At 42.6% G+C, this 57671-nt stretch carries 34 protein-coding genes and 1 pseudogene (2 of these 35 running past the window's edge); 14 read left to right on the top strand and 21 right to left on the bottom strand.

Going from position 1 to position 57671, the window contains the following annotated elements:
- From ugpB to HKX40_RS06130, 4 genes are all read left to right on the top strand, one after another.
- Window positions 1–541, top strand: partial view of a sn-glycerol-3-phosphate ABC transporter substrate-binding protein UgpB gene (gene ugpB, locus HKX40_RS06115; RefSeq protein ID WP_171588682.1) — the end only. The gene continues 767 nt to the left of window position 1, outside the view; the window shows 541 of its 1308 coding nt (coding positions 768–1308); its start codon lies beyond the left edge, outside the window; it ends in the stop codon at window positions 539–541.
- Window positions 542–614: 73 nt separating this feature from the next.
- Window positions 615–1496 (top strand): sn-glycerol-3-phosphate ABC transporter permease UgpA, encoded by an 882-nt coding sequence (gene ugpA / locus HKX40_RS06120; protein WP_171588683.1) that lies wholly within the window; start codon window positions 615–617, stop codon window positions 1494–1496.
- A gap of 14 nt (window positions 1497–1510) precedes the next feature.
- Window positions 1511–2356 (top strand): sn-glycerol-3-phosphate ABC transporter permease UgpE, encoded by an 846-nt coding sequence (gene ugpE, locus HKX40_RS06125; protein ID WP_171588684.1) that lies wholly within the window; start codon window positions 1511–1513, stop codon window positions 2354–2356.
- A gap of 9 nt (window positions 2357–2365) precedes the next feature.
- On the top strand, window positions 2366–3451 hold the full coding sequence (locus HKX40_RS06130; RefSeq protein ID WP_171588685.1) for a sn-glycerol-3-phosphate import ATP-binding protein UgpC: 1086 nt from the start codon (window positions 2366–2368) through the stop codon (window positions 3449–3451).
- Between the two features lie 169 nt (window positions 3452–3620).
- Here HKX40_RS06130 and HKX40_RS06135 read toward each other — a convergent pair whose 3' ends face one another.
- From HKX40_RS06135 to HKX40_RS06160, 6 genes are all read right to left on the bottom strand, one after another.
- Window positions 3621–6161, bottom strand: coding sequence for a PepSY domain-containing protein (locus tag HKX40_RS06135; RefSeq protein ID WP_171588686.1), 2541 nt, complete (start codon window positions 6159–6161; stop codon window positions 3621–3623).
- Between the two features lie 300 nt (window positions 6162–6461).
- Entirely contained in the window at window positions 6462–7562 is a 1101-nt protein-coding gene (locus HKX40_RS06140; RefSeq protein WP_171588687.1) for a high-affinity branched-chain amino acid ABC transporter substrate-binding protein, read from the bottom strand.
- 198 nt (window positions 7563–7760) lie between these two features.
- Window positions 7761–8867 (bottom strand): high-affinity branched-chain amino acid ABC transporter substrate-binding protein, encoded by a 1107-nt coding sequence (locus HKX40_RS06145; protein ID WP_246233604.1) that lies wholly within the window; start codon window positions 8865–8867, stop codon window positions 7761–7763.
- Window positions 8868–9338: 471 nt separating this feature from the next.
- A complete protein-coding gene (locus tag HKX40_RS06150) occupies window positions 9339–10448 on the bottom strand; it encodes a high-affinity branched-chain amino acid ABC transporter substrate-binding protein (protein ID WP_171588689.1) in 1110 nt (369 codons plus the stop codon).
- A 319-nt stretch (window positions 10449–10767) separates the two neighbouring features.
- Window positions 10768–11877, bottom strand: a complete 1110-nt coding sequence (locus HKX40_RS06155; protein WP_171588690.1) for a high-affinity branched-chain amino acid ABC transporter substrate-binding protein — start codon at window positions 11875–11877, stop codon at window positions 10768–10770.
- Between the two features lie 304 nt (window positions 11878–12181).
- Complete coding sequence (locus tag HKX40_RS06160; RefSeq protein WP_171588691.1) at window positions 12182–14254, bottom strand: PhoX family protein; 2073 nt, start codon at window positions 14252–14254, stop codon at window positions 12182–12184.
- A 370-nt stretch (window positions 14255–14624) separates the two neighbouring features.
- Between HKX40_RS06160 and HKX40_RS06165 the strand changes: the two genes are divergently transcribed.
- The gene (locus HKX40_RS06165) at window positions 14625–14753 is read left to right on the top strand and encodes an entericidin A/B family lipoprotein (RefSeq protein WP_216605184.1); all 129 of its coding nucleotides are present in this window, start codon (window positions 14625–14627) and stop codon (window positions 14751–14753) included.
- 151 nt (window positions 14754–14904) lie between these two features.
- On the opposite strand, the gene sodB is transcribed toward HKX40_RS06165, so the two are convergent.
- Together sodB and xseA are read right to left on the bottom strand one after the other, a co-directional pair.
- A complete protein-coding gene (gene sodB / locus HKX40_RS06170) occupies window positions 14905–15486 on the bottom strand; it encodes a superoxide dismutase [Fe] (protein ID WP_171588692.1) in 582 nt (193 codons plus the stop codon).
- A gap of 47 nt (window positions 15487–15533) precedes the next feature.
- The gene (gene xseA, locus HKX40_RS06175; protein WP_246233606.1) at window positions 15534–17033 is read right to left on the bottom strand and encodes an exodeoxyribonuclease VII large subunit; all 1500 of its coding nucleotides are present in this window, start codon (window positions 17031–17033) and stop codon (window positions 15534–15536) included.
- An 814-nt stretch (window positions 17034–17847) separates the two neighbouring features.
- Here xseA and lpxK point away from each other — a divergent pair.
- The 9 genes and pseudogenes from lpxK to HKX40_RS10720 form a co-directional block, all read left to right on the top strand.
- Complete coding sequence (gene lpxK / locus HKX40_RS06180) at window positions 17848–19194, top strand: tetraacyldisaccharide 4'-kinase (RefSeq protein WP_171588693.1); 1347 nt, start codon at window positions 17848–17850, stop codon at window positions 19192–19194.
- Between the two features lie 182 nt (window positions 19195–19376).
- A complete protein-coding gene (locus HKX40_RS06185) occupies window positions 19377–19547 on the top strand; it encodes a Trm112 family protein (RefSeq protein ID WP_171588724.1) in 171 nt (56 codons plus the stop codon).
- A gap of 19 nt (window positions 19548–19566) precedes the next feature.
- Window positions 19567–20337: a 3-deoxy-manno-octulosonate cytidylyltransferase gene (kdsB, locus tag HKX40_RS06190; protein WP_171588694.1), complete on the top strand. Its 771-nt coding sequence runs from the start codon at window positions 19567–19569 to the stop codon at window positions 20335–20337.
- Between the two features lie 149 nt (window positions 20338–20486).
- Window positions 20487–21140, top strand: coding sequence for an adenylate kinase (gene adk, locus HKX40_RS06195; protein WP_171588695.1), 654 nt, complete (start codon window positions 20487–20489; stop codon window positions 21138–21140).
- Between the two features lie 130 nt (window positions 21141–21270).
- On the top strand, window positions 21271–22029 hold the full coding sequence (locus HKX40_RS06200) for a 3-hydroxyacyl-CoA dehydrogenase (protein ID WP_171588696.1): 759 nt from the start codon (window positions 21271–21273) through the stop codon (window positions 22027–22029).
- 340 nt (window positions 22030–22369) lie between these two features.
- Window positions 22370–23980 carry a murein biosynthesis integral membrane protein MurJ gene (gene murJ, locus HKX40_RS06205; RefSeq protein WP_171588697.1) on the top strand — a complete coding sequence of 537 codons (1611 nt, stop codon included), beginning with the start codon at window positions 22370–22372 and terminating at the stop codon, window positions 23978–23980.
- Between the two features lie 142 nt (window positions 23981–24122).
- Complete coding sequence (locus HKX40_RS06210) at window positions 24123–24926, top strand: tetratricopeptide repeat protein (RefSeq protein WP_171588698.1); 804 nt, start codon at window positions 24123–24125, stop codon at window positions 24924–24926.
- Between the two features lie 95 nt (window positions 24927–25021).
- Window positions 25022–26470 carry an alanine/glycine:cation symporter family protein gene (locus tag HKX40_RS06215; RefSeq protein ID WP_171588699.1) on the top strand — a complete coding sequence of 483 codons (1449 nt, stop codon included), beginning with the start codon at window positions 25022–25024 and terminating at the stop codon, window positions 26468–26470.
- Window positions 26471–26490: 20 nt separating this feature from the next.
- Window positions 26491–26769, top strand: a pseudogene (locus HKX40_RS10720) (BRO-N domain-containing protein); the annotation flags it as partial.
- Window positions 26770–26880: 111 nt separating this feature from the next.
- Here HKX40_RS10720 and HKX40_RS06225 read toward each other — a convergent pair.
- The 13 genes from HKX40_RS06225 to HKX40_RS06285 all read right to left on the bottom strand — a co-directional run.
- Window positions 26881–28434 carry an ATP-binding protein gene (locus tag HKX40_RS06225; RefSeq protein WP_171588700.1) on the bottom strand — a complete coding sequence of 518 codons (1554 nt, stop codon included), beginning with the start codon at window positions 28432–28434 and terminating at the stop codon, window positions 26881–26883.
- 189 nt (window positions 28435–28623) lie between these two features.
- Window positions 28624–43728: an Ig-like domain-containing protein gene (locus tag HKX40_RS06230; RefSeq protein WP_171588701.1), complete on the bottom strand. Its 15105-nt coding sequence runs from the start codon at window positions 43726–43728 to the stop codon at window positions 28624–28626.
- 405 nt (window positions 43729–44133) lie between these two features.
- On the bottom strand, window positions 44134–45675 hold the full coding sequence (locus HKX40_RS06235; RefSeq protein WP_171588702.1) for a BamA/TamA family outer membrane protein: 1542 nt from the start codon (window positions 45673–45675) through the stop codon (window positions 44134–44136).
- A gap of 31 nt (window positions 45676–45706) precedes the next feature.
- Complete coding sequence (locus HKX40_RS06240; protein ID WP_343043014.1) at window positions 45707–47149, bottom strand: HlyD family type I secretion periplasmic adaptor subunit; 1443 nt, start codon at window positions 47147–47149, stop codon at window positions 45707–45709.
- Entirely contained in the window at window positions 47146–49266 is a 2121-nt protein-coding gene (locus tag HKX40_RS06245; RefSeq protein ID WP_171588703.1) for a type I secretion system permease/ATPase, read from the bottom strand. The genes HKX40_RS06240 and HKX40_RS06245 overlap by 4 nt, the downstream gene beginning before the upstream one ends.
- Before the next feature lie 2 nt (window positions 49267–49268).
- The gene (locus HKX40_RS06250) at window positions 49269–50534 is read right to left on the bottom strand and encodes a TolC family protein (RefSeq protein WP_171588704.1); all 1266 of its coding nucleotides are present in this window, start codon (window positions 50532–50534) and stop codon (window positions 49269–49271) included.
- A gap of 274 nt (window positions 50535–50808) precedes the next feature.
- Window positions 50809–51801 carry a mechanosensitive ion channel family protein gene (locus tag HKX40_RS06255; RefSeq protein ID WP_171588705.1) on the bottom strand — a complete coding sequence of 331 codons (993 nt, stop codon included), beginning with the start codon at window positions 51799–51801 and terminating at the stop codon, window positions 50809–50811.
- A 173-nt stretch (window positions 51802–51974) separates the two neighbouring features.
- The gene (locus HKX40_RS06260; RefSeq protein WP_171588726.1) at window positions 51975–52550 is read right to left on the bottom strand and encodes a peroxidase-related enzyme; all 576 of its coding nucleotides are present in this window, start codon (window positions 52548–52550) and stop codon (window positions 51975–51977) included.
- Between the two features lie 9 nt (window positions 52551–52559).
- The gene (locus HKX40_RS06265; protein WP_171588706.1) at window positions 52560–53057 is read right to left on the bottom strand and encodes a CMD domain-containing protein; all 498 of its coding nucleotides are present in this window, start codon (window positions 53055–53057) and stop codon (window positions 52560–52562) included.
- 17 nt (window positions 53058–53074) lie between these two features.
- Window positions 53075–54373 carry an acyl-CoA thioesterase/bile acid-CoA:amino acid N-acyltransferase family protein gene (locus HKX40_RS06270; protein ID WP_171588707.1) on the bottom strand — a complete coding sequence of 433 codons (1299 nt, stop codon included), beginning with the start codon at window positions 54371–54373 and terminating at the stop codon, window positions 53075–53077.
- 11 nt (window positions 54374–54384) lie between these two features.
- A complete protein-coding gene (locus tag HKX40_RS06275) occupies window positions 54385–55947 on the bottom strand; it encodes an ABC transporter substrate-binding protein (RefSeq protein WP_171588708.1) in 1563 nt (520 codons plus the stop codon).
- Between the two features lie 21 nt (window positions 55948–55968).
- On the bottom strand, window positions 55969–56958 hold the full coding sequence (locus HKX40_RS06280) for an ABC transporter ATP-binding protein (protein ID WP_171588709.1): 990 nt from the start codon (window positions 56956–56958) through the stop codon (window positions 55969–55971).
- A protein-coding gene (locus tag HKX40_RS06285) for an ABC transporter ATP-binding protein (RefSeq protein ID WP_171588710.1) crosses the window boundary here: on the bottom strand, window positions 56955–57671 show its 3' portion. It continues 282 nt past the right edge of the window; only the last 717 of its 999 coding nucleotides appear in the window; the start codon falls outside the window, past its right edge — the gene reads right to left on this strand; the stop codon is at window positions 56955–56957. The genes HKX40_RS06280 and HKX40_RS06285 overlap by 4 nt, the downstream gene beginning before the upstream one ends.

The following is a 57671-nucleotide window of genomic DNA, read 5'->3' on the forward strand; positions in this document are numbered from 1 at the left end:
CCAATTCTCATCTGGTAACTGCGCAATGTTCACCGGTTCCAGTGGTTCACGCGGTGGCTTTATGAAAACAGCGAAGTTTGAATTCGGTATTGGTCGCCTACCTTACAATAGCGACTTGGTAAAAGAGCCTCAAAACAGTGTGATTGGTGGTGCCTCTTTATGGGTATTTAGCAAGAAGTCTCCTGAAGTATACAAAGGTGTGACCGCTTTCTTCCACTATTTATCTAGCACAGATGTAGCTGCTAAATGGCACCAAGACACTGGTTATGTTCCAGTCGTAAAAAGTGCTTATGAGGCCACTAAAGCAGCTGGTTTCTATGACAAGAATCCAGGTACTGATATTCCTTTCCTACAACTTAATGTAGCAACCACAGATGCTTCTCGTGGTGTTCGTCTCGGCTTCTTACCACAAATCCGTGACATCCAAGAAGGCGAAATGGAAAAAATCTTCTCTCAAAAAGAATCTGTTAAAGAAGGTTTAGAAGAGATGAACAAACGTGCTAATGAATTACTAACACGTTTTGAAAACAGCAATAAATAATTTACTTTTTATTGTTTGTTATATAATACTGCGGGATTCCCTCCCGCAGTAATTATTTATGAGTATTTGATGTATGGAAAAACGTGTTGTCTTCACGCATAAGGTACTCCCGTACCTACTATTAGCCCCTCAACTCGCCATCACCTTAGTCTTTTTCTTCTGGCCTGCTGGTCAAGCGATTTGGCAGTCCTTTTTCATTGAAAGCGCTTTTGGTGGAGATGCTGAATTTGTCGGATTTGAGAACTATACTCGCTTATTTTCCGACCCTAACTACTATGACTCTTTCTGGGTAACTATTATTTTCGCTGTATTGGTGGCAGGTATTGGACTTGCCGTGGCGTTGTTACTCGCTGTCATGGCAGATCGTGTAGTGAAATTCGCTACTGCATATAAAACATTGATTATTTGGCCCTATGCCGTTGCTCCTGCTGTTGTCGGTGTGTTATGGGCATTTATGTTCTCCCCTGCTATTGGTACCGTAGCTGTGTATATTACCAAACTCGGTTTTAGCTGGAATCCACAATTAAATCCAAACAATGCCCTCTTTTTAGTTGTGATGGCAGCAATTTGGAAGCAAGTTTCTTATAACTTCTTATTCTTCCTAGCAGGTTTGCAGGCGATTCCTCGCTCTTTAATTGAAGCTGCTGCTATTGATGGAGCTTCTCCTGCTCGTCGCTTCTGGACGATTGTATTTCCATTATTATCACCCACCACTTTCTTCTTGTTGGTGATTAATATGGTTTACGCTTTCTTTGATACTTTTGCGATTATTGATATTACCACCCAAGGTGGTCCAGGCTCTGCAACCAACGTCCTTGTGTACAATGTGTACAAAACCGCCTTTAAGTCGTTTGACTATGGCTCATCAGGGGCTCAATCGGTTATTTTATTATTAATCGTTATTGCACTCACGGTTGTACAGTTCCGTTATATTGACCGTAAAGTACAGTACTAGTCAGGAGATTAACTATGGTAGAACGACGTCCTTGGCTAGATGTACTAGCCCACGCTACACTGATTATCGGTTTAATTTTAGTGGCATTTCCTCTTTATATGGCTTTTGTTGCGTCTACACAAACCGCCCAAGAAGCTGCTAATGCCCCTATGTCCCTTATCCCCGGCTCTCATATGATTGAGAACTACCACAACGCCCTCATGGGTACAGGCAGTGCCAATGCACAACCTGTTGGTCATATGCTATGGGTAAGTTTTGTGACTGCAATGATTATTTCAGTCGGTAAAATTACGATTTCCATGCTATCCGCATTTGCTATCGTATATTTCCGCTTCCCATTTCGCATGACATTCTTTTGGTTGATTTTCGTCACCCTCATGTTACCTGTGGAAGTACGGATTTCACCGACCTTTGAGGTTGTTTCAAGTCTTGGTCTAGTAAACTCTTATGCAGGATTGACCTTGCCCTTGATTGCCTCAGCAACAGCAACTTTCCTTTTCCGTCAATTTTTCCTCACCGTGCCTGATGAGCTTATTGAGGCAGCACGGATTGATGGAGCAGGACCGATGCGCTTTTTCAAAGATATTTTATTTCCGCTATCACGCACTAGTATAGCTGCCCTCTTTGTGATTCAATTCACCTATGGGTGGAACCAATACCTCTGGCCTCTAGTGATGAAAACCACCGAAGACTTTACACCTATCGTTGTGGGTATTCGCACTATGATTGGCGGAGGCGACAGCTTTACCAGTTGGAATATTGTGATGGCAACCGCTATCCTTGCCATGCTTCCACCGGGCTTGGTCGTGTTATTAATGCAAAAATGGTTTGTTAAGGGTCTCGTGGACTCAGAAAAATAGGATTTTATAATGGCAACGTTAAGTTTTAAACAAGTCAAAAAGGTCTATCCCGGCAATGTTAAAGTCATTCATGGAGTGGATTTAGATGTCAAAGATGGAGAGTTTATCGTTATCGTAGGTCCCTCTGGCTGCGGTAAGTCAACGCTAATGCGTATGGTGGCTGGTCTTGAGTCCGTCACTGAGGGGCATATTGAGATTGATGCTAAAGTAGTAAATGATTTGGAACCAGCAGATCGCGATATTGCGATGGTATTCCAGAACTATGCCCTCTACCCCCATATGTCAGTGTATGAAAACATGGCTTATGGGCTTAAAATCCGCAAGCTCAGCAAAGAAGAAATCGATAGCCGTGTACAAGCAGCAGCGAAAATCTTAGAGCTTAATCATTTGTTAGATCGTCGCCCTCGCCAATTATCTGGAGGTCAACGCCAACGTGTAGCTATGGGTCGTGCTATTGTCCGAGAACCTAAAGTGTTCTTATTTGATGAACCATTATCAAACTTGGATGCAAAACTACGCGTGCAAATGCGTCTGGAGATTCAAAAACTACATCAACGCCTAAAAACCACAAGTCTTTATGTTACCCATGACCAAGTGGAAGCTATGACACTAGCTGGTCGTATGGTAGTGATGAACAAAGGTTATGCAGAGCAAATTGGTACTCCTGTCGAGGTGTTTGAGCGTCCTGCTTCTACCTTTGTTGCTAGCTTTATTGGTTCTCCTCCAATGAACTTGATGAATGTGTCTGTCAGTGAAGATGGTCGTATTACCGCTGAAGATGGTACAATTCTTGCCATTGATAACCAAGACATTGCTCCTGCCGTAAAGGGTAAAAAAGTTATTCTAGGTATTCGCCCTGAGCATCTTAGCCTACATATTGCCCAATTCCCAGTGAAAGTGGAGATGGTTGAGATTCTTGGTTCAGAACAACTTATTCACTGCAAACTCGGCACTCAAGATTTAGTTATCCGTGCAGACTTACATGAGACAGATGATAAACCTATCAAAGCTGGTGATACCATTCAAATCGGTAGCAATCCTAAATTCTCATTGCACTGGTTTGACCCAGAGACAACTCGTCGCATTGAGGACTAACTTCATTCCAATAGTATTAAGCTAAAGGTACTGTCTTTAACCTTAATCAAGTGTCCCTAGTCTCAACAACCAAGCCCCTAATATTAGGTAAATAATTTAGGGGCTTTATTATTCAGCACTAAAACGTGTTATGCAGTAATGCCCCTACCTAAATAATTTAGGGGCTTTATTAATAAACATCGCGTTTATAACGTTGCTGTATTTTTAATTGTTCCAACTGCTGATCTCCTAGCACTTGACGCAATGCCTTATCCACTCCAGCAGCCATACCTTGCAAGCTACCACAGACATAGATAACCGCCCCTTGTTCCACCCATTGTTGTAGGCGTTGTGCTTGTTGGATTAGCAAATCTTGAACATAAACTTTCGTATGTTGGTCACGTGAAAAAGCACAATCTACATGTCTTAACATACCTTGTTGTTGCCATGCTTGGATTTGATTACTGCAAAAGAAATCATATTGTTGTTGACGTTCACCAAAGAGTAACCAGTTTTGTATTTGATGTTGCGAACAGCGCTGTTTAATTAAACTTAACACCCCAGCAAGTCCAGTGCCATTAGCAATGAAAATAGCTGGTGCTTCATTATTCAATAGATGGAACGATGGGTTGCTACGAATATGCATCAAGATGTCATTATCCTGCGGTGCATATTGTGTCATCCAACCTGAACCTAATCCTAAACCACCATCAACATGCTTTTGACGAATCAAAAGCTGCACTTCCCCTTCTTCAGGCAATGAGGCAATGGAGTATTCTCTAGTGGGCAATAAATCTAAATGCTCTGCCTTTTTATCCCAATCTATAGGGACATGGATTAAGTCACGATATATGAAATCTGCCATCACATTAGTAGGCAAACCATATTGTTGTGCAAAATGTTGTAGTCGCTCAGCACTATTCCCACAAAGCACCTCAACAATATCCCCTGCCTGCCATGAAACCGCCATCTCATCAGGGGTTGCGGATAGCTCTACCAAAGCATTGCCTGTCTGACTAACAACAGCTCCTTGAGGTTGAAGATAAAGCTGGTACACAGGCTCACCCAGACTACCTTTATTGATACATTGGCGTTTAACCATATGCCATTTAGTGAAAACCTTGGTGGGTAATGTCACCGATAAGTCCTGTCCTAGCACCTGAGCTAAAGACTGGTACCACTGCAAAATACTTTGGGAATTACCGTCACTGACTTTAATCCAATCAAATAAAGGCGTTGCATGACTGTCAATAAGCCATTGATTAAGTTTCGCCCCAAACCCACAGAAAGTATCGGCATAGTCTTGTGATCCCAAAGCCAATAATGCAAAGCGTAGATGTGATAAATCAGGATGTTGAGACAACTGATATTTCACAAACTGAGCGGCTGCATCAGGAGCATCCCCTGAACCATAGGTACTTACAATGAACAACACCTTTTCTTGCTTGATAAGCTGCTCAACCGTACAGTCACTCAAAGGAGTAACCCTACAGGAGATATTTGCTTTATTAAACTGCTGTGCTGTATCATAAGCCAATTGCTCGGCTGTACCTGTTTGTGTTGCAAAAAATATTGACCAAGCGGCATCGGTAGAGACAGTACTGCCCAAACGTGTACGTGCCTGTAAAGTAAGGCGTTTTTGTTGTCTGCGTTTAAGATAAAGCAACCATCCAGTCACAAAAAACAAAGGCATCAACAACGAGGCAAGCATAGCTAAAAAACGGAACCAACCACCAAAAAAACTACCACTATGCACAGGCAATATGCTAGAAGCAATTTTCTGATTCAATGGTTTGTCGGCATAAAGGCTAATCTTATTAAAGCTATCATTTGCCACCTGATAAGTGGCACTATTTCTAGCATGCTCATGTTGCGGAATAGCATCAAAAAAACTGATGTTAACGGTCTGAGTATCCTTAGGAGTGTTGATTGTCAAAGAGGAATAATTACTCCCTAATTGACGATGAAAACTATCCCATGCCTGTTGCATCAACTGAGTCGTATCATTTGAGGACAAAGAGGGAGTATTCACTGATGAATTGGGGGCGTTACGCTGTACATTTTCCACCCCAAGAACAGTATAAAAACCGCTACGCCACCAAGAATAAGACCATGTAAGACCAGTCACCGCAAATAACAGATAAAATACGACCATCCAAGTCCCTACTACAGCATGCAGGTTCCAAATAAAATTACGACCAGTCAGCTGAGGCTTAAGAAATAACCATTGCTTAATAGAGTGTTTACTTGGCCAGCGCAGGTAAATGCCGCTCAACACAAAGAAAATTAACATAAGCATACAGAAACCTACAACTTGCCTACCCGTCATACCTGCAATTAAGCCACGGTGAATTAGTTCTACATATTTAAAAAAAACCATGCCACGGACTGATGGCAATGTCTGTGCGGTATAAGGATTTACCATCACATTTAAGCCATGCCTAGCCCCTTCTTGGACAATATTAACTGTGGCAGCTTCGGTGGGAGATGTATTAACGGTAATGCTATTGATTATGGCATTAGGATTTTGTTGCATGAAATGTTGGTAAAGCTCAGCAGGTGTAAGTCGGGGAGAGACTTCTGCCTGAACCTTATAACTATCGCTATTTATCCAACGTAGTATTTCTTCTTCATAAGAAAGAATAGCACCTGTGATTCCTATCAATGACAAAAGTAAACCCACTGTAATACCAAAAAACCAGTGGATTTGAAATAAACATTTTTTAAACATGATGACAACCTATTTCCCCCCTTTGTTTGCGCGATATGCGTGAAACAGAAAATCTAGGAGAGACGTTATATTGTAACTCTCTCCTCAAAAAGTCATGACAAACGCAAACACAGTGCAACAACTGATACAAAAAACGGTTGTCTTATAGAACAAAAAGCCTCTACCTAATCACAGTGCAACAACTGATACAAAAAACGGTTGTCTTATAGAATAAAAAGCCTCTACCTAATGTTAGGCAAAGGCTTTTGTCTTGCCGTAAACAGCGAAGTTTCACGGCGTGCATAATAAAAACGTCAGTAATTATTTAGCAGGTGTTCTTGAACCATCTGGGTGCCAGCTCACGACATCAAAAGCAAAATGCTTGAGATCACCAGACTCTTGCCAGCTTAAATCACCAATAACCGTACTTACCGTATTAGCATGAAGCCAGTCTGCAACCTCATCAGGTTGAATACTTTTAGCTCCGCGAATACCCTCCATAATCACTTGAGCAGCAGCATAAGAAGTTAATTGATAAGTACCTGAAGGATCGCGTTTTTTTTCCTTGAACAATTCAATCACTTCCTTATTCTCTGGCTTAGTTGAGAAATCAGGGGGATAAGTAATCAAAGTTCCCTCTACAGATTGACCAGCAATCACAGAAAGCTCTGCGTTACCTGCCCCATCGGCTGCCATATATTGTGCCTTGAATCCTTGTTCACGTGATTGACGTAGCAACAAACCTAACTCAGGGTGGTATCCGCCGAAATACACAAAATCAACCCCCATAGATTTTAGCTTGGTAATCACAGAAGAATAATCAGACTCACCAGCATTAATCCCTTCAAACATTACTACCTCAATGCCTAGCTTCTTGAGGCTATCTCTTGTGGCCGCTGCAACCCCTTGCCCAAAGGATTGCTTATCATGAAGAATAGCAATTTTCTTGGGCTTATGTTTGGCTATATATTCAGCAGCTGTAGGACCTTGTTGATCATCACGACCAATGGTACGGAAAATAAAATGGTAATTCTTGCCATCAGTAACTAGTGGGGAAGTTGCACTTGGCGTCACGGCAATCACACCTTGCTCATCAAAAATAGGATCAGCCCCTAAAGAAGCACCAGAGCAAGACGGTCCTACCACAAAATGCACTTTCTGATTTACCACAGAATTGGCCACTGTGGGAGCTTGTTTAGGTTCGCAAGCATCATCAAACATCACCACTTCAAAGGTATGACCATCAATCCCCCCTTCTGCATTTATCTTTTCCACAGCAGTCAGAACACCTTCCTTTGTCATGTCACCATACTGCGTCATGGGACCAGTGAAAGGAGCCACAATACCAATTTTCACAACATCTGCGTGGGCAGTAACACTCATACTGATGGCAGCAGCCAAGATAGATAATTTATATTTCATACAGTCTCCTACAAGAAAAATTATGTTGTCATGTTTGCTCATTCTAACATGATGACTACTTTACAGTCTACGCCGTGTATTTCTAGCTGAAACGGTGAGGTTTTACCGCACAATCAGATAACCTAGACTGCCTAATCTTATTTGCACCCATCTTAGACTCGTATCGCAAGCAACAGAAAAACAGCTGACAATTTAGTCTTATTTGACCACTGTCTTAGACCCATCTTTGTGCCATTGAAATACCTCAAATGCAAAAGTCGTCAAGTCCCCAGAGGGCTGCCAACTTAAATCACCAACAACAGTATTCACATGATGACTATGTAACCATTCTGCGACTGTTGTAGGATTGGTACTCTTAGTCTCCTGCATCGCCGTCGCCAATGCTTGTAATGCGGCATAAGAGGTTAATTGGAAAGGACCTGATGGATCACGCCCTTTTTCTTTAAACGATTGAATGACTGATTTATTTTCTGGTTTGCTTACAAAATCTGCCGGAAAAGTAAACAGCATACCATCTATGGCATCTCCTGCGATAGAATTAAGCTCGCTAGTTGCCGCTCCTTCTGCACCCATAAATTGGACGTTAAATCCTTGCTCGCGAGATTGTCGCAATAACAAACCTAGCTCTGGATGATAGCCGCCATAATAGAAAAAATCCACACCAAGAGACTTTAATTTGGTAATAATGGGAGAATAGTCTGTTTCTCCTGGATTAATACCCTCAAAGATAGCTACCTCTACCCCCAATTTTTTCAAATACTGATATGTAGCATTTGCCACACCTTGACCATAGGTTTGCTTATCATGAAAAATGGCTATTTTTTTAGGTTTTAAATGAGCGATAAACTTTGCTGCCACTTCACCTTGCTGATCATCTCGCCCAATGGTGCGGAAAATATATTGATAGTTCCTATCCTCAGTCACACTGGGGGAGGTAGCCGCAGGAGTAATCATTACAACTCCTTGCTCATCAAAAATTGGAGCTGCACCCAAAGTCACTCCTGAACATAGCGGACCAATGACAAAGTTAATCTTTTGATTGATGACAGAATTTGCAGCAATGGGTCCTTGCTTAGGTTCACACGCATCATCCACAGACACTAATTCAAAAATATGCCCATTGACTCCTCCTTTGGCATTATACTGTTCAATAGCCGTCAACACTGCTTGACGAGACATATCGCCATACTGAGTAAAGGGACCTGTCATTGGTCCTACACTTGCAATTTTAATGACATCTGCAGTGGCAGTAGTAGAAATCAATAACCCACATACCATCGACCAAGTCAGCAAACGTTTTTTCATAGCCATCTCCTTAGAACACGCTGTTGGTTTAGAATAGCCAAGTTTTGCCTACTTGTATACATTGACTGTTATTTACCCAACAAAAAGCACCATCTCCGTGCTACTTGCACCATATTAAAAACGCTATACAAACTATTTGCACCATATTAAAAATGTCTTATGAACTCATTGCCCCATATTAATGCAATCATCAATTACAAAGAAAACAATACCCCCACCTACCGAGGATTGTATTGCTGTTGTCTTGTGGTGCCCTCCCCAAACACTCCCCCATCTACCGAGGATTGTGTGGCTATTGTCTTGCGGTGCCCTCCTCAACACTCCCCCATCTACCGAGGATTGTGTGGCTATGGTCTTGCGGTATTTTTCTTTTCAAAAAAAATTCCTCGCCTATCTGTTCAATAGACGAGGAATATACAGAAACAAACTCTTCAAACAATCATGAAGATTATTTCACAAGTGTCTTGAAGACTATTTTACAAGGGTTTTAGAACCATCTTTATGCCATTCAAAAATATCGAATGCATAGCTAGTCAAGTCACCTGAAGGCTCCCAGCTTAAGTCACCGATTACAGTGCTTACTTTGTTTGCATGTAACCAATCAGCAACTTTTTCTGGCTCAGTACTCTTGGCACCTTTGATACCACTAGTGATTGCTTGAATAGCCGCATATGCACCTAATTGGAATGCACCAGATGGATCACGACCTTTGTCTTTGAACATCTTAGCTACACCTTCGTTGCCTGGTTTTGTAGAGAAATCAGGTGGGAATGTCACCAACATACCCTCTACTGCATTGCCCGCAATCGCATTAATCTCTGCATTACCAGCACCTTCTGGTCCCATAAAGCGTGCTTTCAAGCCTTGCTCACGGCCTTGACGAAGCAATAAGCCTAACTCTGGGTGATAACCACCATAGTACACAAAATCTACACCAGCAGACTTAAGTTTAGTAATGACAGAAGAGTAATCAGACTCACCTGCATTGATACCCTCAAACATTACTGGTTCAATGCCTGCTTTCTTCAAGTTATCACGAACAGAAGTTGCTACACCCTGACCGTAAGATTGCTTGTCATGAAGAATAGCAACTTTCTTGACTTTCTGAGAAGCGATAAATTTAGCTGCTACTGGACCTTGTTGGTCATCGCGACCAATCGTACGGAAGATAAAGTGGAAATTTTTACCATCGGTCACTGCTGGAGCTGTCGCTGATGGAGTTACCATCACAATACCTTGCTCATCAAAAATAGGTGATGAACCTAGTGTAGCACCAGAACAAACTGGGCCAACAACAAAACCAATTTTTTGATTTACTACTGAGTTGGCAGAAGTAGGACCTTGTTTAGGTTCGCAGGCATCATCCACTGCTACTAATTGGAAAGTGTGCCCATCAACACCACCTTCGCTGTTGATTTTCTCAATAGCGGTATTCATACCCTCTTGAACCATATCACCATATTGAGTCAAAGGACCAGTGGTAGGACCAACAAAGGCAATCTTAACCACATCTGCGTGTGCTGCTGATGCTGCAACTGCTAAGCCTAAAGAAGCTACAAGAGCTGATAAACGAAACTTCATAATATCTCCTGATAAAACTATCACGATAAAGAATAACTGAATTCAATTTTTTTGTATAGTAGGAGCTATATTATGATTTTCCCTAATAAAAAATGCACTATAAGCGAACATTTTTGATTCCTGCTTGCCCTATGACATAGCAAAACTAAAGGATAACAGCCTATTGCTTTAATATAATCCTCACATCCTTTTGAATTAAAATCCTATTTTTAGGCAAAAAAAGTGGCTCATATCTGAGCCACCTCTTTGACACAAGCTGCTTAACATAGCAACTAACAACACCTTTTCAAGTAGTTTAATCTACTCACAATAGTCTTCTTTACTCTACTAAGGTCTTGGTTCCATCTTTATGCCATTTAAATACTTCAAACTTGAAGTTGGTTAAGTCACCAGATGGTTTCCAACTTAAGTCACCGATAACGCTTTTGACCGTATTAGCATGCAACCAATCTGCAACCTTGGCAGGATCTATGCTATGTGTGTTGCGGATTCCCTCCATAATAGCTTGAGTCGCTGCATATGCCATAAGCTGATAAGCTCCAGAAGCATCGCGCCCTTTGGCTTTAAATTGCTGCACAACAGTGCGATTGGCTGGCTCTCCAGAGAAGTCTGTCGGTAAAGTAACCAGTAAGTTATCTACAGCATCCCCGGCAATGGCATTAATCTCAAGATTACCAGCTCCCTCAGCCCCCATAAAAGTAGGTCTGAAATTCTGCTCCTTGGCTTGACGTAGCAACAAACCAAGCTCGGGGTGATAACCACCATAATAAACAAAATCAACGCCCTTTGCTTTAAGAGAAGTAATCAATGAAGAATAATCAGAATCTCCTACACTAATCCCTTCAAAGATAGCGACAGGTACATTGAGTTTAGCTAAATCATCACGCACCACACGTGCCATACCTTGACCATAGGAGCGTTTGTCATGGAGGATGGCAATCTTCTGATAATGTCCCTTGGCAATAAATTCTGCTGCTTTATTTGCTTGCTCCTCATTACGACCAATCGCACGGAAAACAAAACGATAGTCTTTGCCATCGGTCACTTCTGCTGCTGTTGCACTCGGTGCAATCATTAAAATGCCTTGTTCATCAAAAATAGGGGCAGCACCTAAAGCCACACCTGAACAAACGGGACCGATAACAAATTTAATTTTCTGGTTAACAAGTGCATTAGCCACTATAGGTCCTTGTTTAGGCTCGCAGGCATCATCAACAGACATTAATTCAAAAGTATGCCCGTCGATACCACCAGTTGCATTCACCTGCTCTACAGCAGTCAAAATACCATCACGAATCATATTACCGTACTGGGTTACTGCTCCTGTCTGTGGTCCTACATAGGCAATTTTAACCACATCTGCATAGGAGGGTGATGCAACAGACACAAGCCCTAATGCGCAGCATAACGAGGTTAAACGACGTCTCATGTAAGTCTCCCTAATCATGAAGTGTTATTGAGAATATGACTAAAATAGCCAATATCATACCAAAGTTCTAAAAAGAATAACGTAATTACACTTAAATGTATAGTAGCGAAAACCTTAAAAAAATAGAGTGGATCTAGAAAAACCCACTCTATCCTGTATAACAATGCAATAGTGATTATTCGACAAGTCTGTTAATCTGGCTATCATGCACCACAACAGTTCATAGTGATAGTCAGTACACAACACATATTCCTGCGTGATTGTATACCCATCAGGTACACACCATACCCAGAAAAATCTGGAACTATGCCCCTACAACACCCCCATCATTACGCCAAACCACCACAGTCGCGGCACGGGGACGTCCACCACTATTATGCTTATCCTCATTATCACCCATAGGCCATTGTGAAAAGACTAGCGGTTGCTCTTGTGGATCCACATCTTTTGGAGCCCTAGGATGCTTTCCATATTCACCTGGATGTTGAATATTCACAAACACAAACTTGTAGTCAGGCGTAAAAGTAATCCCTGTAATTTCACAACCAGACGGTCCGACCATAAAACGACGAATTTCCCCTGTACGATCTCCTGTTTTAGGCACAGCAACAAGCATTTGATTATTACCCATACCCTCAAAATCACCCTTGTTAGAGAAGTTACCATCTGTCTCAATCCAGATACGGCCATCACCATCAAACGCTAGACCATCTGGACTATTGAAAAGATTCTGTGGTGTGATATTGTCAGTTCCAGCCATTAAATCCCCTGCTGCATGAACAGTAGGATTACCAGCAAGTAGATAGACATCCCATGTAAAGCTAGTGGCGCTAGCATCAGCATTTTTCTCGTTCCAACGCACAATTTGACCATAGGGATTTTTCACTCGTGGATTGGCATCATCAACACCTGGGTGAGTTACACCATCCATACCTTTACGCTTTTTATCAGTACCACGGTCACTATTATTGGTCAATGTCACATAAACCTCCTTGGTATGAGGTTGTACTGCAATCCACTCTGGCCTATCCATGGGTGTAGCCCCAACTAAATCTGCCGCTTCACGGGTATGTACAAGTAAATCCCCCATGGTTTTAAATGTCTCACCCAGTTTTTTACCATTCGTACCAACGGTATCTAGGGTTAAGGCAATCCATTTACCCTCTCCTTTTAAGTCTCCCTTGACATCCCCATCAAGAAACTGTGCCACATAAAGAGTGCCCTCCACCAATAAGTCTCTATTGGCGGCTTGATTATCTGGGTCGTACTTGTTTTTAGAAATAAACTTGTAGATATATTCACTACGTTGGTCATCTCCCATATAGACCACCACATGATTATCTTTGCTAATGGTAACAGCTGCATTTTCATGTTTAAAATGGCCTAATGCTGTTAGTTTACGAGGTTTTGATTGAGGATTAAAAGGGTCAATTTCTACAATCCAACCATGACGATTCCACTCGTTTGGCTCTTCTGATACATCAAAACGTTTATCATGAGTCTCCCAGCGATAATCTTCTAACGATGCTTTGGTCGACACCCCATAACGCTCCATATGCTTGCTTGCCTTGATTCCTTCTTGCAAACTACCAAAATAATCAGTGACGTTTTCTTCACAAGTCAGATAAGTATTCCACGGAGTATAACCATTGCCACAGTTACCAAAGGTACCATATACCGTAGTACCCGTTGGGTCGGCTTTTGTCTTCATATCAGCCGCACCTGCCGCTGGACCAACCACTACCATTTCTGTATCTAAGGCATTGATGCTACGGTTATATTTAGAATCCAATACAGGTTGCCATTGACCATTTTCAAGACGAATATGTAAGACGCTAACCCCATGAGCACGTTGTCCTTTTTTCACCCAATCAGCATTCCAGCCATCACCAGCTACCTTTACCCCTTTAGGATAAAGATACAATGGATTGATATATTCGTGGTTACGAACTAAAAGACCCTCATCTGCCTTGCCATCTATAGGGAAAAAACGCATACCATCATGATTATCGCCAACCTGTAATGCTTGTGCAGCAGAATCCTCTGTCGCATCACCTTTCCACGCAGGTGAGTTACTAAACAATGGATCGCCCCAACGTGAAATAATCTGATAGCTATACCCATCAGGTACGATGATTCTGTCACCAGTACTTGCCTCTACTGCCTTAAAACTCATGGTAGCTACTGGAGCCTGGTCAGCAGAAGTTGCTGCCTGAACAGCTTTTGTCAACGTAGCCCCAAAAAACGCCAAGGTACTACAGGCAGCCCCGGTTTTCAGCACAGTACGACGAGAAATTTGGGTCGCCAATAATTCATTAAAGGTTGTTTGCTGGCTAGGGTTTGTTGAAAAATCATCATTATCCAGAAAGTCTTGCATTATTCTCTCCTATAAAATAGCTTTTAGCACATGGCATAGCCTGTAGTGCTGCATTAAACTGGATCAAGGGAATAGGCCTCTTTAGAAGGCACTCATGATATGTGGGTATAAGCTGCTGCCTAGTTGTAGCACATTATAGGGAGGGAATATTTCAGCTTTGCGTCAATAGCATGACAACTCTATGACAAAAAATATTAATAAATAACCATATAAATCATATAGTTATAAAGATAACCAAGACTAAATTTACCCATTATTAAAAGAGTTATGAAGTTAAATGTAACAGGATGACCTCATATTGAATTTTGCTTTTTAACAATTTCCCTGTAGAATGGTTCTTATCCCTTGTTACCTTTTAAGGAGGTTTATTATGAAAAAACTCGTTTTATCATTGTTTGCTTTATGCTTAACTATCGGCTTAGTAGGATGTGAGACAACCAAAGGGTTTGGGAAAGACCTTCAAAATGCGGGAGAAAAAATCGAAGAACAAGCTTCTTAATTGTGCAGATCCTTTAAAAAGCTAAATTCTGTTTAATGCATGGGTGGGTAATGCGTAGATAAGTTGTTTTATCGATTGGATTACCTACTATGCCAAAGCCCCTCAAGTTGAGGGGCTTTGTTCTGTATAAAACTCAATCAGCACATATAAATTATGCAGCGAAATTAGCTTCTACAAACTTCCAGTTAACTACTTTCCAGAAACCACCTAAATAGTTAGGGCGAGAGTTGCGGTAGTCGATGTAGTAAGCATGCTCCCACACATCACAGGTAAGTAGTGGTTTATCAGCTGTTGTTAATGGAGTAGCTGCATTGCTAGTATTAACAATATCTACAGAACCGTCGGGCTTTTTCACCAACCAAGTCCAACCAGAACCAAAATTACCGGCAGCAGACTTGTTGAATGCTTCAACAAATGCAGCAAAGCTACCAAATTTAGCATTGATGGCATCTGCTAATGCACCGCTAGGCTCACCACCACCATTAGGAGAAAGACCATTCCAGTAGAAAGTGTGGTTCCATATTTGAGCGGCATTATTAAATACACCACCAGAAGACTTTTTAACAATTTCTTCTAAAGGCATATTTTCAAACTCTGTGCCAGGGATAAGATTGTTTAAGTTAGTCACATAAGTTTGGTGGTGTTTACCGTAGTGATACTCTAAAGTTTCTTTAGAAATATGGGGTTCTAAAGCATCTAAAGCATAAGGTAATGCTGGTAAAGTATGTGTCATTTTCATTCCTTTATAAAAAATACGTGCTACTCATTGTACTTGAGAAATCACTTTTGTTCAGCTAAAACCACAACGTCAAGTGAACCATTTGCCAGCTCTATTCGCAAGGTCTGACCCTCTTGAGTGTCACTTGATTGTCGAATAATGTGAGACTGTGCATCATAGGTAATCGAATACCCTCTTTTTAAAATTGCCCGAGGATTGTAAGCCACCAATGCCTCTGACTTTGCTTGTAAACGCGACTGTTGCATCGCTAGATACTTGGGCATGGCTCTCACCAATCTATGGTGCAACTGCTCCACCTTAGATAATTGGGGCAAAATTTGTTGCTTCAAGGTCTTGGCTAATCGTTGTTGTAACTGTTGTAACTGTAGCTGTTTAGGAGCTATTTGTTGCGGCAACAGCCATGCCATACGCTGCTGCAACTGTCGTAATTGTCTAATATGAGGAGCAAGTTGTGGACGGTGTGCATACAATGCCCGTACTTCTTGTGTCAACTCATTTTGCTTATCATGCAATAGCTGTGACATGCTTTGTTGCAAACGTTGCTGCAAAAAACGTTGTTGCTGTGATAATTGCTGCAACCTTTGTTGTGGAGATATTAGCCTAGCACTGGCTCTATCCACACGCATACTATTTGTCTGTAATTGACGTTCTAATTGTCGTCCCAAGCGTTGCATATACTGAGCAAGATGCTCTCGCCATGCCTGTGTAGTAATAGACACCATCTCAGCAGCAGCGGTTGGTGTAGGAGCGCGTACATCGGCAACAAAATCTGCAATAGTAAAATCGGTTTCATGTCCTACACCACTTACCACGGGTAAAGTCATCTGAGCAATAGTACGTGCAAGCTGCTCATCATTAAATGCCCATAAGTCTTCAATACTCCCACCTCCTCGCACAAGCAACACTACATCCACCTCTTGACGTGCTTGTGCTTGTTGCAACGCCTTTATCAGGGCTGCAGGAGCATCTCGTCCCTGCACCAAACTGGGATAAACAATCACTCGTATATAAGGGGCCCGTCGGCGAATAGCCGTCAAGACATCATGCAATGCAGCCGCTCCTAATGAAGTCACTACGCCTACAGTACCAATAAAATAAGGCAACGGTTTTTTCCTAGCACTATCCAGCAAGCCTTCTTGACTAAGCCTTTCTTTAATCCGCAAAAAAGCCTCATAAAGGTTACCCAAACCTGCGCGACGCATTTGCTCAATCTGAATTTGGTAGTCACCCCGAGGTTCATAGAGCGTTACACGTGCTAGCACTTCAACCTCTACACCATTTTGAGGACGAAAGTTCACCCCCATAGTTCGCCCACGAAACATCACACCTCTCACGGCAGCACTATTATCCTTGAGGGAAAGATACCAATGACCTGAAGCAGCCGCAGTAAAGTTAGAGATTTCGCCTTTAATCCATAGCATAGGGACTTGCTGATCAAGTACTTGTGAGACGTATCGGTTTAATTGTGCTACGCTGATAACCTCGTTGGATTGGTTAGATTCGTGGGTATTAAAGTTAGGATATGGCATGGTATGGGACATTACTCGTATAGCATAGTACCTAGTATTACTCGTATGGTATAGTGCCTGATATTACTCGTATGGCATGAGTTCAAATCTAAAGGCTTTGCGGATGAATATATCAATTCAATGGAATATAGATAATTGAATCTTATCATAATCAAGAACTGCTTTGCAGTTCATGCCTTATATCCCCATCGTAAACAATGAGGTTTTGCAGCACAATCTGATAAAGCCCCTCCCATCATGTAGATCTAACTCCAACTCTTGCTTTATAGACTCTTTTCATATAGATGTAACATCAATTTTTGCTTTATAGACTCTTTTTTAGAGAAAAAGTCAATCACTTTTTCACAAGCAATAGAAAATCAATCAGCTACAGCATTTTGCTGGCAATTAGAGCCTAAAGATAAACTTTTTTCTAAAAAAATAATCATAACCATATGATTTATAATACAAAAAAATTATTTCAAAAAAATTGCATATTATTTAAGCAATACCAAGGTAAATTGTATAAATACTGCAATAGCATGAGTTTTTCACAAAGTTATCCACAGAAATTTGGGATAACTTTTATCCCCCAAAATATTTCTTAATGTTTTCCATAAGTTACTTTAAATTATCTGCCTCTCCCCCATAGGCGAAGTCAGTTTTTTTCAAACATCGTTCTTTTTTAAAAACTATTTTTGATAATCAATCATATCCATTAACCAGCGAATAACTGACGAAAAAAACACTAATCTAATTAATTTCTCCTGTAGGGTTTCTTTCGCCTCTTGCTATTCTTTGCTCTACAATTTACTTTATCGACTTTTTATTTAAACAATGTATCCCTATGGTTCTATCAGTATTCAGTCGCTACGTACAGCAACAATGGCTCAAAAAAGGTTGGTGGAGCCAACTGCTTACCCCTTTAAGCAAGGCAACTTCTCATTACGCCCAAAAGAAACGTTTTAAATTTCTCAGCGGACAGTCTCCCTCATACCAAGCCCCTGTTCCCGTGATTGTTGTGGGCAATATTTTCGTTGGTGGTACGGGCAAAACCCCATTAGTGATTGCCTTAACACAAGCATTACAAGCCAAAGGACATAAAGTAGGTATTGTCAGTCGTGGCTATGGTGTGCCTATTGGCAAAGAAGCTCGTTTTGTGAATATTCACTCAGCTCAAACACAGAAAAATCAAGAAACTGCCTTGTACCCAACCGCTACACTAGCCTCTTGGATTGGTGACGAGCCTAGTGTACTGGCTCAATATGCCCCTATTGCTGTGCATCCTCAACGAGCCAAAGCCGCTCAAAAACTCTTACAAGAATGCCCAGATACTACCGTCATCATCAGTGATGATGGTTTACAGCACTATGGGTTAGCTCGAGACATAGAAATTGTTGTACAAGATACACGCAGAGTAGGTAATGGGTTAATGCTCCCTGCTGGTCCTTTGCGTGAGCCTGTGGATAGACTCAAAACAGTCGATTTTATTATCACTAACTACAACCTGTTATCTGATGTTCCCTCTTTAATTCAAGACTTGTTAGAGAAAGAAACACACTCACCACAGCCGGAAAACACCTTACAACAAACTCCGACTGACTCTCTAGCTAGTGCTAACTTATTTACTGAGTCTCAAGCAATACGCCATACAGCAAATACCTCACCCTCCTCCGTATCTGTACAGACTGGAGATTTTAAAGAGGTTTCCCGCACAACAAATACAACACCTGTGCATAGACATCCTTTAGCGATTACCATGTATTTGGTACCAACTACCCTCAGACAACTCTCAACAGGAAAAACACTCTCTTTGTCTGACTTCATCACACAATATGGACAACAAAAACGTTATGCTATTGCAGGCATTGGTAACCCCCAACGTTTTTACCAAACACTTGCCGACTGCGGTCTAACACCCTCACAAACCCAATCTTTTGATGACCACCATGCCTTTAAGGCGTCTGATCTCACTCCTTTTCAGGATGGTTTAGTACTTATGACCGCTAAAGATGCAAGTAAATGCCTTTCATTTGCTGGTGATAATTGCTGGGCTGTTGAGGTTAAGGCACAATTTTACCCCACTGATTTTTTTGAGAAAGTTGTGCAGTTGCTAGACACACCCAAACCCAAAAAACTCAATATCTCCGTAACTAAATCAGGCTGTTGCAGTGGTAAAAGCTGTGGCTGTTAAGAGCAGTAACATTGCTGAATAGGCATAGCAGTCTTAAGTCGCGATAGTAAAAGCTGCGGATGTTAAGAGCAGTACATGGTATACTGGTGGCAGTTTTTAATGAATTAGTCTTTCGCTATTACTCCAAGGGAGAGTTACTAACTCTCCTTTGTCAAGCTATAGCTATAGGTCTCTTTACCATGATGAATCCAGAATATCTCAAAAGTTTACGTTGCCCTGTCAGCAAAAAACCTCTTCGCTACGATGCAGAAAAACAAGAACTAATTTCTGATGAGGCACAGCTTGCCTACCCAATCCGAGATGGCATTCCCATCTTATTAAAAGAACAAGCCCGCCCACTTTCTGCTAGCTAAACTAGTTCAAAAGGTTTTTATGAGTGCCTCTTTTATTGCTATCGTGCCTGCCCGTGCAGCATCGACCAGACTTCCCGGTAAAATGCTTTTAGATGTACATGGCTTGCCACTGGTTATTCGCACAGCCCAACAAGCAAATCAATCACAAGCAAGTCGCGTTTTAATTGCAACTGATGATAAGCAAATTCAAGCGGTTGCCCAATCACACGGTTTTGAAGTGATGCTCACCTCAGCAGAGCATCCCTCTGGCACCGATAGACTGGCGGAGGTCGTCACTCGTTTGAACCTCTCTGATGACATGATTGTGGTCAATGTACAAGGTGACGAACCCTTGCTTGACCCATCCCTCATTAACCAAGTAGCTCAAGCGTTAATTAACCACCCACAAGCCGCCATTGCAACTTGTGCTTACCCTATTACCGAGGCAGAAAAGTTCTTTAACCCCAATGTTGTCAAAGTCGTCAAAGACGCCACTGGGTTTGCCTTATACTTTTCTCGTGCCCCTATTCCTTGGGCAAGAGATGCTTTTTCTAGGGATAAATCCCAACTTCCCAAAAATCATTTTGCACTGCATCATATAGGGTTATATGCTTATCGTGTTGGTTTTCTAAAGCAATATCCTCATTTAAGCATGGGAGTATATGAGCAACTGGAGTCCTTGGAGCAGTTACGAGCTTTAGAACATGGCTATCGAATTTTTGTGCTACAGACAGCACAAGCCCCTCTTCCTGGTGTTGATACCACTGAAGATTTGGAGCGAGTTCGTGCCTATTTTGCGAATGCTGCATAGCACATAGGAGGCATAGCATTGCACAACAACAGTGCATGCTTAATGGAAATTTCAGTGGAACTACCATTCAAAATGTTACAAACCCTCAATTTTCATATGCCCATCCTAAAAACTCTTATAATAGTAGTTTAAATATTCAGGAGATTATTATGCGCCTCATTCTTCTTGGTCCTCCCGGTGCCGGTAAAGGTACCCAAGCCAGCTTTATTACACAGAAATATGGTATTCCCCAAATTTCCACTGGGGATATGCTGCGAGCTGCTGTAAAAGCACAAACTCCTCTTGGCATCGAAGCCAAAAAGGTGATGGATGCGGGTAAACTCGTCTCTGACGACATCATTATCGGTCTTGTCAAAGATCGTCTTGCCCAGCCCGACTGTGCCAATGGCTACCTTTTTGATGGTTTCCCTCGCACTATCCCTCAAGCAGATGCTTTAAAAGAAGCCGGCATTAAACTTGACTACGTTGTTGAGATTGATGTCCCTAGCGAAGCCATTATTGAGCGTATGAGTGGTCGCCGTATTCACCCTGAAAGCGGTCGCAGCTACCACATTAAATTTAACCCTCCAAAAGTTGAGGGTAAAGATGACGTGACTGGAGAGCCGCTTATCCAACGTGATGACGACAAAGAAGAAACTGTTCGTAAACGCTTAGATGTTTATCAAGAGCAAACTCGTCCACTTGTGGATTATTACTCTAGCTGGGCTGCACAAGATGCTACCAATGCCCCTCGCTACGTTAAAGTATCTGGTGTAGGCAAGGTCGAAGAAATTACTCAACGTATTGCTGATGCATTAAAATAACGCAGGCTAGTACTTTTTTGGAATCAACGACGCTATCGTTACCATCAGAAATCGGTGCTAGCGTCGTTTTTAATGCATAGAGTGAAAAAATTACATATCACTTTTCTATAAGTTTTATACAGGAGACAGCATGGAAATCAAAGGAAAAGTATTTATTGTGACTGGTGGTGCATCTGGTCTAGGTGCCGGTACAGTTAAGATGCTTGTAGACAACGGTGCCAAGGTCGTTATTGCCGATGTACAAGATGAGGCGGGTCAAAAATATGCCCAAGAGTTAGGGCAAGTTTTTGTGCATTGTGATGTCACTTCTGAAGCCGATGCTAAAGCAGTAGTAGCTAAAGCAGTGGAGTTAGGACCGTTATTCGGACTTATCAACTGTGCAGGGATTGCTCCTGCTTGCAAAACCACCAACAAACAAGGGGCACACCCCCTTGATTTATTCCAAAAAGTTATCGCTATTAATCTTGTTGGTAGCTTTAATATGCTACGCCTTGCTGCCGAAGCGATGGAAAAAAATACTCCTGAGCCAACAGGTGAGAGAGGCATTATTATCAATACTGCCTCTGTGGCGGCTTATGAGGGCCAAGTCGGTCAGGCAGCTTATTCCGCCTCCAAAGGAGGTGTAGTTGGTATGACATTACCTATTGCACGTGATTTAGCACGCTCTGGTATTCGTTGTAATACCATTGCACCGGGTATCTTTGGTACTCCTATGATGTTTGGTATGCCACAAGAAGTCCAAGACTCTTTGGCGGCTAATATCCCCTTTCCTTCTCGTCTGGGAAGACCAGAGGATTATGCCAAATTAGTGCATAGTATTGTGACCAATGACATGATTAATGGGGAAACGATTCGTATTGACGGAGCTATTCGTCTGCAACCTCGTTAGGGATACGTAAAATAATCAGGCTACGCCCGATATATCGGGCGTTTGCTACCCCACCTTTCCGAATTTCACCACATCTATTTCTGCTTTACTAACCCACCACCTATTCGAATTCCACCACGTCTATTTTTACACTCTGCCAGCCTTTGACAACCTTTGTGCATCGCCTGGGCAACATCCTTTCTTACCTAATTCACCAAGAACTAACGAACGGTGCATGATGTTTATGTGACCGATAACACTCTTCGCCTTTCTTACCTAATTCACCAAGAAAACCCTCAGATAAATGGTCAAAAAAACCTTTATCTTTTACAATAGCACTTTCTATCTTCAAAAGTATGCCATGAGTTTATTACGATCTGCCGCTACGATTAGTGGGCTTACTCTTCTTTCTCGCATTACAGGTTTAATTCGCGATATTTTAATTGCAAGAACCTTTGGTGCCAGTCCATTGACCGATGCATTCTGGGTTGCATTTCGTATTCCCAACTTATTACGCCGTTTGTTTGCTGAAGGGGCTTTTTCGCAAGCATTTGTCCCTATCCTTGCTGAACATAAGGAACAACACTCACCCGACAAGGTCAAGTCCCTCCTTGACCATGTAGCCATGGTGTTATTTTTCTCCTTATTGTTAGTTACGATTATCGGGATTATTGGAGCTCCTGTGGTCGTCTGGATTATGGCAACGGGGATGCGTACCCAGGGAGAAGGATTTCATGAGGCTGTTTTTATGACACGCCTTATGTTTCCCTATATTCTCTGCATGTCACTTGTCGCTTTTGCCTCTGGTGTATTAAATACATGGAAAAAATTTGCAATTCCTGCGTTTACGCCCGTGCTACTTAACCTCTCCATGATTTTTGCCTGTTTCTTTTTACTGGGATTATTTGTCCAGCCCATCTATGCCTTGGCTACTGGGGTAATGATAGGAGGAGTATTACAACTGGCTGTCCAATGGGGGGCTTTAGCTAAAATTGGACTGTTCCCCAGTTTCAGACATTCGCTTAAGGCAGCATGGCAGGATCCCAATGTTCGTCGCATCATCAAACTGATGGGACCTGCCATTCTTGGGGTATCTGTGGCACAGATTTCCATCCTAATCAACACCAATATCGCTACATGGCTACCGGCAGGCAGTGTGACATGGTTATCTTTTGCTGACCGATTGATGGAGTTCCCGACTGCCCTGCTTGGCATTGCTATTGGTACCGTATTACTGCCAAGCCTTGCTGCTGCTAATGCCAAAGAAGATGTACAAGCCTACAGTCGATTACTCGATTGGGGGTTGCGATTAGTTTTCCTATTAGGCTTACCTTGTGTGCTAGGACTGTCCTTATTAAGTGAAGGACTTGTCGCTAATCTTTTTAACTACGGGGCCTTTACCCACAAAGACGTTGCTATGACACAAACCGCCGTCATTGCCTATGCATTTGGATTGATTGGCATTTTATCAGTAAAAATCCTTGCCCCTGGCTTTTACGCCAAACAAGATATTCGCACCCCCGTCAAAATTGCGATTGTTGTGCTAATCAGCACACAAGTATTTAATCTCATCTTTGTACCTTTTCTTGCTCACGCAGGTCTGTCCTTATCTATTGGTTTGGGGGCAACAATGAATGCCCTGTGCCTATATATCGGATTACGTCGCCGTCAAGCCTATATTCCACATACTCGCTGGTTACCTTTCTTTGCTCGAGTTTTCCCTGCACTGCTCATCCTTGCCGCTTGGTTATATTTCAGTCAACAGTACATTGATTGGCAAATGACAGATAGTTTAAGTTTAAACCAACAACTTGCCCACTTTCTGGGGCAATGGAGCACAGCTACCCATTGGTTAAATAATATCAGCCGCCTTATAACATTAATTGTTATTCTAGCTATAAGTATGGTGCTTTATTTTGCAACCCTTTTCATTATGGGTTTTCGATTGCGTGATTTTGCAAGGCAACGCTAAAAGGACTGGCTTATTGCTTAAGCAGCGGTGTATTTTCTGGGGTGTGATTTTGTAGGGCAACACTAGAGGACAGGCTTATTGCTTAAGCAGTAGTGTATTTTCTGGGGCGTGATTTTATAGGGCAACACTAGAGGAATCAATTATGTTTAAAACGCTTTTTTCCAAACTCATGCAATTCATTATGGCAAAACCAGATGGCCCCGAAGCCCTCGATATGGCAATGGAAATGCTAATGGAAAAAGCGCAAACAGGTGATGCTCAAGCACAGTATGAAATCGGCTTGTATTACCTACAAGGCAGATATTTCAATCAGGATATTCCTGCCGCCCTACGTTGGCTAGCCTTAGCAGCAAAACAATATCATATACAAGCAGAAGCATTGCTGGCATACTATTACCACCAACATTTGGCTCAATATCCAGAATATACCAGCCAAGTTATCGATTGGGCTGAGCATGCATCTTTGCGCAGTAACCTACTAGCCCAATCTGTATGGGGAGAAATTCTCATTCATGGTTTGGATAAACAAGCTGCTTCCCCCTACTGTTTACAATACCTACAGCATGCGGCAGAATGGAAAGAACAACCAGAACATATTACCAATACGCAGCGTTTATTAGAAAAATCGGCAACTAAAATTCCTCGTTTGATGGATTATTTCGGAGCTAGCAGCACCGTCACTGCACATGAAAAAGATTACCTCAAACAAGCTCAACACCAGCAGCAATTACGTGCGCAGTATCTTTTGGGAATGCTTTATCTACAAGGTTTATGGGTGGAGCAAGACGGTAATGAAGCACGCTACTGGATAGAGTTAGCTGCTAAACAAGGCTACCAGCCAGCCCAATTACAATTAAGTGAGATGTATCGACAAGGTATTGCTGTCACACAAAGCGACACTGAAGCAGCCTATTGGGAAAAACAGGCGCAGAAAATAAAAGCATAGGGAAACATTTTCTCCCCAAAAATATCTATTATCAGGTAGAATACCGCCTATTATTAACCTAGTGATTAAGTAAACAATTTACCAAGGGGAGTTCTATGGAACAACAAACTACCGCATGGAATGATTTTATTCATTCTCTCAGTAATTTCGTTGATTGGGGCAATGATGCATTGTGGACATTGCTTGTCCCCCTATTATTACTTGTTGGCATATTTTTCACCTTTTCCACCCATTTTGCTCAAGTACGGCTTTTCATACAAAGTATTCGTGAAATTGCAGCAGGACGTAAAGATCCCACAGATCCACATGGGATTACCCCTTTCCAAGCCTTTGTAACCGGTGTTGCTAGTCGTGTCGGTGTAGGCAATATCGCAGGAGTTGCATTAGCTATTTCTCAAGGTGGACCAGGTGCTGTTTTCTGGATGTGGGTCACTGCATTGATTGGCATGGGCTCTGCTTTTGCGGAGTCCTCACTCGCACAACTCTTTAAAATCAGAGACCATGAGAATGGGCGTTTTAGAGGGGGACCAGCCTACTACATTCAATATGGTTTAAAACAACGCTGGCTAGGGATTATTTTTGCCCTTGCCTTAATCCTATGTTTTGGCTTTGTTTTTAATGCCGTACAGGCTAATACCATTGCTGCGGCAACAGCTAAAGCATGGAATTGGAAGCCAGAATATGTCGGTATAGCACTTTGTGTATTTACCTTACCCATTATTTTTGGAGGTATCCGCCGTGTTGCACTGATTGCAGAAGGCATTGTGCCTATTATGGCCCTTATTTACTTATTAATGGCACTGTATATTGTGTTTAGTAATTTTTCACTCGTGCCTGGTGTATTTGAACTTATTTTTAAAGAAGCCTTTAATTTTGAGGCAGCCGCCGGCGGTGTACTAGGTGCCATCTTCTCACAAGCCATGTTATTAGGCATTAAACGTGGATTATTCTCTAATGAAGCAGGTATGGGTTCTGCCCCTAATGTGGCGGCAGCAGCGGATGTTAAGCACCCTGCTAGCCAAGGGCTTATCCAAATGCTAGGTGTTTTCTTTGATACCTTTGTGGTATGCTCATGCACCGCCTTTATTATCTTATTATCAGGTCCTTCTAATGCCCAAGAAACTGGTGTTAATATTACCCAAACAGCTATTATTAACCATGTCGGTGCTTGGGGGGGAGACTTCTTGGCGGTCGTTATCTTCTTATTCGCATTCTCCTCAATTATCGGTAATTATGCCTATGCAGAAAGCAACGTGAATTTTATCAAAGACAACCCTGTCATCATGACAGTATTCCGTCTTCTCGTCGTTGCTATGGTGTATTTTGGCTCGGTGAACAGTATGCCATTAGTATGGAATATGGCAGATTTGTCGATGGCACTGATGTCAATTATCAATCTGGTTGCTATCATACTGTTATGTCCTTTTGTCTTTATTATTCTTAAGGACTATCAGCAACAACTTAAACAAGGCGTTCATACCCCTATCTTTAGTCTAGACAATTATCCTACACTACAAAAACTTCTCGGTCGGGATATCTGGTAAAAACAAATCGGGGCAGGAGGATGGGGCATCCCGTCCGCCCCCCACACTCAGGACTCTCACCTGTTAGAACGTGCTCATGCCGAGCATACCCAAAAAGCCTCGCTCCTCGCCGTTACTGGAGTGATTTAAAAAGAAAAATTACGCAAGAAGGGGGGAAAGATCAGTTGTACGAAAAAATCGTACAACTGAAATTAACCTCCTCTGATGGGAAAGCCTATAAAACTGATACCACCAATATGGCAGGTATTCTCCGTATTATTCAGTCTATCCCCAGCCCCAAAGCAGAACCATTTAAACAGTGGCTTGCACAAGTGGGAAAAGAGCGAATTGATGAAATCATTGATCCTGAGTTGACTATTGATAGAGCATTACAGACATATTTACAAAAAGGTTATAGCAAAGAATGGTTTTCAATACGCAAACGCAAGCTCTCGGCTTTCCGCATCAAAACTCACACCGACCTCAAACACTTGTTTGGCAGTGGCTCGATATTTCTCAGCGTAATTCTTTGCTTTAATCTGTGCCAATGCTGAGGCGGCATCTCCAGTATGTGCCATCTTAAATTCAAACACATAGACATTGCCACCCTCCTTCACCACCAAATCAGCTCGACCTTGGCGAGTCGCTTCCTCTGCTCTCACCTCTTCACAGCAACTGGCAAAGAACATATAAAACGCACTTGCCCAATGCCCCTCATAGTACGCAATCTCATTCTTACGATACCAATCATGCGGTAAGCCTGCAAAGGCACTACGGATGACTTGTTGCAAGTCCTCCAGATTCCCCTGTCGCAAAGCTTGAACTAAATCCGATTGTTGCACAGATAAACTCATCGTATCCAACGAAGAGTACCACTGCCATAAACCATCGTTAAAGGCAAGACGGACCTCTTTATTGGGGAATTTCAGAGTGTACTTTTCTTCCTCATCGTCTTGCACCAAACCATCCAATGTCAAATAACCTGTTTGAAACATAAGCGGTAACGGTAACAAACTTCCCACATCAGTGGATGAAAGTAAACTCATTATTTCAACAGAGTCCTTTATGGACAATACTGAAAAACGATATCGCTGAATAATTTTGTACAACCACGCTGTATTCCCTCCTGTCCCTATCCAATACGAACGATATTTATTGCCTTTTGCAAAAAACAATAAAATATCAAAAGGATTGTAGACAGACTCCCCTGTCCAATTGTAGCCGTTGTACCATGTCCTAAGCTTACCTAAATCCACGCCCTCTAACTCCGGAGCAAACACCTCCTCTAACTCCTCTTGGGTATAACCACAAAGAGCTGAATATCGCTCATCAATGGTGATATCCTCAAGATGATTCAAACCTGAAAACAAACTCATCTGTCCAAACTTCGACACCCCGGTTAGCATAGCAAAGCGGATACTTGACGGAAAATCCTTCAATTGCAAATATAACGATCTCAGCGTCTCTCTCACCTTAAGTGCAAGCTCGGCATCCTCTAAGTTATCAATGATGGGCTTATCGTATTCATCAATAAGAATAACCACTTGCTTACCGTGCTTTTGCTGGGTCTGAACAATCAAATCCGCCAGCATCAATCCTTCATTATTGCGGATATCATCACGTACACGCACTCCTAGGCGTGTTTCATTAAGCTCAAGATGAAAACGAATATACTGCATGAGATTGGCTATATCGCCTTTCATCTCCAAACCACCAAACGACAACCTAATCACTGGATACACATCATCCCAGTCCCAATGCTTCTCAGCATATAAGCCCTCAAATAATGCCTTATTCCCAGAAAATAACTCCGCAATCGTATCAATGGTCAAACTCTTACCAAATCGGCGAGGGCGTGAGAGAAAGATATACCGAGAGGTTGTCAATAACTTCACGATTAAAGGCGTTTTATCCACATAATAGCAATTCGTATGACGAATATCCGCCAAACTCGTTAATCCAATCGGTAAAAGTTTTCTGGTCATAGGATTATTACTCATCAAAAAATACAGTACCCTAAGTAGTACATCAAACAGTAAGTACATAACTGAGAGAATACCCCCTCATTCTACCATAGCCATCTGTCAAAACTATTCGCAAAACTACTAAAAAAAACCCACCCTACCGAAGTAGGATGGGTTTTGAGGGTTGGTTAGTCAGAGACTAACGTAGGGTTAGATGACTTGGATACCATTTTGGATATACAAATGTTCTGTTGTACCATCCGACGTGGTAGTGGTGTAGTGATGATAGGTATATGAAGTACCATCACTAAGCTCTTTAGTTGTAGTACCTCTATCAGACCAAACATTCTTATCGATGTCCACAGTATTAACTCCAAGAGCCCCAGCTCCCTGAGCATTTAACTCTGATGTACCACGGATATACAGTGTATGACTATCATTCAAGGTTTGTGCATTGACTTTAACCGTATCCCCAGAATCACTTACGCCTGAGTTAAATTGGATTTCTTCAATGTTCCAGAGGTTAGTATAACCATCCTCTGAGCCACCAACCAAGAATTTATTCGCTGCTGAGTCATTACTGTTACCAATAATCACTTTATCATAATCAGCACCACCATCAATAGTATTACTATTGCTGTTGTTTACACCGCCATACAAACGAATAATGTCATCACCATTACCCGCATGGACTTCGTTATTGCTACCATCAACATCATATAGCTGGATATCATCGTTGTCGGCACCTGTCCAGACTTTAACGTAGTCTTTGGCGTTAGAAATCATCACCAAATCATCACCTGCACCAGTAGCCACACCAGTATTACTTACTGAATGACTGTTTGGATTACCATTAGCATCAAATGCCAATTTAACGACGTCCTTGCCTGAACCGCCAAGAACGATTGCACCCGATGTATCACCGCCTACGCTAAGGTTGTTATCACCATCGCCTAAGTCGATACGTGCCGGAATGATGTTTCCATGAAGCAAACTAGAACCCATATCAATATTGGTACCCTCTGCTCGTGCAGCACCAGCAGTTAAGGCATTCTGAACTAGTGTTTTCAGATCCTCATAGTAACCGCTATAGAAATCTCCAGCAACTTCAGGAGCTCTCAACGCATTATTCAGCCAATTCATGCCCTCTGCAGGCCACAAATTCAAATTACCATCGATACGGATATTGTCATTGGCAGAATTCATCATCATAGATGATTTGCCGTTAACGCTACCGGTCACCAATACGGTATTTGTATCTGTGGTGGTACCATCGACTTCATCAACAAGCAAGAAATGTGTATATCCATTATCAAGACACGCAATATCACCGTTAATCGTTAATACATCACTACCTGTACCCAAGTTAACGATGTTGGTTGCTTGTCCGAGGAAACTGTTTGAATTGGCATTCAACATTGCTCCGGTTGTCATCACATCGTTACCTGCACCCAAGGCAAAATAGTTACCGGAGGTAGGTTCCTTATCGGCGATGATTTTTTCAGTAATATTGATAACATCATCTCCGTTACCCATATCCACTTTGATGTCGGTATAGAACAGTGCAGAATTTTCATCACCAGATACATTATAACCGCCAATACCTACATCAGAAGCTTTACCGGTTACCAAGAATTGGTCATTACCATCTCCCATACTGATGACTTGAGTACCATTAAAATTACTAGCGTTATAAGCCTGTTGTGTATTTTTACCGTTGATATAAACGGTGCTAATCACATCATCGCCTGTGCCAGTCGTAATTTTTGTTTGACCGGTAATACCGCCTGTAGCTTCAATATAGTCATGTCCAGCGCCGGTATCCATGGTTAAAACACCCCCATCTCCAGCACCGATGACACCCTTGTAGCGTCGACCTGTGTCATATTCGTCAGTTTGTACAGGGGCAGCAATAATGATGTCATTCTTGCTGGAGCCGGTCCAACTAGTATTACCGCTATAAGTACTCCAAGCAGAGTCATTGCTGGTTCCAGCAATTTCATTGCCTCCATCGTAACCGTCTTCATCATCCGGACGAACTAACCAGTCCAGTTTAGGATTATATACTCGCTCATCGGTGAGATCTTTGAATTTATCATTTTGAGCGGATCCAAATGTACCGCCAGCAAGAGCCCCATCAATGTACACTGCATTATTGTCTGACGCTAATGTAACCTTAGGTGTATGGACATTATCCACATTAAAGCTGACATCTTTAGTAGCAATAATATTACTAGATGCACCCACTACCGTGGCGACAATCTTGTAGTTTTGGTTATTGGCAACAACCGGATAGGTAAATTCACCGGTGTAAGTGTTTTGACCCGCTACAATGTCTTTGTATTGAGTTTCCAACACTTTTCCTGTTGAATCAACCAATTGCAACTGTACTGTTTTGTCACTTCTTAATGTACCGCCCAACGTATATTCATAGTTCGGTGTACTGTCTTCGATTTGTACGCCGGTAGTATCAGGCATAACATCGGTAGAGGTAACTTTCAAAGAATCCAATGTTATTGGAAGATCGCGAATAGTATCACTATCTGATGATGTGTTACCTGCTTTATCGGCAGCTGTTGCAGTGACTGCAGTACCATCTGCCAATGTTCCCGCTGGAATAGTTGCCGTTTTACCGTTAACAGAAACCACGCTAGGATCACTTGATGTCCATGCACCATTAGCTTCATCTTTGGTTAAGATGACTGTCTTATCGCCTGCCTGAACGGTTACTGTTGCAGCATCTGCATCAGTAGGCAAGGTAATTTTTACCGAACTATCTGCTTGTGTTGCCACATCCGGAGCTGCCGGAGGGGTATCATCCAAGTAGATTTTTGTATATCCATCAATAGGGTCAGAACCAAGTGTACTAGCACTAGTCACAGGTAGCAGAGTAATCTTTGCGGTGTAATTTCCATCTTGGTCCAACTTACCATATAAACCGGTTGCCGGAATCTCCACATATTTCTGATCATTATCCGGATCAGTTTTAATTATCCCACCAAGACCAGAATTCACAAGCTTGTAAGTTTGGGTTGTTTCAACATATGGGTTGCTCGTGGTGCCACTACCCTTAATCCATGGAAAGGAAATTTTATCACCTGCCGCAACGCCATCAGGTAAGTACACTCTATAGTTAGCATTACTGCCGTTAGTTATATTCTCCCATTCTTCTTTATTGACCACCACATCATAACCAGCTACCGCATCGTTATTACTGATGTCATCGCCAGGGAATACAATCGCCAAATCGTCATAACGAATAATTGGCGTTTTTGCGGTAGCTTGATTGACTCCATCAGCAACTTCTTGCGTATTACCCGCTAAATCACTACCAACAGCTTTAACAATGGTATTATCTGCCACTTTATCGGCAGGAATAATGACTTTGCCATTATCCAAAGTAAGGTCTGCTGGCAATCCTGTCCACTGACCATTATCATAAGATAAACTTACTGTTTTTTCAGATCCACCTGTCGGTGTATAGGTAATAGCTACCTCATCACCGTTTTTCAAATCGGTGGTTGGTAAAGTAATCTCTACAGAACCATCCTCTTTGGCAGTCACACCAGCCTTTGGAGCAGTTGTGTCTACTGTAAATGGCTTAGACGCAACCGTAGCTTCTTGATCAACCAATTTAACAGTATAGCCTTCATCGTCGGTTACACTATCTTTCGGAATAGTGAATGAGCCATTAGTTACATCAATTTGATTACCAATTGCTGTATCACCTTTATACAGTTGAACTTTTGCATTTTCTGGAGCATTGGTTACTGTACCGCTAATACCATCAGACAACTCAGTTGCATTTACTGCGTTAATTACTTCAGCACCCATTGAGATGGTTGGTGCAGTAGTTACCTCAAACTCATTTGTAGAAGCTGTTTTACCTGCTGGAGTAGTCACTTTAACAGTGTAAGTACCACCCGGTACATCGGCTTTGGCAAAGGTAAAGGCATTGTTAGCTACTGTTGTGGTGGCAACAACCTCTCCTGTTGCTTTCTTCAACAACTGTACTGTAGAGCCGTTGGCTGCGTTGGTTGTGGTGCCGGTTAAGCCACCATCATCCTCCAACTCGGCTGCGGTTACAGTGCCATCGCTTGCTTCAGCAATGGTAATAGTCGGAACATCCGCACCAGCTGTTCCTGTAACAGCGTTTGTATTACCCACTTTATCGATGGCTGTGGCGGTAACGGTGCTGCCGTCTTTCACAAGGTCTTGTGGCAATGTTACGGTGCCGTCGTTGTTAAGCACAATCGGTGAGTCAAGCTGCTCTTTAGCCCAACCGTCTGCTGTTTTAACCACAGTAGAGGTGGTTGGTGTTGTCGCCCCTTCACGGTAGTAGGTAATTTGGACTTTATCACCGGTTTTCGTATCGGTAGTCGGTAATTCAACAGTCACCGAGCCGTCAGTGGTAGATGGTTTTACGGTCGGTGTACCTATGTGGGTATCAATCTCAAATTTAGGAGATTGAGCAGAACCAGATTTGACATAGAAGCCGTCACCATCTTCTACACCACTTAGGCCGATACCAAGGCTTTGTCCGCCAGAGCCTATTGGGTTACCTGTAGGATCATAAAGTATCGTTGAACCGCTTGCGACACCTTTAACACCATCTGCAAGTTCTGTTGCATTAATACCGTCCAATACCGATGAATCAAGGCGTACATAGTCACCACTGCCAGTATCCTCACTAGGCGGAACAACCTTTGCAACTGTCTTGCTATTGCCTGCCTTATCTACCCCATAGGCGGTAACGACAGTGCCAACCGGTAAGCTGTTGTCAGGTTCAGTTAGGAAAACAACCGAATCTTCAACTGTTGGAGTACCATTACCTCCTTCGATAGACCAACCACTACTACCTTTTGTTACCGTAATGGTTTGTGGAGTACCCGCCTCATCGGTATAAGAGATAATGACTTTATCGCCATCTTTAGCGTTGTCCGGTAAAGTCACCATTCCAGACGCTGCGTCCACTTCTTTAGGAGCCGGTGTTGTTGTATCAACAGTAATTGGGCTTGAGTTGGTTGATACGCTAGTGTTACCTGCTGTATCTGTGATAGTGACTTTAATACTATCTTTCGGATATTCTCCTTCCGGTAAGATATAGTTACCATTGCCATCTGTATCCAATGGTGTTCCATTTATCGTAACAGATTGAATGGTTTCACCTTCAGCCAACTCTGGTAGCAACAATCCACCGTCGTTACTGATACCGTCTTCTGCTGAATCACCAGTGTCGTTTGCCAAGGTGATGTCAGCTGTGGCAGGCGGTGTAGCGTCCACGGTAAATGTAGCAGGAGTTACATCAGGATAGTCTACCAATTTAACCGTGTAGTCACCGTCAGCGATAGTTGATGGTATAGTGAATGTGCCATCAACACCCACAGGAATTGGATCACCGATTGCTTCTTCACCTTTATAAAGCTGAACTTTTGCACCTTCTGGGGCATTGGTTACCGTACCCGGGATACCATTAGACAATTCGTCTTTATTTACGCCGTTAGCAATTTCTGCAGCATCCATAGTGATGACTGGTTTTGGTTCATCGCTACCTGCGGTTGCTGGGTCTGCTTCAGCTTCATTACCGGCTGTGTCGATAGATTTGGCATTCACTTTGCTGCCGTCTTTAACCGCATCTTCACCAATCGTCAAGGTGTTGCCAGATAAATCAACGCCAGTAGGTAATGCTTCAGATGGTGCCCAATTGTCTTGACCTTTGGTTAAGGTAATGCTTACAGTCCCTTCGTCCTCTCCAGTAAAGGTTACTTCGACTTTATCACCAACTTTAACGTCAGTTGTTGGTAACGCAACTGTTACCCCGCCATTACCGTTCTCTGTTGAGGCTGTGACTGTCGGAGCATGGACGGTAGCGTCTACGGTAAATTCAGCAGACTTAATATTTGTATTGCTTACCAATTTAACCGTGTATTTGTCACCGTCAGGGATAGTATTGTCGGTATTCTGTATCGTAAATTTACCTGTTGTCGGATCAACATTGGCTGGATAACCAACCGGTTGACCTGCTTCATTATAAAGTTGAACTTGTTGTGTGCCTGTAGGAAGGTGATTCACTGTACCGCTAATACCGTTTGCCAATTCGGTTGCATTGACACCCTTATCAGTTACTGGAGTATCCAACTCGATACTTGGCGGTGTCATATCAATGTGTAAGCTGTCTACAACACCATCCTCATCTGTTACTGTAGCACGGTTTTTCGCCGGATCTTGCAATAGGATTCGAGTAACCTGAATATCACCTACTTTTGCAGTTGAATCTGGGGTAGCAGTAATAGGAATTTCAACTGTTACTTTACCTGCCGCAGCTTGTTCTGCAGTAAGTGTCACATTTACATTAACAGGAGCAGTTGTTGGGGTATCAGAATGCTCAATAGGATATGCAACAACTAATAATTTAGTGTCTTTTACCGCTCCGCTGAAGCTAACTTCGTATTTCACAGTGGTTTTACCATTTAATTCACTATAGGTGATAGTGCCATCGTTGTTGGCATCATTCACACCAGCGGTATCATTGGTAATGAAGCCGTGAGCGGTAATTTTCGGTGTAGCTGTATCTACTGTAAATTCTGAAGTAGAAACTTCTTTTGCTCCGTCTGCTTCTGGTGTAGTGACTTTAATGGTGTAAGTGCCATCCGATACATCGGCTTTGGCAAAGGTAAAGGCATTGTTAGCTACTGTTGTGGTGGCAACAACTTCATCACCTTTCAACAACTGTACTGTAGAGCCGTTGGCTGCGTTGGTTGTGGTACCTGTTAAGCCACCGTCCTCCAATTCAGCAGCGTTGACATAGCCGTCTGCTGCTTCTGCCACGGTTACTGTTGGAGTAGTAGATAAAGCGTCATTGCCTGCGGTTGCGGTTGGGCTAGCCACTGCTTCATTACCGGCTGTGTCGACAGATTTGGCTGTTACAGTGCTGCCGTCTTGAACCGCATTTTCAGGAATGATGGTGGTGTCTTTATTATCCGTAGTTGTGCTTGGAACAACTGCAGGCATATCTGATTTCCACGTACCGTCTTGTTGTTTTTCCAAGGTTACTTTTGTAGGATTCTCTGCTGTTCCACTTTCAGGGATTACAGAGACTTCTACTTTATCGCCAACTTTCGCATTAGTCGGTAAACCAACGGTGACAGAACCGTCGCCATCTGCTGTCGCTGCAGTAACTGTCGGTGCAGCTACTGTTTTATCCACGGTAAAGAGTGGAGTCGGTGCAGATGTTTTGCCACCATCAGCGGTTGGGGTGGTGACGGTAATCTTATAGTCACCCTCTGGCACTTTATCCGCAGGGATAGTGAATGTACCGCCTGTCACGGTGACAGGGCCGATATCGACAGGATTGCCGTCTTTGTCTAGCAATTTGATTGTTGAGCCGTCAGGGGCATTGGTTGTAGTACCGTTTAAGCCACCGTCAGCCAACAAATCTGCTTTATTCACATAGCCGTCTTGAGCTTCTGCTACAGTCACGGATGGAATAGTAGATAAAGCGTCATTGCCTGCATTAGCTGCAGTCGCTGCATTTTCATTACCTGCAACATCTATAGACTTCGCATTTACCGGAGTGCCGTCTTTAACTGCATCTTCACCAATCGTTAAGGTGTTACCATTTAATGTAACGCCAGTAGGCAAGGTTGCAGGTGATGTTGTCCAACCGTCTTGATCTTTGGTTAAAGTAATGGTTACAGGCTGATCGTCCTCTCCGGTAAAGGTCACTTCTACTTTATCACCTGCGTTCGCACTGGTCGGTAAACCAACAGTCACTGAACCGTCGCCATCTGCTGTCGCTGGTGTGAATGTTGGTTTAGCTGGTGGTGTTGTATCCACAGTGATAGCTGCATCATTATCAGATACTGTTTCATTACCCGCTTTATCCACAACGGTTACTTGGATATCCTCAGCTGCATAAGTACCAGCAGATAGAATATATTTACCATCCGCATTTGGCGACAATGGTTCACCTTTGACTGTTACGGATTTAATGCTTTCACCTTCACCTAATGTAGGTGTCACTAAAGTACCGTCGTTGGTGATACCGTCTGTACCAAGTGTACCGGTGTCTTTCGCTATGGTAACCGTACCTGGGGTTGGTGGCGTTTTATCCACGGTAATTGGATCGGTATTGAAGGTTTCTTTGGTATTACCTGCTTTATCGACAGTGGTCACTTTAATTGCATTGGCTGCATAAGTACCTTCTGGTAAGGTGTAGGTCGCCTCCTCAAATGTATGCCAACCAGTAGCATCTTGGTATTCCACTTTTTGAATAGTTGCACCGTCAGCAGGTGTAATGGTGAGTCCACCTTCTTTACTGATATTGTCGTCTCTACTTTCGCCAGTATCTTCAGTTAATTTAATGGTTGCATCAGCTGGCTCTTTTGTATCTACTTTAAAACCATCCACTTTAGTTGTGGTGGTATTACCCACATTGTCCTCAGTAGTTACTCGGACACTGTAAGTACCGTCTTCAGGTAGGACATATTTACCATTAGCATCTTTAGCAAGAGGCGTCCAAGTCGTACCGCCATCTTTACTGTATTCAACACCATTGTCAACAATGCCTGTTGCATCAGTAGCAGGGGCAATATTTAATGTGCCATCACTACTAATCTTATCGCCGGCAGTACCGGTATCATTTGCAAAGGTAATAGCGGCATCAGCAGGACCAGTGTGGTCAACGGTTACTGTTTTTGATTCAGCTGGTGTATCACCGTTAGTCGCTTTAACGGTATACACACCATCTGCTACATTTTCAAACGTAAATGTACCATCAGCACCTACAGTCACAGGACCTGTTTCAGCATTGGTTGCTGTATTCACTAATGTGACTGTTGCGGTTTCTGCAGAATCGCCGTCAGAATAGGTTACTGTACCGGTAATGGTTTTACCGTCAGTTTTCACTAACTGATTATCTGCACTTTCACCAGTTAAGGTAATCACAGGTGTACGGGTATCGTTTACGGTAACAGGTGTTGCTGGTACATCAGGGTTGACACCATCACTTGCTGTCGCATTCACCTCTGTACCGTCTTTAACTTGGTCAGCCGGTAAAGTGACCTGATTTGTACTACTATCTGGAATAACATCTTTGTTGCCTGATGTCCAACCGTTATCCCCTTTAATTAGAGTCACAGTTTGCTCATCACCGTTTTCATCAATGTATTTCACTTCAACGGTATCACCTTTTTGGGCATCAGCCGGTAAGGTGATATCCACACCGCCGTTTTGTGTGGCAGTAAGTTTCGGTGCTTCAGGTGCATCAGTGTCTACTTTAAAGCTTACTTCATTTGATGGAGCAGACTCACGACCGTTAGTACCGCCTTCTTTCACGATAGCGGTTACTGTGTAATCACCATTAGGTAAGTTTGCTTTTGGAATGTCAACGGTAACCTCTGTACTGGCTGTTGTTGTATCGCCCACAGGTACATCCGCTAAAACATTACCGTTAGCATCTTTTAAGATGATATGGTCACCCGCTTGTACCCCTTCAGGTAAGGTCACGGTAGCAACCACTTTACCGTCAGAAAGTTCTTCTGCGCTTACTTTTTCGTCTTCGGCTTCGGCAATTGCTAAGGTTGGTTTACCAGTCTCATCACCTTGGTTATTGTTGTCACTGTCACCACCTGGTACGGCAGTATCAATAGTAACAGTTCCTTCTGCATGGTAAGGAGTTTGATCATTTACAATAGCAACATCTACAACAGCTTTAATTTCTGTTTTACCTTCAGTGGATACAGGTACTTCAATAAAAGTAATTGTTTCTTTTCCACCTTCAGGTAAACTTTCATCAGCTGTCTTAATTTCATAAACTTTCTCATCGACAGTAATGGTTCGTTTACCAGTACCAGTGTCCTGTTGTACAACCACATGATTAATAACAGGCGCATCATTGATGGTTACTGTCACGGTATCGCCACCTTCAATACCATTCGGTAGAACAACTTTGACAGGTGTCGAATTATCTGCACCAATTTCTGTTGCCCAAAGTACTTTGTCTTTGAAACCACCATTGGCTCCATCTTCAGGATAAGCAACAGATGGTGCACCTGTTACTCTCTGATTCACAAAAATACTTTCCTCTGATGATGGTAAAGATTCTTGGTCAGCCTGATCTTTAACAACAGCTTTTACTGTTAATTTTTCACCGTCAACAGGTTGGTCAGGATTATTACCCACATTACCTACCGGTATGCTGATAATCGCTTTACCTGCCGTTACTTCCTCGGCAGTTAATGGATGTTCAACAGGTGTTGCACTGCCGTTTGTTGTCAATACAACAGTATCCCCTGCATTAACATTGGCTGGTAAAGTGACTTTAACTTTAACAGTGCCATCGGCATCAATTTCATTACGAGAGATTTTGCCGTCTGAAGGGTTTTGATCGTTTTCTACAAACGCAACAGATGGTGCTTGGTCTGATTCATTGTTACCATCGCTATCCCCCGGTACGCCATGATCGACAACAACGTTGTCTACCCCTGTACCCGGTTTACCTGAGGCACTGGTCACTTTAATGCTGTAGGTACCGTCAGCCACATTTTCCAAGGTAAAGTTGCCGTCCTTGTCTGCGGTGGTTTCTTTTGCTTTTGTGCCTTGGGCATCAAACAACTCAACTTTCGCACCTTCGGCTATATCACCGTCAGAATAATTCACTGTACCAGTAATATCATCACCTTCACCTGCTTTTAAGAACTTATCACCACTCTCGTCGGTTAAGGCTACTACCGGCGTGCGTTCATCGGTTGCATTTTTAGTAGTCGGATCAGAAGAATTACCTGCATCATCCTTCGCAATCGCCGTTACCTCACTACCATCTTTCACTTGGTTTTCAGGGATAGTAGCGGTATTTGGATTGCCTTGCGTTGTGCTTGGGATAACATCTTCGTTACCGGACTCCCAAGTACCATCTGATTTTTTCTCTAAGGTTACTGTTACAGCATCCTCTGCTGTTCCACCTTCAGGTATTACTTTGACTTCTACTTTATCGCCAACGTTAGCATCGGCTGGTAAACCAACATCCATGGTACCGTCTGCTTTCGGTGTCAAGCCCGGTGCAGATGGTGCTGTGGTATCTGGGTTATTACCGGCATCTTGAGGTGCTGCTGTGTTTTTATTGCCCGCAGGGTCTTTGGCAACAGCGTTGACCTCGCTACCATCTTGTACAGAAGTGGCAGGGATAGTCAGTGTAGTAGTGCCATCGTCTCCTACACTTGGTGTCAAGCTCGAATTATCTGATGTCCAGCCGTTATTCCCTTTGGTCAAGGTAACCGTTTGTTTTACACCGCTTTCGTCAGTATATGTCACTTCAACGGTATCACCTGTTTTCACATTTTCGGTTGGCAAGGTAATGTTTACGCTACCGTTAGTTTGTGGGTCAATAGTAGGTTGAGCTGGCGCTGTCGTATCAATGGTTATCGCCTTAGAGTTAGAAGATTCTGTTTCATAGCCAGCTTTATCTTCAACGACAACTTTAATCGTTCCTACCGCATACTCGCCCGGATTGAGGAAGTACTTACCAGTAACAGGGTCAGGGGTAACTGTAGCTCCGCCAACAGTCACAGACTTGATGCTTTCTCCATCCCCTAAGGTAGGAATCACTAAGGTACCATCGTAACTAATGTTATCAGTAGCACTTGCACCGGCAGTATCATTTGCCAAGGTAATGTCTTGTGCTGCTGGAGCTTTGTGGTCGACAAGGACATCAGTGATTGGTGCGCCCGCTACATTTGATGCACTAGTCACTTCAATGCTATATGTACCATCAGCGACGCTTGCAAAGGTAAATGTGCCGTCAGCAGCGGCTGTTGTTTCATCGACTTGTTCGCCTTGTGCATTTTTCAAGATAACTTTCGCACCTTCGGCTTTGTCTGCAGTTTCTTCAATACTGTCATAGGTAACTTTACCTGTGATGCTGTTACCTTCGTCCTTACCTAAGACCTTATCCGCGCTTTGATCGGTTAAGCTAAGCATTGGCGTGCGAGTATCGGTTGCATCTACTGTCTTCGGATCAGAAGAGTTAGTACCGTCAGTTGCTACGGCAGTCACTGTGCTACCATCTTTCACTTGGTTTTCAGGGATGGTAGTGGTGTCTTTGTTAGCCTCAGTTGTGCTTGGGATAATAGTAGGTTTATTTGATTCCCAAGTACCGTCCGGTTGTTTGGTTAAAGTTACCTCTGTTGGCTCTGTTGCCCCTTCAGGCGTCACAGTAACTTTAACTTGGTCACCCGGATTCGCATCGGTTGGCAACTCAAGTTTCACTGAACCATCGTCGTTTGCCGAAGGTTGTGGTTGAGATGGAGCTGTAACATCAGGGGCTTTAAATGGATCTGCTGGTGAGGTATTACCTGCGGTATCCTTAGCTGTTATTTCTACTGGGGTATTGTCTTTAACACCTTCTTCAGGGATAGTGGCAGTATCGCCTGTTGGATGCTTAATAAGCTCAGGTTTGTCTGATGTCCAGCCGTTATCCCCTTTGGTTAAGGTAACGGTTTGTGGTTTACCTGCTTCATCGGTATATTCCACTGTAACGGTATCGCCTTTTTCTGCATCTGAAGGCAATGCAATGTTGACAGAACCATCAACACCTTCTGAAGGTGTTGGTTTAGCGATACTTGTATCGATTTTAGCCGCTTCTTCCGCTTCTGCTGAACGGTTACCTGCAGCATCTTTGACATAGGCTTTAACAGTGATTGTACCTGTTTCTGGTAACTGATCTGCTGGTACAGTGAAGCCGTTTTCTTTCACGGCTGCTGTAATGTTCATAGTTTGTTCAGTGCCACCATTAACGGTATACACTAAGGTGTCATTAATCGCAACGCCTGTAGGCACTTCAATGGTCACGGCTGCTTTTTGACCATTCAACTCAGCCGCATTTAATTTACCATCTTCAGGTTGTGTATCTTGAGTAAAGGTAATTACTGGGGCTGCATCACCCAAGCCATCACCATTCGTATCCGCACCACCTGGGATTTCCGTATCCACAGTTGCGGTGACTGTATTAGAATCTTTAGCAATACCGTCTTCTCGTGGTTCTTTTACCGTAGCGGTTAAATTAACGGTTGTGCCATTTGCTGGGGCAGAAATATTGAGACTGATTTCATCGCTCTCTGCTTCTTCTTTAGTAAGCGGACGGTCGAGTAATGTTGTAGTACCGTCTTTGATGATGATGTGGTCGCCCTCTTGTGTACCTTGAGGGATTGTCACCTTAAGGTCTAAACCATCTTTTGCTTCAGCAGCATTAATCGTGGTATCTTCAGCTGTTACACCTTCTACTGTCAATACTGGTGCTTCTTGTGGTGCTACAGTATCTACTTTGATATTACCTGTGGCTGGTAATTCTATACCATCGACAGTAACAACAACAGGGGTTGTTAAGCTAGTTGCACCCTCAGCCACTGGTACTTGGACGTCAATGTATTTTTCGCCTTTGGTATTCGTACCAATAGGGAAGTCACCAACTTTATCACCATTAACCGTGTAAGGGGTGCCAGAAAGGTCTGGAATGGATACTGTATCACCATTCTCTAGGTTGCCCGGTAATACGATGCGAGCGGTTGTTGTGGGTGTTCCATCACCACTAATTTCTGCCGCGGTTAAAGTACCATTTTTACTACCACCATTAGCTCCATCATCAATGTATTCTACACGAGGAATGCCATCAGCTGCACGATTAACAGCAATTGAATTGTCTACAACGTTAGATTTATTACCTGCAGTATCGGTAATTTGTGCAGTAACATCTAATGTGCCTTGACTTCCTGGAGCTACATCTACAGGGATTTCAACTTGTGCTTGACCAGCGGTAATATCCGCGGCAGTAATTGTATGTTTAACACCATTGACGTCAATCACATCATCTGCTTTCACTGTCGTTGGGTCAAACTTCACATTAACGACAGTTTTGCCATCAGTACCAACTTCATTACGGGTTAATTGGTTATCACTGCTTGGATTGTTATTATCAGCAAACTCTACTGAAGTAATCTTAGGCACAGTACGATCAATGCTAATAGGTGCATTATCTGCGCTTGGATTACCCGCTTTATCTTTGACTTGAACACCATAATCGCCATCTGGCACACCAGCTGCTGGTAAAGTAAAATTACCATTATCATCAATTGGAGCAGTGATTGGATTGCCAGCAGAATCTTTTACTGGATTGCCATTACCATCTACCAATACTGCTGTACCGCCTGCAGCATCAGGTGCTGAACCAGTGATATCTTTATCTTCAGTCGCGACTAATTTATTATCTTCACTATCGTTTGTTAACGTTGGTTTGGTAGGTGCTGTGTTATCATCTGCATTCACTCCTGCTTTCGGAGAGGTATTACCCGCACCGTCTGTTGCTTCGGCTGTTAGAGGCTCACCATTGGTTTTTGGTGGGTTGACAGGAATAGTGAAATTACCGTTTTGGTCGGCTTTACCCTCACCAATTGGGTTACCATTTTCGTCGCGGATAGTGACGGTTGTGCCAGGTTCGGCTTTACCTGATACAGAAGAACCGTCATCTGATACGTCAAGATTTGTTGGTGCTGCTGGTGCTGTGCTATCGTCTGCTTTAACCGTTTCTGGTTTTGATGTATTACCTGCTTGGTCTTGAGCAGTCACTGTTAATGTTTCACCATTGGTTTTTGGTGTATCCAAAGGAATATTGAAATTACCGTCTTGGTCTGCTGTACCTGTACCGATAGTTTTACCGTTTTCGTCTTTCACGGTTACTGTTGCACCCGGCTCAGTCTTACCAGTGACTTGTTTGCCGTCATCTGATACGTCTAAGCTACCGTCTTTAATTTCTGGAGGAGTTGTATCCGCAGCAGGAGGCTGTTTATCGCCTCCTGCGTGGCTACTGCCACCGCCACCGCCACCACCACCAGCAGCAAGGCCTCCTACTAAAGCCGCTCCAAGCCCTACCCAAAGCCAAGGACTTACGCTATGACCTTCTGGCAAAATCCCTACCATACCTGGTTTAAACGCACTAACATCGGGACCAACTTGGGTGACGGTCACTTGACCTGCTTCCAACCCATCTACGGCTGGCACATCAAAAATCGCATAACATTGCATGTCAGGCGTACAATCATGCCAGAACTCATCAATCACTACTGTAATGTCTTCTGATGGACTTTTAATAATTAAATCATCACCAGAACGTGAAACCTCGATATCTGTAGGGGTCTTACCTGTCTCGCTATCAATAACGTAATATTCTTCTCCTGGTACAGCAAGCTCTGTGTATTTGCCGTTTTTCACGACTTTAGACAAATCAACTTGTTTTCCAGATTTTTTTGCAACAAGGATAAGGCTCATGAAGGGCTCCTAAAAAGATAAAAGGGACAAGAAAGATATATTCTTCTCTTTATCCCTTGGACGTCGATACTAATTACGAGCCTGATTATAAATATAAAAAAAAAAAAAATGATGTCTATATGTAACAAACGAAACTAAATGCGTACCCACCCTACTCGCATATACTAACTATTACAAAAAAAGGGCAAAATAACAACGATTATTTTCCTTGCCGCACCAATTATAAGCAACATCAATAAGTTATTTTTTCTCAGGAAAATATTTTTTTATTGGAAAAATTCACCCACCGTCAGCAAAACGCCTCTCACTGTTTCAACAATGTATAAAATTTATCGCCTAGATGACCCTCTCTATTTTTTCCAGACATAAAATTTTTTCGTCTCGCAATAAAAACAATCGGTTAACTTAGAAGCTACCACTTAAGTTAATTTGAAAGCGTTCTTGCCGGTCACCAACCTGCTTTTTAAAAGGAATTGCATAAGAAACGGCTAACACCCCCATAGGGAATTTCCATTGCACAGAGACGCCGCCAGAAGCACGAATGTTGTTAGCAAAGCTATCGTTGTTTGTTAATGGATGGCTATTGCGAGTATTCCACACGCTCAAAGCATCTACAAAAATTGATGTACGAACTGTATTTTTAAATTTTTCTGGCATGTAAAAACTTGGCACAATCAGCTCAATGCTCCCTCCTGCCATCGCATTGCCTCCAATCACTCGGTCGCTTGTTTCTGTGTAAAGCCTAGCATTTGTTGGTACGCCAGTGAAAGACTGTTTGGCATATACAGCACGCGGTCCAATCGATCCATACGCAAATCCTCGAATAGAACCTATACCTCCACCAATAAAATTTTGGTAAAAAGGCATTGTATTTTCATCTATTCCATTGGCATAACCAGCAGTTGCCTTGGCACCGATTACCCAAGTTTGAGCTTGATTAAGTGGGTAAAACCCTTGAATATCTGCCACGAATTTATAGTATTTGCTATCGGAGCCAGGAGCTGATATGGTGCCATCCAGTGTCATGCCTATCCCTTTAGTGGGAAGAAATTTCTTATTCAAGCCATCATATTTCCAACCGAAAAGCAAATCCACCTCATCGGTGTCAAACTTCCACGCATTTTCTTTAATAGAGGCAAGATAGAGCGCTGAATAGTACTCTGGCCGAGATGTTTTGATGCGGTTGTGCGTATATCGAATACCGGCATAAGAGGAGCTGTTTTGATCAATGGGTAAAGTAAAACGTAATCCTAGACCGTAGGATTGACGCTGATATTCTGCCAAGGTACGACTTCTACCGTTATCAAAATCTTCAAAAAAGAGGTTACCATCAAACCGCACATTACTTTTAAAAATTCGCGGTTTGCTATAACTCAGGTCTGCTATCGTCTCATATTTATTATGTAAACCACTGACACGCACAGAAGCATCGGTACCAAGAAACTTGCGTTTAATCGCCGTTATTTTGGCATGCGCCCCTTTGATACCATAGCCCACACCTAGTGAGATATTGCCCTCTGGGCCGTCGTCTTGTCCTGATATTTCATCGGGGTCATCAGTCTCGGACATAGATGACGCCTCAGTCTCGTCGGTATAAATATCGGCATCATAAGGGTCTGCTACGCGTGCTGTTTGTTGTAGCTCTGGGGGCTGCTCATCAATACTAATGGTAATCTTGACCTGTTGATTGGCCAAATGCTCCACATGTGTATCCACCTTGGCTTTTTCATGACGAAGATAGTGATAATGGTCTAGCACTTGTTGTCGAAAAAGAGCCAACCTGTCTGCATCAAAGGTCTGCCCTTTAACCAAACCATTTGCATTAAGATTAAGCATTAACGCATCTTCTGGAATGGAACTATTTCCTTCTATGCCCACATCACTAATGGTGACGGCCCCCGCCTGTGCAGAGGCACTCAACAAACTGAGTAGGAAGAGTTTTTTCATGCAATTATTTTTCAATGCGATTACCTCAAAACTACCTTTCACTTAGAGCCTGCTTCATCCGAGTAATAGGTTTGATGAGATATTGAAAGACTGTTTTTTCACCAGTTTTAATATCTACTGTCACCACCATACCAGGAATAATAGGCATCGGTTTGCCATCACGGTCTTTGAGCTCACTGCCCTTGGTTTGCACCAAAATACGATAATATACAGCATTACTATCTAGTTTTAAGGCACTAGCATTCCGATGGTCATCGGTCAAAGTATCTGGACTAATTAAAGTCACTTTGCCCTCCAACCCTCCATAGATAGCATAGTCATATGCTGTGATTTTAACAATGGCATCTTGTCCAGGGCGAATAAATGCTACGTCTTTAGGACGAATATAAGCCTCTACAAGCAACGTTTCATCTACTGGGATAATCTCCATGATGGTTTGTCCCGGATTCACCACCCCACCAATGGTATTGATTTTAATGCTTTTCACAATCCCTTTCATTGGCGCACGAATCAACGAACGCTCTACTGGGTCAGCTCGTAAGGCAATATTCTCACGTGCCTGAGCCAACTCAGACTCTGTCTTGACTAGCTCATTGCTTGCATCTGCAGAATAACGATTCTTTCGATCAAGAATTTGGGTGGTTAATTCACTGGATTGACGTTGCATACGGAGGAGTTCCACTTGGGAAACAACTCCTCGCTCTACCATGGGTTTGGTAATAGCAATTTCTCGTTCAAGAACTGACTTGCTTTGTTCAAAACTAGATACGGCTTCTTCCATAGCTTTGCGACGTGCATGATACGCCGTAGTTTCACGCTCCACTAATTCTGCTGGCGTGTTTTTAGGAAAAGTAAGTGGTGTATCGTAGGCCTCTGCTCGTAAACGTGCCACAATAGCTTCTAAGTTTTGCACTTGAGCTTCACTTTGGCGGAGAATAGCCAGACTACGGGTATCATCTAGTTTTAAAAGGATTTGACCTTTTTCTACTAAGTCCCCTTCTTTAACCAACATTTCTTTAATAATACCTGGATCCTGACTTTGCACAACTTGTTCGTGGCTACTAGGGATAATACGCCCTTCTCCACGAGAAACTTCTTCTAATGGACTAAAGTAAGCCCAAATCACAAATACCACCATGAAAGCACTAAACAGTGTAATAGTCCAAAAATAACCATGATGTTTTTCTGTTTGTAAAGCAGCATTTAAGTCATTTAATAGTTTTAAATCGCGTTTCTTAACACGCTCTTGAACTGTTAATGGCTTGGGAGATGGGGCTTGTCCGGCGGCAGGCACTTGTCCAGCTACCGGGACTTGTCCGGCTGCTGGGACTTGTCCGGCTGCTGGCACTTGTCCGGCTGCTGGGGCTGCTATTTTGGACTGATTTTCTTCTCTTACAGAAGTGTCTGCGGAAGAGGCTTCCCCAGCATTTTTTGAAACCGATGCTTGGTTTTCTGATGCTATTTTATCGGTCACGATTGTTTCTCCTGAAGTTTACGGATAACCGCATCACGTGGGCCATCCATCACGACTTTACCTTGTTCCACTACAACAACACGCTCTACGAGCTTAAGAACTTGTGGGCGGTGAGTAACCACAATCAGTGTTTTATCTTTTGTCCATTCTGCTAGCCCCTGTAATGCCTGTCTTTCAGTGTTCTCATCAAGACTTGCTGTGGGTTCATCAAGCAATACCACTCGTGGATGGCGCAGGGTAAGACGAGCCAATGCAACGGTTTGTTTTTGACCGCCTGATAAACCTTGTCCATTTTCACCTAATGGCATATCCAAGCCACGAGGATGACTGCGAACCAGATTAACAAGATTAAAGCGTTGTAAGGCAATTAACAGTTCTTGGTCTGTCGAATATCCATCCGTACGCGAAATGTCTAAGTTTTCGCGCAATGTGCCTAAGAATAGACGGGCATCTTGGTTGAAATAAGCTATTTGATCACGCAAAAAGTTAGGATCTAATTGACGCAAATCAACTCCATCTAAAGTAGCTGAACCAGAAGTAGGCTCTAAAAGACCCGAAGCTACTTTTAAGAACGTACTTTTACCACTACCGATACGTCCGATAATCCCTACTTTTTCGCCAGGTCTAATAGATAAGCGAAAACCATTTAATGCAGGGGCACTATCTTTGTTATATTGAAAGCTGACAGTATTAAAACCCATCGCTCCATGTACCTGATCTAGGGCAAGATAGGTACGACCAGGATCGCGTTCAACAGGACGCTCAACGATGGCATTAATCCCTTTTAGAGCATTACGTGCTTGTTGGAAACGGGTAGCAAGACCAGCAATCTGCCCCAATGGTGCAAGGGCTCGGCCAGACAAAATAACTGAGGCAATCACTGCCCCCATCGTGATACGATCAGAGGGATTTTCTGCATGAATGAGGTATGTCCCCAATAACACCAAAAATACGGTGTTTAGCTGCTGCATCGCTACAGTAAAGTTGGTCATAAAGCTACTAATCGTTTTCACTTTCATGGAGGACTTCGCTGTACTTGCAGTGTAATATTCCCAACGTGCTTGTGCCCAACTCGCCGCATTATTGGCTTTTAATGTTTCAATACCATCAATGGCTTCTACTGCCAAACCTTGACGCTGAGACCCCTCTTTCATAGACGCATTGATATACTTGGATAAAAGAGGTTGAATAGCAATCCCTACAATAAAGACCAGAGGGATAATAGTCAATGGCACAAAAGCTAATTTACCTCCAACAATGGAAATAACAAAAACAAACAGTAGCAGAAATGGCAAATCCACCACGGCCAAAATACCCGCACTGGTCATAAACTCACGCACTGATTCAAAGTCTCGTAGGTTATTGGCATAAGAACCTGATGAAACAGGCTTCTCAATTAATCGAAGTGCCATCACTCGGCGAAACAACGCTGAACTAATAACTAAATCTGCTTTTTTTCCTGCAATATCTGTTAAGTGTGCTCGGATTTGTTTAGCAATAAACTCAAAACTAATCGCTAAAATAACTCCTATACTAAGCACCCACAGGGTTTCATAGGCCTTGTTGGGAATCACTCTATCATAAACATTCATCACATAGAGTGAACTCACTAGGGCAAGAAAATTAATCAAGAAAGAAGAAATCAATACTTGCGTATAATAACTTTTAAAACGCCAAATCACTTTCCAAAACCAAGCTTTGGGAAGCGTGTATTCAGGCAATTCTGAGCGCACATCTTGGGTCACTTTAGGTTTGATAAACCAACAGTATCCCATATAGATTTCACTGAGTTGTTGGTGACTGATTTTTTGAACAGGCGCATCACCTTGATAAACCATATATTCACGTGCTGTGCCACTGCCCTCTACTTTAGAAATAACGGCAGCTTCTTCATTTTGTAGAATGACCACAACAGGAACGGACAAAGATGGAATATCTTCTAGACGCCGCTTGGATAAATGGTTCTCAAATCCATGACTCTGTAGTACCGCTTGTAATGATTGAAAATTAACATCAAGACGTCTATCTCGCATAACATTTGCAGATAGTGCCGCCTCTGCTACAGGAGCCCCTAATAGGCGTGTTGCTAGTGATAAATGTTTAATAATATGATTCATAATTATAAATTCTCAGGTAATCCAGCCCAACGAGCGATTTTTGCCTGAGCAAGTAAAAATTCTAATGTTGATGTACGGAACTCATGGCGAGCATTAACATAGGTTGTCTCGGTACGAGATAAGTCCGCATAGGCATCTAATACCTCCAATAAGGTACGACGAGATACTGTAAACTGTTCGGCATAGTCATTGGCTACCTTGGTTTGTACTGTGACATGACGCTGAGAAATATTCGCCTGATTTTGGCTCTGTAGCATATTGATTTTGGCGGTTTCATAGCGTTCAGTAATATCGCGTTTGATTTGTTGCAGACGCGCTTGTGCTGAATAAACCTTGGCTTTTGCATTTTCAGTATTGTAGTGTGCAGGACGATTAAATAAGTCCCAGGATAATGTCACTTGGGCATTACGGTCATACCGTGTAGCCAACCCCTCTAAATTGATTTGAGGTTTGGTTGTGGCATCAGTCACATCAATATCAGCAATCGCACTGTCCAATTCTGCCTGCTGTGCTAACATGCTAGGATGTACATTGTCTTTGGGGCCTTCATTAAAGGTCTTGAAGAAGTCTTCTGCTTTTTTATCTTTGAAAGGATCGATTAAATCATTAACAGTAAGGCGTTTATTAAAATACAGATTAAGACGACTTAAGGTAGTTTGCAAACTACGTTCTAAGTCCACAATGCTGGATTGTGCTTGTAAATAACGTGATTCTGCCTGAGAAAACTCTGACAATCGACCTGTATCGTAGGTACTCACCACCCTCAGATTGTCCATGAACTTTTTGTGACGTTCTAAGTTGCGCTTGGCCACCTCTAGTGATTCTTTGTAGTAAATAGCAGCAACATATAGATTCGCAATTTCGCTACCCAAGGTCTCCCGTGTCTCAAAAAATTTATAGTAAGCTGAACGCTCTTTTTTCTTGTCACGGTCAATAGAGGCCTCAATACCACCCCATGAGTAAAGATTTAATTTACCGCGTAAGCCTGCATCGGTCTCTCGATCATAGTCTGACTCATAACGGTGGTGCTGTCCTAACATATGCGAAGAAGTTACCGCAACGGTAGGATAATGTAATGCCTCTGATGCTTTACGGTTTTGTGTTGCGGCATCTTGTTCTGCCTTTGCTTCTAGCAATCTAGGATCTTGTTTTAAGGCATATTGCAAGACTTCTTGCAACGGTGTTTTTGCAAAGCCAGTGTTAGGCATAGCGGTAGCTAACACCATCATCACAACTGAATGTGGTAGATATTTAAGAGTTTTTTGCATAATCAATGTAAAGAAAAAAGGGGTGTAAAAGACACTCCCTGATTTTAGATATAAAGTTTTGCTGTAATTTTACTTCGAAACCATATGTTTTTGAAAGGTTTTTTGTTATCTTTCTATAATGAAATGTACATTCTTTTTATACATATCCCTTTATTTTTCAACTTTACAGTGTATTTTTTACATTTAGTGTCAGAATTTTAACTCAAAACAACAGTACGTCTATGTTTGAGTTCTCCGCCACGGGGGGGCGAAGAACATGACATGGTTGCATGAGTTATTTTTGGGCAGAAGCCTGGGAACTTGCATTAAGTTCCTCCGGTACCGTTGCCCCATCAGGATTGTAAATACGAATATCCATTTGATTAAAAGGAATTTCTATACCGTTTTCATCAAAAGCATATTTAATCTTTTCTAGTAGGTCCCAACGCACTGGCCATGCATCTTCGGTGCGTGTCCATGGTCTTGCCCAAATCTGAATACTACTGGCTGCCCAGTTACCGACGACAATCGTAGGCTCTGGATGTTTAAGAATGCGTGAGTCTGCATCAAAACATTCTTTAATGATGCGCTTAGCAGTACGAATGTCCGCATTATAAGAGATGTCCAGTACTAAATCTATCCGTCGGGTGTGATTATTATCATAGTTGATAATGTTATCGCTCATCACTTTGCCATTAGGAATAAGAATTTGGCGATTGTCAGGAGTACGCATCTCTAGCATTAAAATACCCATGCGCTGAACAATCCCTGTCACCCCTGCTGCTTCAATGGTCTGATCTTTTTTAAATGGTTTAAAAATTAAAATCATCACACCTGCAGCAAAGTTTTGAAGCGAATTTTGCAAAGATAAACCAATCGCTAAACCTGCTGCCCCCACTAAAGCGACAAGAGAAGAGGTATTAATGCCTAGCTGTGATAATGCGGCAATCGCCACAAAGAGTAAAACACCAAACTTAACAATGGATCCCACAAAGCTGCTTAAAATATCATCTTTGGAAGATTTACCCACCAATCGTGTTACCAAACTCTCAATAATATTCGCAATGTATTTTCCAATAAAGAAAATTACTAATGCCAAAATAAAATTCGTGATATAAGGAATAGCAGCATTAATTAAATGAACAAGATTATCCTTTTCAAAAAAATGCTTGGCGGCATCAATTTGCTCACCAATATTGGGAGGTGTAATTTGGGTAACAGCTTCTGCTGTCTTTTCAGCAGCATTGCTCGCTTTATCCGCCGCTGTTGCTACAACTTCATTTGCCATAAGTCGTTCTTCCTTTTGTTATAGACAAGCGTTTATTTTAACCGATACTCATAACGACGACCAATAAGCACCCAAAAAATAACATTACCAACCATGACAAGCGCTCTACCACAGCAACCGCTCTACCATGACATAGTCTCACCTACCAAGAAAACGGAAGGTGGTGTGAGCCTTTATTTAAATACTGGCTCGCCAAGATTTAGCATCAAACGATTTGCCCACCCAAAAATAGACACAGCATGGATTAAATCTAGGATTTCTTTCTCATCTAGCCCCAAGTTTTTCAGTGTGCGGATATGCTCTGGTCCAAAATTCTCTGGATGCTGAGTTAGTGCTATCGCCAGCTCAATCACCGCTTTATCACGTGCATTTTCACCCGCAGTAGTCAGGTTATCAAAAACCTGCTCCACCACTTGGGGACGTTTAGAGAGCTGCTCAAAACGTTGTGCATGCACAGACGCACAATATACACAACCATTAATACGAGAAACAGCCAATGCCCCCAATTCCCTATCAGCACGCGCCAATCCTCCAGGGGCATACATGATGGCATTATAAGTTGAAGAGCGTTGCTCCAAAATCTCAGGTTCATGAACCAATAATAAATAATAATCTGACGTTTTGGCTTGTGGATGACTTGCTTCCAATACCTCTATTTGTTTGGGTGTCGCAGTATCAAGACTAACCACATCTAACCATGCTTTCCAGCCTAAAGTAGCATTTGTAAATCCGTTTTTCTCAACTGTCATCATACTCTCCTATAGGGCTTGCTGCATAGCTTTCAACCCTGCAGCTAAACGTAATTGATAGGACAAAAAACCAATTAACTGACTTAATGCCACAATGTCTGCCGTTGTCATTCCTGCTGTTTTTAACGCAAGCAAGGCAGCTTTATCCCCTTCTTTTGGCTGTACCATCAAGGTATGCGTAAATTGTAAAACTTGTGCTAGGGCTACATCAGAGACCTTTGCTATGTCAACCTCCTGAATAGCATGTAAATCAGCTTCACTCACACCAGCTTTTACTGCCTGCTCAGCATAATGTGTCACAAACTCTGGTATCCCTACCAATACACTACTCAGCACTGCCACAGCATAACGCCACGACAACGGTAAATGTAAAGCAGAATCAAATAAAGCATCGTAGCTAGCTTGTGTGCCAGTCACTACTTTTTCACGAAATTGACGTATCTGAAAAAGTGGACTGTCTGTTTGAATATTTAAGACTTTGTTGACAATATCTTGTTGTACATTCATAGATTATCCTTTGAAAATCATAATGTTGGGTAATATCCTGTACTATCGAATAAAAACTGTTGTACATCTTTCCATGCTTGCTCATTGGCATGAGCATTGGCCAACATCGTCCCTCCTTGCGTGCTAAGACGTTGCGATACAGGATGTTTATGTACTAATTGTGTTGTAGGAAGATAAGGAAAGACTATAGTGTGTCCTGCTTGTAAATGATGACTCCAGCGATAAATATAAGGATAATGGTGTGCTCTTAAGGTATCCATCACCATCTGGCTATACCACTGTGATGGCCAGGCTCCATCATCCTCGGCAGAAATCAACAAGATAGGGCAACGACAATGTTCTACACGAATCCTTGCACGAGCAACAGCGTCCTTATCCGCCAATGCTGTACGTACTGCTAACTCATGTCGATGCGGAGGATCTCCCTCATCAAACGGAACCCATGTCGCTGTTTTATTGTTTTCCCACACATGGGGAATAGGCTTACCATTTAACAACCAAGCATAACCTTCTCTTCCAAGTTTAGGGTCGGCTGCATTTTGGGCGCTATGAACGACAGCTCCTGGCACAAACGCAATAATAGCGGAAACTTTGTCAGGAAATAAACTGCCCAGCAAAAGAACTAATTCTCCACCTCGTGACTGCCCACTTAAGGCAACAAAGTTATGACGAGGTTTATAATGCTCTCGCAGCCAATCTATCCCTTTCACAAAGTACTCTAATGGGGTATTGGAAATATAGTCTGACAGACCTGGGGCTTTAAAATATGCCAAAGCAAAAGCAATATATCCATGTGCAGCATATAAAGCCGCCCTAGGTTCATTGATGCCACCACCAGATCCATTTAGGACAATAACAGCAGGATAACTTCCTTTGTGTTTAGGTTTAAAAATTGTCCCTACTAACCCATCTTCACGCACTTCTATGCGTTCTACATCATCGTGAGCAAATCGTTGTATCAATTCACCCTCGGCAAGCAATACTCCCTTAGCATAAACACTCACTACTGTGATTAATGGTTGTGTCACATCTTCGGGAAAAACAGCACTGCCTTCTTGGGTGGGAGTCTGCGAAAAAATCAACCCCATTGCTTCTACGCCTTGATAGCTTCCTCTTAAGGGGGCATCTTGTTGTAAATCAATACTTCCAGTAGCATTGGCAAGAAATACAGCTTCACTTTGCCAGATCACTTGTTTGGCACGCAACGTTTGTGTCCTCAACGTCACTTCTGTATTAGGCAATACCCCCTCAACAGAAATAGCTCTAGGAACATCAATAAGTGCGTCACGTGGTGTTATATGAAGCTGTACTTTCATTGCCTTCTCTCTTATTCTTTCGTCACCATCACAGGAACAGTACGATCAGAACTTAACGGTTTAACAACTAACCCTTTTTTGGCCGCCCAAATATTTTTGTAGTGAAAAAGAGGAATAATACCTACTTCATCACTCACCACTTGAGCTGCTTCACGCATATAACCTTCACGTTTGGCTTGATCAAACTCCTTGGTTGTTTGTGCTAATAAAGAATCAAACTGTGCATTGCTAAAATGTCCCCAGTTAGATGCACCAAGCCCTTTTTCAGGATTAACAGTTGCCAAAATGCTCACCATAGCATAACTTGCTTCACCAGTACCATTGCCCCAAGCAATCACACTCATCGCATACTCGTTTTTCTTGGCACTGCCGGCATATACGGCCCAAGGAACAACTTGCACCTCTGTTTTCACACCAATACGTGTCCAAAACTGTGCCACAGCTTGTACGGTTTCTGGTGCCAATGGATAACGGTCACTAGGTACATGAACTGTGAGCTTAAAACCCTCTGGATAACCTGCTTCAGCAAGTAATTTTTTCGCTGTTGCTGCATCAAACGCAATATTTTTAATCGCTGGGTTATATCCAATACTACCCTCAGGCATCCACTGATTAGCAACCGTCACACCGTTTTGCAAGATACGAGAGGCAATAGCATCGCGGTTAATTGCAATGGACAATGCTTTACGCACTCGTACGTCTAATAGTGGGTTTTTATCAAGAGGCTTGCCAGAGTTATCGGTAATGTATTTGTTTGGGCTTGGGTTAAAACTAGGTTGTAGGATAAGTACACGCAAACCATTATAAGCGTAGACACTAACTTTTGGATTTTTCTCCAGCGAGGGTAAATCAGATACAGAGACTTTATCAATCACATCTACATCACCTGCAAGCAGGGCAGCTGTACGAGCTGCGGCATTGGCAGTATAACGATAATCAACACTGTCCCAAAGTACTTTGTCTCCCCAATAATTAGGGTTCGCTTTCGCCACAAAACCTTTGCCTGGGGTATAGCTTTCTAACACATAAGGACCTGTACCAATTAAGGCTTTACCTGAATTAAAGTCCTCGCTAGTTGCTTTTTCTGTTGTCGCTTTATGAACGATAGGTACTGAAGCTAGGTTTAAGGGTAAATCAGGATTGGGGACGCTAGTTTTGAATACCAAGGTATTGGCATCTTTAGCAGTCACGCTCGCCACTGTACGTACATAACTTGTAAAGGGAGCGACTGATCCTGGTACGTGACGGATACGTTCGATAGAATAAATCACATCATCAACAGTTAGTAAGTCACCATTACTCCATTTTACATTGGGGCGTAATGTAAATTCCCATGTATTTTCATCAATATTCTTCCATTCTGTTGCTAAACTAGGCAATAATTTTTGGTGATAATTGCTTACCAACATATCAAAGAAGAATAAGCCTGCTGAACGGTCACCCGCATAGTTGTTGAGTTGTGGGTCTAATGAAGAAAGATTATCAGCAAAAGCAATCTTCAATGGTTCTGCTTGTACGGCTCCTGCTGAGGCCAATAACGCCGCGGTTAATACACTTAATAAAGTTTTTTTCATCACAATTCCTTAAATATCGAATTAATCGTTTAAATGACAAGCACTAAAATGCTGTATAGCTACTTCTTTTAATACTGGAACCTCTTGCTTACATCGCTCTGTTGCATAGGGACATCGTGGATGGAAATGACAACCCGAAGGTGGATTCAATGGACTTGGAATCTCCCCTTTGAGAGCACTAAAAATCTTTTTGCGTTCATTCATCTTGGGCCGCTCAGCCAGTAAAGCCCGTGTATAGGGATGATTGGGATGCTGGTAAATTTCTTCAACCTTACCACTTTCAACCACCTTACCTAAATACATGATGACTACACGATCAGAGAAATGTTCCACCACACTCAAGTCATGGCTAATAAAGAGATAGGTTAGATTTAACTGCTCTCGTAAATCCATGAACAAGTTAATAATTTGTGCTTGGATAGACACATCCAGTGCTGCAACAGCTTCATCACAAACAAGCATCTCTGGTTTAACTGCCAAAGCACGTGCAATACCTATCCGTTGGCGTTGTCCTCCACTAAACTGATGAGGAAAACGGTAACGCAAACTTGCACTCAGCCCTCCTCGTTCTAACTGTTCAGAAACATAAGCATCCAGCTTCTTTTTGGACACCAAACCATGTTGGTAAGGCGACTCACCAACAATTTCTTGCACTCGCATTCTTGGATTCAAGCTGGCATAAGGATCTTGAAATACCATTTGCACTGTCAGTCTCGCCTCACTTAAGGCTTTACCATGCAAACTATGCCAATCCTGTCCTTTAATTAAAACTTGTCCCTGACTAGGTTGAATAATGCCAGCTACCATTCTACCTAATGTAGACTTGCCACAACCAGACTCACCAACAAGTCCAACGACTTCACCTTTGTAAATAGATAAATTAACATCGTCTACCGCAGTGGTCACTGGTTTACGCTTAGCCAATCCCATTTTTTGCCAAATACTGGGATTGGTTTGACCAAACTGTTTGCCAACATGATTTAACTGAATCAAGGGTAATAAATCACTCATATTGACTCTCCTAACCTCACAATCTGTGTGGCATTAGGGAAAAAGCATCGTACCTTATGTTCACGAATCAAGGGAATCAACGCAGGAACTTGACGACACTGATCCGTAGCACGACCACAACGTGTTGAGAAAGCACAGCCTTTGGGTAATTGCAATAAATGTGGTGTAATGCCTGGGATTTGTTTAAGGTGCTTACCTCGCTCGTTATTAATGGGTAAACTTTGCATTAACCCTTCTGTATAAGGATGCTGTGGATCATCCAACACCTCATCCACTGTACCCTGCTCCACAATCTTACCGGCATACATCACTGCCAACTCATCCGCCAGCCCTGCCACTACAGATAAATCATGAGTAATCCAAATCAAGGCAGTACCATAGCGTTGCGAAAGCTGCTGCACTTCTGACAAAATCTGCGACTGAATAGAGACATCCAAGGCTGTCGTTGGCTCATCAGCAATAATTAAATCTGGTTTTAAAAGCAAGGCTATCGCAATCGCTACCCGCTGACGCATACCACCAGATAACTGGTGTGGATAAGCTCTCAGACGTGTTTCTGGACTTGCTATCCCCATCTGCCCCAAGGTATCTCTTGCCAACTCCCAAGCTCGTCGTTTGCTCATTTTCTGATGGGCTTGGATTGTCTCTACCATTTGGGTATCAATGCGTAATACCGGATTTAATGTCATCATCGGATCTTGGAAAATCATGGC

This window comes from Pelistega europaea (assembly GCF_013133775.1).
GTDB classification, from domain to species: domain Bacteria; phylum Pseudomonadota; class Gammaproteobacteria; order Burkholderiales; family Burkholderiaceae_B; genus Taylorella; species Taylorella europaea.

Bases quoted from the DNA above. Each gene is read 5' to 3' on its own strand.
- HKX40_RS06200 (WP_171588696.1), top strand. From the start codon at position 21,271: ATGGAAATCAAAGGAAAAGTATTTATTGTGACTGGTGGTGCATCTGGT.
- HKX40_RS06140 (WP_171588687.1), bottom strand. From the start codon at position 7,562: ATGAAATATAAATTATCTATCTTGGCTGCTGCCATCAGTATGAGTGTT.
- murJ (WP_171588697.1), top strand. From the start codon at position 22,370: ATGAGTTTATTACGATCTGCCGCTACGATTAGTGGGCTTACTCTTCTT.
- HKX40_RS06235 (WP_171588702.1), bottom strand. From the start codon at position 45,675: ATGAAAAAACTCTTCCTACTCAGTTTGTTGAGTGCCTCTGCACAGGCG.
- HKX40_RS06275 (WP_171588708.1), bottom strand. From the start codon at position 55,947: ATGAAAAAAACTTTATTAAGTGTATTAACCGCGGCGTTATTGGCCTCA.
- HKX40_RS06260 (WP_171588726.1), bottom strand. From the start codon at position 52,550: ATGACAGTTGAGAAAAACGGATTTACAAATGCTACTTTAGGCTGGAAA.
- HKX40_RS06225 (WP_171588700.1), bottom strand. From the start codon at position 28,434: ATGACCAGAAAACTTTTACCGATTGGATTAACGAGTTTGGCGGATATT.
- HKX40_RS06215 (WP_171588699.1), top strand. From the start codon at position 25,022: ATGGAACAACAAACTACCGCATGGAATGATTTTATTCATTCTCTCAGT.
- HKX40_RS06185 (WP_171588724.1), top strand. From the start codon at position 19,377: ATGAATCCAGAATATCTCAAAAGTTTACGTTGCCCTGTCAGCAAAAAA.
- HKX40_RS06165 (WP_216605184.1), top strand. From the start codon at position 14,625: ATGAAAAAACTCGTTTTATCATTGTTTGCTTTATGCTTAACTATCGGC.
- HKX40_RS06265 (WP_171588706.1), bottom strand. From the start codon at position 53,057: ATGAATGTACAACAAGATATTGTCAACAAAGTCTTAAATATTCAAACA.
- HKX40_RS06230 (WP_171588701.1), bottom strand. From the start codon at position 43,728: ATGAGCCTTATCCTTGTTGCAAAAAAATCTGGAAAACAAGTTGATTTG.
- HKX40_RS06155 (WP_171588690.1), bottom strand. From the start codon at position 11,877: ATGAGACGTCGTTTAACCTCGTTATGCTGCGCATTAGGGCTTGTGTCT.
- HKX40_RS06245 (WP_171588703.1), bottom strand. From the start codon at position 49,266: ATGAATCATATTATTAAACATTTATCACTAGCAACACGCCTATTAGGG.
- HKX40_RS06130 (WP_171588685.1), top strand. From the start codon at position 2,366: ATGGCAACGTTAAGTTTTAAACAAGTCAAAAAGGTCTATCCCGGCAAT.
- sodB (WP_171588692.1), bottom strand. From the start codon at position 15,486: ATGACACATACTTTACCAGCATTACCTTATGCTTTAGATGCTTTAGAA.
- HKX40_RS06150 (WP_171588689.1), bottom strand. From the start codon at position 10,448: ATGAAGTTTCGTTTATCAGCTCTTGTAGCTTCTTTAGGCTTAGCAGTT.
- HKX40_RS06135 (WP_171588686.1), bottom strand. From the start codon at position 6,161: ATGTTTAAAAAATGTTTATTTCAAATCCACTGGTTTTTTGGTATTACA.
- HKX40_RS06145 (WP_246233604.1), bottom strand. From the start codon at position 8,867: ATGAAAAAACGTTTGCTGACTTGGTCGATGGTATGTGGGTTATTGATT.
- HKX40_RS06160 (WP_171588691.1), bottom strand. From the start codon at position 14,254: ATGCAAGACTTTCTGGATAATGATGATTTTTCAACAAACCCTAGCCAG.
- adk (WP_171588695.1), top strand. From the start codon at position 20,487: ATGCGCCTCATTCTTCTTGGTCCTCCCGGTGCCGGTAAAGGTACCCAA.
- kdsB (WP_171588694.1), top strand. From the start codon at position 19,567: ATGAGTGCCTCTTTTATTGCTATCGTGCCTGCCCGTGCAGCATCGACC.
- lpxK (WP_171588693.1), top strand. From the start codon at position 17,848: ATGGTTCTATCAGTATTCAGTCGCTACGTACAGCAACAATGGCTCAAA.
- HKX40_RS06255 (WP_171588705.1), bottom strand. From the start codon at position 51,801: ATGGCAAATGAAGTTGTAGCAACAGCGGCGGATAAAGCGAGCAATGCT.
- ugpE (WP_171588684.1), top strand. From the start codon at position 1,511: ATGGTAGAACGACGTCCTTGGCTAGATGTACTAGCCCACGCTACACTG.
- xseA (WP_246233606.1), bottom strand. From the start codon at position 17,033: ATGTCCCATACCATGCCATATCCTAACTTTAATACCCACGAATCTAAC.
- HKX40_RS06280 (WP_171588709.1), bottom strand. From the start codon at position 56,958: ATGAGTGATTTATTACCCTTGATTCAGTTAAATCATGTTGGCAAACAG.
- HKX40_RS06270 (WP_171588707.1), bottom strand. From the start codon at position 54,373: ATGAAAGTACAGCTTCATATAACACCACGTGACGCACTTATTGATGTT.
- HKX40_RS06250 (WP_171588704.1), bottom strand. From the start codon at position 50,534: ATGCAAAAAACTCTTAAATATCTACCACATTCAGTTGTGATGATGGTG.
- HKX40_RS06210 (WP_171588698.1), top strand. From the start codon at position 24,123: ATGTTTAAAACGCTTTTTTCCAAACTCATGCAATTCATTATGGCAAAA.
- ugpA (WP_171588683.1), top strand. From the start codon at position 615: ATGGAAAAACGTGTTGTCTTCACGCATAAGGTACTCCCGTACCTACTA.